General features: G+C 49.8%; 42 protein-coding genes, 1 other RNA gene and 1 other annotated feature (1 of these 44 running past the window's edge). Of the genes, 13 read left to right on the forward strand and 30 right to left on the reverse strand.

What is annotated here, in order from left to right:
* Together relA and rlmD are read right to left on the reverse strand one after the other, a co-directional pair.
* Positions 1-1,435, reverse strand: partial view of a GTP diphosphokinase gene (relA, locus tag BZG81_RS06295; RefSeq protein WP_077676992.1) — the 5' portion only. The gene continues 782 nt to the left of window position 1, outside the view; the window shows 1,435 of its 2,217 coding nt (coding positions 1-1,435); the start codon lies at positions 1,433-1,435; its stop codon lies off the left edge, out of view.
* 68 nt (positions 1,436-1,503) lie between these two features.
* Positions 1,504-2,835, reverse strand: coding sequence for a 23S rRNA (uracil(1939)-C(5))-methyltransferase RlmD (rlmD, locus tag BZG81_RS06300; RefSeq protein WP_077676993.1), 1,332 nt, complete (start codon positions 2,833-2,835; stop codon positions 1,504-1,506).
* A gap of 145 nt (positions 2,836-2,980) precedes the next feature.
* On the opposite strand from rlmD, the gene barA reads away from it, so the two are divergent.
* Positions 2,981-5,746 (forward strand): two-component sensor histidine kinase BarA, encoded by a 2,766-nt coding sequence (gene barA / locus BZG81_RS06305; RefSeq protein WP_077669331.1) that lies wholly within the window; start codon positions 2,981-2,983, stop codon positions 5,744-5,746.
* Here barA and acpS read toward each other — a convergent pair.
* The 11 genes from acpS to rpoE form a co-directional block, all read right to left on the reverse strand.
* On the reverse strand, positions 5,743-6,123 hold the full coding sequence (gene acpS / locus BZG81_RS06310) for a holo-ACP synthase (protein ID WP_077669332.1): 381 nt from the start codon (positions 6,121-6,123) through the stop codon (positions 5,743-5,745). The genes barA and acpS overlap by 4 nt on opposite strands.
* On the reverse strand, positions 6,124-6,855 hold the full coding sequence (gene pdxJ / locus BZG81_RS06315) for a pyridoxine 5'-phosphate synthase (RefSeq protein WP_021022096.1): 732 nt from the start codon (positions 6,853-6,855) through the stop codon (positions 6,124-6,126).
* A gap of 2 nt (positions 6,856-6,857) precedes the next feature.
* Positions 6,858-7,553 (reverse strand): DNA repair protein RecO, encoded by a 696-nt coding sequence (gene recO / locus BZG81_RS06320; protein ID WP_021022097.1) that lies wholly within the window; start codon positions 7,551-7,553, stop codon positions 6,858-6,860.
* A 40-nt stretch (positions 7,554-7,593) separates the two neighbouring features.
* A complete protein-coding gene (era, locus tag BZG81_RS06325) occupies positions 7,594-8,499 on the reverse strand; it encodes a GTPase Era (RefSeq protein ID WP_021022098.1) in 906 nt (301 codons plus the stop codon).
* Positions 8,499-9,170 (reverse strand): ribonuclease III, encoded by a 672-nt coding sequence (gene rnc / locus BZG81_RS06330; protein ID WP_028569567.1) that lies wholly within the window; start codon positions 9,168-9,170, stop codon positions 8,499-8,501. Before rnc ends, era begins: the two co-directional genes overlap by 1 nt.
* A gap of 12 nt (positions 9,171-9,182) precedes the next feature.
* Complete coding sequence (gene lepB, locus BZG81_RS06335; RefSeq protein WP_021022100.1) at positions 9,183-10,079, reverse strand: signal peptidase I; 897 nt, start codon at positions 10,077-10,079, stop codon at positions 9,183-9,185.
* Positions 10,080-10,093: 14 nt separating this feature from the next.
* The gene (lepA, locus tag BZG81_RS06340) at positions 10,094-11,890 is read right to left on the reverse strand and encodes a translation elongation factor 4 (RefSeq protein WP_077676994.1); all 1,797 of its coding nucleotides are present in this window, start codon (positions 11,888-11,890) and stop codon (positions 10,094-10,096) included.
* A gap of 78 nt (positions 11,891-11,968) precedes the next feature.
* Positions 11,969-12,466 (reverse strand): SoxR reducing system RseC family protein, encoded by a 498-nt coding sequence (locus BZG81_RS06345; protein WP_077669334.1) that lies wholly within the window; start codon positions 12,464-12,466, stop codon positions 11,969-11,971.
* Between the two features lie 11 nt (positions 12,467-12,477).
* On the reverse strand, positions 12,478-13,446 hold the full coding sequence (gene rseB / locus BZG81_RS06350) for a sigma-E factor regulatory protein RseB (protein ID WP_077459793.1): 969 nt from the start codon (positions 13,444-13,446) through the stop codon (positions 12,478-12,480).
* Positions 13,443-14,075 carry an RseA family anti-sigma factor gene (locus BZG81_RS06355; RefSeq protein ID WP_077459794.1) on the reverse strand — a complete coding sequence of 211 codons (633 nt, stop codon included), beginning with the start codon at positions 14,073-14,075 and terminating at the stop codon, positions 13,443-13,445. Before BZG81_RS06355 ends, rseB begins: the two co-directional genes overlap by 4 nt.
* A gap of 32 nt (positions 14,076-14,107) precedes the next feature.
* Positions 14,108-14,689 carry an RNA polymerase sigma factor RpoE gene (rpoE, locus tag BZG81_RS06360; RefSeq protein ID WP_021022105.1) on the reverse strand — a complete coding sequence of 194 codons (582 nt, stop codon included), beginning with the start codon at positions 14,687-14,689 and terminating at the stop codon, positions 14,108-14,110.
* 332 nt (positions 14,690-15,021) lie between these two features.
* Here rpoE and nadB point away from each other — a divergent pair, with 332 nt between their 5' ends.
* On the forward strand, positions 15,022-16,638 hold the full coding sequence (nadB, locus tag BZG81_RS06365; RefSeq protein ID WP_077676995.1) for an L-aspartate oxidase: 1,617 nt from the start codon (positions 15,022-15,024) through the stop codon (positions 16,636-16,638).
* Positions 16,639-16,695: 57 nt separating this feature from the next.
* On the opposite strand, the gene BZG81_RS06370 is transcribed toward nadB, so the two are convergent.
* The 3 genes from BZG81_RS06370 to BZG81_RS06380 all read right to left on the reverse strand — a co-directional run bounded on the left by BZG81_RS06370 (position 16,696) and on the right by BZG81_RS06380 (position 19,278).
* Complete coding sequence (locus BZG81_RS06370) at positions 16,696-18,525, reverse strand: methyl-accepting chemotaxis protein (RefSeq protein ID WP_077459796.1); 1,830 nt, start codon at positions 18,523-18,525, stop codon at positions 16,696-16,698.
* A 110-nt stretch (positions 18,526-18,635) separates the two neighbouring features.
* A complete protein-coding gene (locus BZG81_RS06375) occupies positions 18,636-19,046 on the reverse strand; it encodes a hypothetical protein (RefSeq protein WP_131825307.1) in 411 nt (136 codons plus the stop codon).
* A complete protein-coding gene (locus BZG81_RS06380; protein ID WP_021022110.1) occupies positions 19,015-19,278 on the reverse strand; it encodes an FAD assembly factor SdhE in 264 nt (87 codons plus the stop codon). The genes BZG81_RS06375 and BZG81_RS06380 overlap by 32 nt, the downstream gene beginning before the upstream one ends.
* 215 nt (positions 19,279-19,493) lie before the next feature.
* Between BZG81_RS06380 and ygfZ the strand changes: the two genes are divergently transcribed.
* On the forward strand, positions 19,494-20,477 hold the full coding sequence (ygfZ, locus tag BZG81_RS06385; protein WP_077676996.1) for a tRNA-modifying protein YgfZ: 984 nt from the start codon (positions 19,494-19,496) through the stop codon (positions 20,475-20,477).
* 158 nt (positions 20,478-20,635) lie between these two features.
* Here ygfZ and gcvH read toward each other — a convergent pair whose 3' ends face one another.
* From gcvH to BZG81_RS06405, 4 genes are all read right to left on the reverse strand, one after another.
* The gene (gene gcvH, locus BZG81_RS06390; RefSeq protein ID WP_021022112.1) at positions 20,636-21,034 is read right to left on the reverse strand and encodes a glycine cleavage system protein GcvH; all 399 of its coding nucleotides are present in this window, start codon (positions 21,032-21,034) and stop codon (positions 20,636-20,638) included.
* Between the two features lie 182 nt (positions 21,035-21,216).
* Positions 21,217-22,452 carry an FAD-dependent 2-octaprenylphenol hydroxylase gene (locus BZG81_RS06395; protein WP_077660077.1) on the reverse strand — a complete coding sequence of 412 codons (1,236 nt, stop codon included), beginning with the start codon at positions 22,450-22,452 and terminating at the stop codon, positions 21,217-21,219.
* Positions 22,449-23,639, reverse strand: coding sequence for a 2-octaprenyl-6-methoxyphenyl hydroxylase (ubiH, locus tag BZG81_RS06400; protein WP_077676997.1), 1,191 nt, complete (start codon positions 23,637-23,639; stop codon positions 22,449-22,451). The genes BZG81_RS06395 and ubiH overlap by 4 nt, the downstream gene beginning before the upstream one ends.
* A gap of 57 nt (positions 23,640-23,696) precedes the next feature.
* The gene (locus BZG81_RS06405; RefSeq protein ID WP_077459801.1) at positions 23,697-24,275 is read right to left on the reverse strand and encodes a UPF0149 family protein; all 579 of its coding nucleotides are present in this window, start codon (positions 24,273-24,275) and stop codon (positions 23,697-23,699) included.
* A gap of 345 nt (positions 24,276-24,620) precedes the next feature.
* Here BZG81_RS06405 and zapA point away from each other — a divergent pair, with 345 nt between their 5' ends.
* From zapA to serA, 5 genes are all read left to right on the forward strand, one after another.
* Positions 24,621-24,926 carry a cell division protein ZapA gene (gene zapA / locus BZG81_RS06410; RefSeq protein ID WP_077459802.1) on the forward strand — a complete coding sequence of 102 codons (306 nt, stop codon included), beginning with the start codon at positions 24,621-24,623 and terminating at the stop codon, positions 24,924-24,926.
* A gap of 3 nt (positions 24,927-24,929) precedes the next feature.
* Positions 24,930-25,112, forward strand: a non-coding RNA gene (gene ssrS, locus BZG81_RS06415) — 6S RNA.
* Between the two features lie 27 nt (positions 25,113-25,139).
* On the forward strand, positions 25,140-25,712 hold the full coding sequence (locus tag BZG81_RS06420; protein ID WP_021022117.1) for a 5-formyltetrahydrofolate cyclo-ligase: 573 nt from the start codon (positions 25,140-25,142) through the stop codon (positions 25,710-25,712).
* 115 nt (positions 25,713-25,827) lie between these two features.
* Entirely contained in the window at positions 25,828-26,487 is a 660-nt protein-coding gene (rpiA, locus tag BZG81_RS06425) for a ribose-5-phosphate isomerase RpiA (RefSeq protein ID WP_077669340.1), read from the forward strand.
* 353 nt (positions 26,488-26,840) lie between these two features.
* Positions 26,841-28,070 (forward strand): phosphoglycerate dehydrogenase, encoded by a 1,230-nt coding sequence (gene serA, locus BZG81_RS06430; RefSeq protein ID WP_021022120.1) that lies wholly within the window; start codon positions 26,841-26,843, stop codon positions 28,068-28,070.
* A 70-nt stretch (positions 28,071-28,140) separates the two neighbouring features.
* Here the strand turns inward: serA and yaaA are convergent, their stop codons facing one another.
* Together yaaA and BZG81_RS06440 are read right to left on the reverse strand one after the other, a co-directional pair.
* A complete protein-coding gene (yaaA, locus tag BZG81_RS06435; RefSeq protein WP_077459804.1) occupies positions 28,141-28,914 on the reverse strand; it encodes a peroxide stress protein YaaA in 774 nt (257 codons plus the stop codon).
* A 70-nt stretch (positions 28,915-28,984) separates the two neighbouring features.
* Positions 28,985-30,409, reverse strand: coding sequence for an alanine/glycine:cation symporter family protein (locus tag BZG81_RS06440; RefSeq protein ID WP_241827366.1), 1,425 nt, complete (start codon positions 30,407-30,409; stop codon positions 28,985-28,987).
* A gap of 239 nt (positions 30,410-30,648) precedes the next feature.
* On the opposite strand from BZG81_RS06440, the gene BZG81_RS06445 reads away from it, so the two are divergent.
* The gene (locus BZG81_RS06445; RefSeq protein WP_025674805.1) at positions 30,649-30,828 is read left to right on the forward strand and encodes a DUF3545 family protein; all 180 of its coding nucleotides are present in this window, start codon (positions 30,649-30,651) and stop codon (positions 30,826-30,828) included.
* 130 nt (positions 30,829-30,958) lie between these two features.
* Here BZG81_RS06445 and ung read toward each other — a convergent pair whose 3' ends face one another.
* Entirely contained in the window at positions 30,959-31,660 is a 702-nt protein-coding gene (ung, locus tag BZG81_RS06450) for a uracil-DNA glycosylase (protein WP_077676999.1), read from the reverse strand.
* A 652-nt stretch (positions 31,661-32,312) separates the two neighbouring features.
* Between ung and grcA the strand changes: the two genes are divergently transcribed.
* On the forward strand, positions 32,313-32,690 hold the full coding sequence (gene grcA, locus BZG81_RS06455; RefSeq protein ID WP_021022125.1) for an autonomous glycyl radical cofactor GrcA: 378 nt from the start codon (positions 32,313-32,315) through the stop codon (positions 32,688-32,690).
* A 58-nt stretch (positions 32,691-32,748) separates the two neighbouring features.
* Here the strand turns inward: grcA and thrC are convergent, their stop codons facing one another.
* From thrC to thrA, 3 genes are read right to left on the reverse strand one after another with little or no spacing between them, the layout of a single operon-like run.
* A complete protein-coding gene (gene thrC, locus BZG81_RS06460) occupies positions 32,749-34,035 on the reverse strand; it encodes a threonine synthase (protein ID WP_077459807.1) in 1,287 nt (428 codons plus the stop codon).
* Positions 34,032-34,991 carry a homoserine kinase gene (gene thrB / locus BZG81_RS06465; protein ID WP_077459808.1) on the reverse strand — a complete coding sequence of 320 codons (960 nt, stop codon included), beginning with the start codon at positions 34,989-34,991 and terminating at the stop codon, positions 34,032-34,034. The genes thrC and thrB overlap by 4 nt, the downstream gene beginning before the upstream one ends.
* 2 nt (positions 34,992-34,993) lie before the next feature.
* Positions 34,994-37,453, reverse strand: a complete 2,460-nt coding sequence (gene thrA, locus BZG81_RS06470; RefSeq protein ID WP_077576420.1) for a bifunctional aspartate kinase/homoserine dehydrogenase I — start codon at positions 37,451-37,453, stop codon at positions 34,994-34,996.
* A gap of 25 nt (positions 37,454-37,478) precedes the next feature.
* Positions 37,479-37,596, reverse strand: a sequence feature (Thr leader region).
* 164 nt (positions 37,597-37,760) lie between these two features.
* Here thrA and aceK point away from each other — a divergent pair.
* Both aceK and BZG81_RS06480 read left to right on the forward strand, forming a co-directional pair.
* On the forward strand, positions 37,761-39,500 hold the full coding sequence (gene aceK, locus BZG81_RS06475) for a bifunctional isocitrate dehydrogenase kinase/phosphatase (protein ID WP_028569570.1): 1,740 nt from the start codon (positions 37,761-37,763) through the stop codon (positions 39,498-39,500).
* A gap of 108 nt (positions 39,501-39,608) precedes the next feature.
* Positions 39,609-40,082 (forward strand): hypothetical protein, encoded by a 474-nt coding sequence (locus tag BZG81_RS06480; protein ID WP_198533633.1) that lies wholly within the window; start codon positions 39,609-39,611, stop codon positions 40,080-40,082.
* A 1-nt stretch (position 40,083) separates the two neighbouring features.
* Here the strand turns inward: BZG81_RS06480 and BZG81_RS06485 are convergent, their stop codons facing one another.
* Positions 40,084-40,566 carry a putative 4-hydroxy-4-methyl-2-oxoglutarate aldolase gene (locus tag BZG81_RS06485; RefSeq protein ID WP_077677000.1) on the reverse strand — a complete coding sequence of 161 codons (483 nt, stop codon included), beginning with the start codon at positions 40,564-40,566 and terminating at the stop codon, positions 40,084-40,086.
* 36 nt (positions 40,567-40,602) lie between these two features.
* Entirely contained in the window at positions 40,603-41,025 is a 423-nt protein-coding gene (locus BZG81_RS06490; RefSeq protein WP_077677001.1) for a DUF3293 domain-containing protein, read from the reverse strand.
* A gap of 433 nt (positions 41,026-41,458) precedes the next feature.
* Here BZG81_RS06490 and arcA point away from each other — a divergent pair, with 433 nt between their 5' ends.
* Positions 41,459-42,178 carry a two-component system response regulator ArcA gene (gene arcA, locus BZG81_RS06495; RefSeq protein WP_021022133.1) on the forward strand — a complete coding sequence of 240 codons (720 nt, stop codon included), beginning with the start codon at positions 41,459-41,461 and terminating at the stop codon, positions 42,176-42,178.
* A gap of 91 nt (positions 42,179-42,269) precedes the next feature.
* Here the strand turns inward: arcA and arcB are convergent, their stop codons facing one another.
* Entirely contained in the window at positions 42,270-44,642 is a 2,373-nt protein-coding gene (gene arcB, locus BZG81_RS06500) for an aerobic respiration two-component sensor histidine kinase ArcB (RefSeq protein ID WP_077677002.1), read from the reverse strand.
* A gap of 9 nt (positions 44,643-44,651) precedes the next feature.
* On the reverse strand, positions 44,652-46,445 hold the full coding sequence (locus BZG81_RS06505; RefSeq protein ID WP_077677003.1) for a diguanylate cyclase domain-containing protein: 1,794 nt from the start codon (positions 46,443-46,445) through the stop codon (positions 44,652-44,654).
* Positions 46,446-46,633 lie beyond the last annotated feature (188 nt).

The following is a 46,633-nucleotide window of genomic DNA, read 5'->3' on the forward strand; positions in this document are numbered from 1 at the left end:
ATCCATGGCTGGGATTGAGCCAATCTCGCGACGGGTTAGGCTCTTTTTGCGTGATGATTTCAACCTGGTCGCCCATTTGTAGGTGATAGGTGAACGGAACAATTCGCCCTTCTACTTTGGCACCAATGCAACGATGACCCACTTCTGAATGGATGTGGTAGGCAAAATCAAGTGGCGTTGCCCCTATAGGTAAGTCGACGACATCGCCGCGCGGGGTGAACGCATACACCCGATCGTCGAACACTTGGCTACGCAACTCATCAAGCATTTCGCCAGAATCAGACATTTCTTCTTGCCATGCCAATAGCTTACGCAGCCAGGTGATTTTTTCATCGTAGCCACTGCGGCCACTGGCTGAGCCTTCTTTATATTTCCAATGGGCCGCTACACCTAGCTCTGCATCATCGTGCATTTGTTTGGTGCGAATTTGAATCTCAACGGGCTTGCCTTCCGGCCCCAACACCACAGTGTGAATTGACTGATAACCGTTCGGCTTGGGGTTGGCGACATAATCATCAAATTCTTTGGGTAGATGACGGAACTGGGTATGGACGGCACCTAATGCGGCGTAACAATCCTGAAGTTGATCCGCAATGATGCGCACAGCGCGCACATCAAACAACTCATCAAACTCCAGATTTTTCTTCTGCATTTTGCGCCAGATACTATAAATATGCTTCGGGCGTCCATATACCTGTGCATTAATATGCGACGCTTCCATTTCCTGCTGGAGCCCTTCGACAAAGGCACTGATATAGTTTTCACGGTCAATGCGTCGCTCGGCCAGCTGCTTGGCGATTTGTTTATAGGTTTGCGCATGTTGGTAACGGAACGCGTAATCTTCAAGCTCCCACTTTAGCTGACCAATTCCCAATCGGTTAGCCAAAGGCGCATAAATGTTAGCGCTCTCTTTCGCTGCTTGCTGACGCACAGACTCTGGCGCATCTTTCACTTCACGTAAATGGCAAATACGCTCGGCGAGTTTAATCACCACGCAACGAAAGTCTTCCACCATAGAGAGCAACATACGGCGCACATTATCAACTTGCGAGGACGTGGCCTCATCGTCGGCTTGAGTATTTAAATGCCGAATCGCAGCGGTCTGCTGCACACCGCGAATCAGGTTGACTATCGACATCGAATAGTCGTCCGCCAGTGTCTCCAGGGTGACCAGTTCGGCGTCGACCATCGGAAATAATAGCGCGGCCAGCAAGGTGTCGGCATCCATGCTTAATGTCACGAGGATTTCGATCATCTCTCGGCCTCGCCACAAAGGCTGGCTGAGTGCTGATTCATCGTCACTCAATGCTCGACAATATTGGTAGCCGTCTAACAAGGCTTGTGTCGTCGATGCGTCTTGCCCGAGTCGCTTAACCCAGGTGTTAAGCTCAAATGTTTCATCTTCGTGTAGGTGGGCTTCTCGTACCGCAACCATAACTGTTCCTATCCTTAACTCTCTCACTGACAAGAGAGGCATGTCGATAACGACAAGCCACTAAACGCTTATGCCCGCTTGTTCGTCACCGGCTTAAACAAGGCCATCGATTCCATGTGTCCTGTTTGTGGAAACATATCCAGCATCCCTAATTTGACAAGTGCATAACCATTATCAAGCAGCACGCGGGCATCGCGCGCCAGGGTGGCAGGATTACAGGACACATAAACAATATGTGAAGCCCTCGATTGTGCCACAAAGTCTATAACACCCGCAGCCCCTGCGCGTGCCGGATCGAGTAAGATTTTGGTAAAATCGAAATGGGTCCACTCTCCCTCTAACGCGTCGCTATTTAAATCAGCTTGATAAAAACCGGTGTTATCACAACCATTTATCTTCGCATTATCTGCCGCCTGATTCACCATGGCTTGCACGCCTTCCACCCCGACAACGTGCCCAACCAGTTTGGCAGCGGGGACACTAAAGTTACCCAATCCACAAAAGAGATCCAAGACACGATCTTCTTTCTCTAGCGCTAGCCAATCCAGTGCCTGTGACACCATATCCTGATTGACCGTCGGGTTGACCTGAATAAAGTCATTCGGTTGAAACGCAAGGCGACATCCCGCCACTTGGTAATCTGGCGCGGCGCCGATAAGACGTTCAGGTGCGCCATCGCCTTGATGAAGATAAAAGGTGCAGCCTTGAGTTTCTGCCCAGTGGCACAATGCTTGACGGTCATCACTGTGCAATACCTTGGTGGTACGCAACGACACTACCGTGGTGTTGTCAGCCTCAATCAGATCAAGATGACCCAAAATACGTCGACCACGCAGGCCATCCAAACACGGACGCAAGTGCGCAAGCAAAGTATTCAATGACTCACTCAGGACCGGACAATGGCTAACATTGATAATCGCACTGCGTTGGCGAGCACGAAACCCCATTGCCAATGCCCCCTTTTTATCAACCTGAAGACTGATGCGTGCACGACGCCGATATTGCCATGGCCTATCTGTAATAGGTGCCGAGAGTGTTGCCTCTTCCCCAGCAAATTTTTGCATCAGCTCATTCAACGTTTGCTGTTTATGCGTAACCTGCCCTTCATGGCTTAGATGCTGCAAGCTGCAACCACCGCACTGCTGATAAACCGGGCACCCTGGCTCAACACGTTGTGTGGCGTGGCTATCGAGTTTAATTAATTGGCCGCGCGCATATTGCCGTTTTTGTTCGGTCAGCTGTACCAAGGCTTGCTCTTCCGGCAAGGTACCTGGGACAAACACCGGTTTTTTATCCAAAAAGCCAACGCCATCGCCATGATGGTCTAAGCGTTTAATGGTTATCAGCTGATGCTTTTGCTCAACCTTTTTATTTTTTTCGGGCTTAAAAAAGCGCGCCATGTCGTATTCCAGTGTTTAAAGCTTGTTGCCAAGCCAGTCAAGAGATCCTGCCAGTGGGAGTTGTGATAGTTCGCTGACTATTTTGTGATTGAATCATGTACACTGGCGCTAATTGTCGTGATTATTTTCCCATAGTTTATCTAGCATGACCAAATATGGCCTCCGCACTCGTGTTTCTGTACTCACTATTGCACCGACACTCATCGTTGGGCTATTACTCAGTGCATTTTTCACCAGCACCCGCTATCAAGACCTTGAGCAGCAACTCACGGTAACCGGTTCTGCGATTATAGAACCGCTCGCCATTGCCAGCGAAGTGGGATTGAAAAATGACAGTCGTGAAAACGTGCGCCGGCTCATCGGCTTTGCTCACCGCCAGCATTCTCAGTTTGTGAGAAGTATTGCCGTGTTCGATCGTCGTAACGAGCTGTTTGTGACCTCGAACTACCACCGCAATTTAGCCATGCTCTCCGTCGATAGTGGCCAACCTATTCCCACACAATTACAGGTTAGCCAACAGCAAGATACCTTGATTTTGCGTGCACCGATTTTAGAAATTGGACGCTTTACCCCCGGGCTCAATGTCGAGCGCCCTTTGGGGTATATCGCGATGGAGTTGGACCTTAGCTCAGTACGGTTGAAACAGTACCAGGAAATGATCACAGCGCTGGTTATGGTCGCGCTGGGCGGGATTCTCTCCTGCTTTTTCGCTTACCGTTTAATTGCCGATGTGACTCATCCAATCGGCAACATGGTGACCTTGGTCGATAGAATTCGACGAGGCCATCTTGACGTGCGGATTGAAGGTGAGCTGCTCGGCGAGCTGGATACCTTAAAAAATGGCATCAATGCAATGGCAATCTCATTGTCCGAATACCATTTGGAAATGCAACAAAGTATTGATCAGGCGACCAGTGATCTACGCGAAACCTTAGAGCAGCTCGAGATCCAAAACGTTGAGTTAGACATTGCCAAGAAAAACGCGCAAGAAGCGGCACGGGTTAAATCCGAGTTTCTCGCCAATATGTCCCATGAGCTGCGTACACCGCTCAACGGGGTGATTGGCTTTACGCGACAAATGCTAAAAACCGAGCTCAGTAGTAGTCAACGAGATTACCTTCTCACCATTGAAAAATCCGCCAATAACCTGCTGACGATCATCAATGACATCTTAGATTTCTCTAAGCTGGAAGCGGGTAAGTTGCTGTTAGAAAACATTCCGTTCGACGTGCAAGAGATGCTCGACGAAGTGATGCGCCTACTCGCGCCTATGGCGCATGAGAAAGGGCTAGAGCTAACCCTGCGCACCGATGCTCGGATTCCTGCGGGAGCGGTTGGCGATCCGCTTCGTATCCAACAAGTTTTAATCAATTTGATTGGCAACGCGGCGAAATTTACCGAGCGAGGTAATATTGATGTCAGTGTCGATCTTAAACAGCTACACGATGAAACCGTCGAACTGCAATTGATGGTCAAAGACACCGGCATTGGGATCTCTGAACGTCAACAAGCGCAGCTTTTCCAAGCGTTTAGACAGGCAGACGCCAGTATCTCGCGCCGTTATGGCGGTACTGGGCTCGGGCTTGTGATCACGCAAAAATTAGTCCAACAAATGGGCGGCGATATTGGCTTTACCAGTCGCCTTCACCAAGGTTCATCATTCTGGTTTACGCTGCAGCTGACACAAACTGATTTACCGGTATCGCAGCCACTCGACATCGAGCCTTTGGTCGGGCGCGATATTCTGATTGTGGAGCCCAATGCGCGTACCAGAGAGATTTTGCGCAAACGACTGAGCCAGGTGGGCCTAAACGTTGATACCGCGTCCGGCACCCATGTGCTCACTGACCGTCAGTATCATTTTGCTCTCCTTTGTTTTGATGCTGGGAGCATGCCTGCGCTCAGTGAGATGCAAGATGCAGTCAGTCTCTGTGAGCAGCAAGCGCAGTCAGTGGTGGTTTGCTTACCCACCACCGAACTCGAAGCATCTGAGCATCTTTTGAAAGCCGGTGTACGAGCGTGTGTCGCCAAGCCGATCCCGCAGCGTAAACTATTGGAAACACTGCTTGGTTCACCCGAGCCGGCGCCTTTGCCGCTACCTCAACCTAACACCACGCAAAAGGCGCCCTACACCGTGATGACTGTCGATGATAATCCCGCGAACTTGAAACTGATCACAGCCTTGTTGGCTGAGCGGGTAGAGAAAGTCGTGACCGCAGATGATGGCGTCAAAGCCCTGTCACTGGCACACCAATACGCCTTTGATATCATTTTGATGGATATTCAAATGCCTGAAATGGACGGTGTCACCGCTAGCCAAGAAATCCGTAAAGCGGGACTCAACCAGCAAACGCCGATTGTAGCAGTAACCGCTCATGCGATGCCTGGTGAGCGTGAGCGCCTTATTGATGCCGGGATGGACGATTACCTCACCAAACCCATTGAAGAGGCCATGCTAGAAAGCACCCTGAGCCGTTGGCTGCATTTTGATGACACGGTAGCACCTCATCAAGCCGCGCCGTTACCCACTTATTCGGCTAACCAGGATCACAGTGCGCGTCATCTGGACTGGCAGCGGGCGCTCAACCAAGCAGCAGGCAAGGCCGATCTCGCCAAAGAAATGCTAGAAATGTTACTCGCCTCTTTTACGTCAGTGAAGAAGGTGGTCGCTAGTGCGTTGGCGGGAGAGTCAGAGACCGATAGCTTATGGCAAGCCATCCACAAGCTCCACGGTAGCTGTGCTTATAGCGGTGTGCCTCAACTGAAAAGCCTGTGTCACGAGTTAGAAACGCAATTAAAAGCCGGGGCAGATATCGCAGCTGTCGAACCTGAGCTGTTAGAGCTTCAAGATGAGATTGCACATATTGAGCAACTGGCACCGCAATATCTCGATAACGCGCAGGGCTGTTAACCCGTTTCTAAGATAACATACGCGATCGCGTAGGCCTTTTCATCCGATAAGGTCAGCCAACAGTGCGCAACGCCACGCTCGCGTGCCAATTGGGCAGCACGGCCAGAAAGGCTTAGGACTGGCTGGCCGGAAGTCTGATTCGTAATGGTAAAATCATGAAACGTGACACCATCGGCAATCCCGGTTCCTAACGCTTTTGCCGCGGCTTCTTTCGCAGCAAAGCGCTTGGCCAAGTAGCGAGCAGGCGCATGATGTGTTGCCATATGCTCCCGCTCACTATCGGTTAGGATCCGATCGGCAAAGCGCGATTGGCGTGCAAACGCTTTTTCAATACGCGCAATCTCAACAATGTCTGTACCAATTCCAACAATGGCCATTTAGCGACGCGCCGCTTCCATAATCGCTTTCATATCCGCCACCGCTTTTTGCAAACCATCAAACATTGCACGACCTATGATTGCATGACCAATATTCAGCTCATGCATTTCTGGCATCGCCGCGATGGGAGTGACGTTATGATACGTCAGGCCATGACCCGCATTCACTTTGATCCCCAAGTCGACAGCAGAGCTTGCCGCTGCGGAGATCTTTTTAAGCTCCGATTGGCGATCGTTGTCATTGGTTGCATCCGCGTAGTGGCCCGTATGCAGCTCAATAAAGGGCGCACCACATTGATGAGCCGCTTCAATTTGATTGCGATCAGCATCAATAAAAAGGGAAACCTTAATCCCAGCTTCGCTCAGACGCTGGGTTGCCGCTTTCACTTTATCCAGCTGGCCTGCGACATCCAAGCCCCCCTCGGTGGTGAGCTCTTCACGTTTTTCCGGGACCAAACAAACAAATTCAGGTTGAATCTCGAGCGCAATCTCAACCATTTCATCGGTCACCGCCATTTCCAGATTCATACGCGTTTGTAGCGTTTCTTTGAGTAAACGGACATCGCGATCAGTGATATGGCGACGATCTTCACGAAGATGCACGGTGATCCCTGCCGCTCCAGCACGCTCAGCTAACTCCGCCGCATGAACCGGATCCGGATACGCGGTACCACGTGCATTACGTATCGTCGCAACGTGATCAATGTTCACACCGAGGTAAATTTTATCCATGATTATTTCCTTCTAAACAATTCTCTGCTTTTTAGCGGCTTAGGACCAAGATAAGGTTTGAGCGCCATACGTGTAAAACGCTTGGCGGCGCGCAGCTGTGCCACCGTTTCAAAATGTCGTGTCGCCAACGCTCGTAGATCAGCGCCAGTAAATTGCCGATGTTGGCTTTTCATGATCGACGCGACAAAGCCTTGCTGCTCACGATATAGATACGTCATAGTATCGTTGATCGGGTCGCCGCTACCAGCACAATGAAGAAAATCAACGCCATAGCCTAGTGCTTCTAACAGCGCAAGCTCAAAGCAGCGTAATGCAGGCTCTGGGTTGTGATAGCGGGCAAGCTGGGTTAAGGCGGTGACATAATCGAAAAATAACGCTGGGTAAGGCGTATGAGGCTCAAGCACACGCATAACTAACTCATTGAGGTAAAAGCCGGAATACAGAGCATTGCCTGATAAAGGCAGCGCGAGGCCTGTGGCCTCAGCACTGCGCAATGTACGTAATTCACCGCGTCCCCCCCACTTGAGCAGCAAGGGAGTAAAAGGCTGCAGTGCGCCTCTTATGGCCGAACGGGGACGACGTGCTCCCTTGGCGAGAAGCGTGATACGCCCCTCGAACTCAGAGAACACATCTAAGAGCAGACTCGATTCACTATAGGGGCGCGAATGCAGCACAAAACCACGTTGAAAGCCGTCCACTCACCCTCTCCTGAGTGCATGGACCCGATGTTCGGGCCAATTAAAGATCGTCGATATAGCCTAAACTGCGCAACGCGCGTTCGTCATCAGCCCAGCCGGATTTCACTTTCACCCAAAGCTCAAGATAGACCTTACGTTCGAAGAGATCTTCCATGTCTAAGCGTGCCTCACGGCCAATGCGTTTGATCTTTTCGCCGCCTTTACCAATGACCATTTTCTTCTGGCCGGTACGCTCAACTAAAATCAAACCATTAATATGAAAGCCATCGGTTTCAGGGTTGTAGTCAAAACGTTCAATTTCAACCGTCACTGAATAAGGCAGCTCTTCACCGGTAAAACGCATCAGCTTTTCACGGATAATTTCTGAGGCCATAAAACGCTGAGAGCGGTCGGTAACATATTCTTCAGGGAAGTAGAATTCAGACGCCGGCAACGCATCACGAACACGCTGCTCGACCACATCAATATTGGTCCCGTTTTTCGCTGAAACCGGGATCACGTCGACAAACGGCATTTTCTCTGACAACGCTTGTAGATGCGGAAACAGCTCCGTCTTCTCTTTAACGTTATCCACTTTGTTGACCAACAAAACCGTCGGCAACTCTGAACGCGCTAGCTTATTAAGCACCATTTCATCGTCATTGGTCCAATGTGTACCATCCACGAGAAATAATACTAATTCAACGTCGGTTAACGAGCTGTTTGCAGCCCGATTCATAAGACGGTTAATGGCGCGCTTTTCTTCAATGTGTAGCCCAGGCGTATCGACATACACCGCCTGGTAGTTATCCCGGGTATCCACGCCCATGATTCGGTGACGCGTGGTTTGGGGTTTACGCGAGGTAATCGACAACTTTTGCCCTACCAAGCGGTTCAGCAATGTTGATTTTCCTACGTTCGGGCGGCCAACAATGGCAATAAAGCCGCAGCGCTGTGTGTCAGTCATTATGTCAACTTCTGTAGTGCGAGTTCTGCAGCCGCTTGCTCTGCCTTGCGACGACTACTGCCTTTTCCAATCACAGAACGCTCCAGTCCTGATATCTGGCACTCTACCGTAAACTCTTGGTTGTGTGCTTCACCCTTCACTTTCATCACCGTATAAGACGGTAACGGTTTACGTTTTCCCTGCAAGAGCTCTTGCAAACGGGTTTTCGGATCTTTTTGGCTGACACCCGGTTCAATGGTTTCGAGTCGCTGCTGATACCATTGCAAGATAATATCTCGTACCCGGTTGATATCACTGTCTAAAAAGATGGCGCCAATCAATGCTTCTACAGCGTCAGCCAAAATCGAATCGCGGCGAAAACCGCCACTTTTAAGTTCTCCTGGGCCAAGGCGCATGACTTCGCCCAGAGAAAACTCCCGCCCAATTTCGGCTAGTGTATTACCGCGCACTAAGGTCGCGCGCATCCGACTCATATCCCCTTCATCCACTTTCGGAAAGCGATGATAAAGATCCTCGGCAATTACGAAGCTAAGAATTGAGTCACCCAAAAATTCGAGACGCTCATTATGTGTGCCATTGGCACTACGGTGCGTCAACGCCAGTTCAAGCAATGCAGCACTGCTGAACTGATAGCCGATCTCTCGCTGCAATTTATCTGTTAGTTTTGTCATCATAGTCCAGAATTAATCAATTCCACCAATACGGTTAAAGCGTATCCCTGTCGGTATCCACGATGGTAGCCAGCTGTCACTGTTGCGCTCGAATTCGAAGCTGACCCAAATAGCCACCGCTTTGCCGACTAAGTTGCGCTCAGGCACAAAGCCCCAAAAGCGGCTATCCGCACTGTTATCGCGGTTATCACCCATCATAAAGTAATGCCCTTCCGGCACCACCCAACGATTGACGCCCGGACGTGGCTGATAGGCACTGATTCGATCGCGCTTATTCGGATGGACAAGGATCTGATGCGCTTGCTCACCCAGCTGCTCTTGTGCTTGCACCAGATTCACACCACCTTGTGCAAATTCACTAGGCTGAATGTTATCTATCGCGACAGGCTGGCACTGCGCTTCGCCTTTAGGCTGAATACACAAGCGCTTATCTTCATACACAATGGTATCGCCGGGTAGCCCCACCGTACGCTTGATGTAGTCAATATTCGGCTGCGGCGGATATTTAAACACCACAATGTCACCGCGCTCAGGTTTGCCAGTATCAACCAGTTCAGTGTGAAAAGCCGGATCACGCAGCCCATAGGCAAATTTTTCCACCAAAATAAAATCGCCAACCAATAAGGTTGGCATCATCGATCCGGACGGAATTTGGAAAGGCTCATAAATGAATGATCGCAACACTAAAACCACCGCGATCACCGGGAAAATAGACGCCATATTCTCAACCCAACTCGGTTGTGGCATCACTTTCGCGACTTGTTCGGCATCCAAATCAGTCTGTGCGACCTTCAGTGCTTTGCCTGCAGCCTGGCGGCGACGCGGCGCCCAGCGGTATTTATCTAACGCCCAAACCAGGCCGGTGACCAAGGTCACCAGCACTAAAATTAAAGAAAACGTATTGGCCATCATGGAATCCGTTGTTATTTATCTTTGCCCACATGCAAAATGGCCAAGAAAGCTTCTTGCGGCAGCTCGACATTACCGACCTGCTTCATGCGCTTCTTACCTTCTTTTTGTTTTTGCAATAGTTTTTTCTTACGACTCACATCACCGCCGTAACATTTTGCCGTGACGTTTTTACGCAACTGCTTGACGGTTGAACGGGCGATAATGTGATTGCCAATCGAGGCTTGGATGGCGATATCAAACTGCTGACGCGGAATAAACTCTTTCATTTTTTCCACTAGCTCGCGACCACGCGGTTGCGCATGAGCACGGTGCGTAATAATCGCCAGTGCATCGACACGCTCGCCATTCAGTAAGATATCCACCCGTACCATGTCAGACACATCGTAACGTTCGAAGTTATAATCTAACGAGGCATAACCGCGCGATGTTGACTTAATACGGTCGAAAAAGTCCAACACGACTTCCGCCATGGGTATGTCATAGGTCAGCGCAACTTGATTGCCGTGATAAACCATATCCACTTGGGCACCACGCTTCTCAACACACAAGGAGATCACATTGCCGACGAATTCATTGGGCACCAAGATATTACAACGCGCGATAGGCTCACCAATGGCTTGAATGTCATTCACTGGGGGCAGCTTGGCTGGGCTGTCTACATAGATGACTTCACCATCGTTTTGCGTGACTTCGTAAACAACCGTAGGGGCTGTGGTGATCAGCTCAAGGTCGTATTCTCGCTCCAGGCGCTCTTGAATGATCTCCATGTGCAGCATGCCAAGGAAACCACAACGGAAACCGAAGCCAAGCGCCGCAGAGCTCTCTGGCTCAAAGAAAAGCGACGCATCATTGAGGCTTAACTTATCCAAGGCATCACGGAAGTTTTCATAATCATCGGATGAAATCGGGAATAAGCCCGCGTACACCTGAGGCTTAACTTTTTGGAACCCTTCAATCCGTTTTTCGCAGCCGTTTTTGGCATGGGTGATGGTGTCGCCCACGGGTGCGCCGAGGATATCTTTGATCCCACAGATCACCCAGCCTACTTCACCGGTTTGCAAACCATTAAGCTCTTTACGCTTGGGCGTGAAAATGCCAATGCTGTCCACGTTCCATTCTTGGCCCGTGCTCATGATTTTCACTTTGTCGCCTTTTTTGAACGAGCCTTCACGAATGCGCACTAACGAGACGACGCCAAGATATTTATCGAACCAAGAGTCGATAATCAACGCTTGAGTGGGGGCGTCGGGGTTACCTTCCGGCGGTGGAATAAGGCGAACAATATCTTCGAGTACGCCATCGACTCCAACCCCTGTTTTGGCTGAACAACGCGTGGCTTCAATGGCTTCAATACCAACAATATCTTCGATTTCTTGCGCCACACGGTCTGGATCGGCGGCCGGTAAATCGATTTTGTTCAGGACAGGGACCACTTCAAGGTCCATATCCATTGCGGTGTAGCAGTTGGCGAGCGTCTGTGCTTCAACCCCTTGTCCTGCATCCACCACCAGCAAAGCACCTTCACATGCCTTCAGTGAGCGCGACACCTCATAAGAGAAGTCGACGTGTCCTGGCGTATCGATGAAGTTCAACTGATACTCATTGCCGTCTTTGGCTTTATAGTTCAGTGTCACACTTTGTGCTTTGATGGTGATACCGCGTTCACGTTCCAGATCCATGGAGTCAAGGACCTGCTCTGCCATTTCCCGGTCAGTAAGGCCGCCGCATACGTGAATGAGTCGATCAGAAAGCGTCGACTTACCGTGGTCAATATGGGCGATGATCGAAAAGTTACGAATATGCTTCATAAGTGGGTGTGACTTACTCGTTATCAATAAGAATGGGATCCTAAGATCAATTGGGCTGGATTCTACCGAAAATAGTGGCTAGTCGCTATCCTGGTGTCTGGTATTTATCACTGCCAACTCGGAAATTGGCTCTCCCATGATACGCAGAAGCTCAGGTTGCTGCTGTTCGGCACTCCCGACATATCTCGCTAAACGTCGTGCGATACCGACCCCAAGGGCACCGAAGCCTAGACTCAGTGCGATAACACCTCCTTCACCGCTGCCTGCCAACGCGGCAAAGAAAAATTGTCCCAGTAAGGCGCCCACGAACATCATCATTAATGGCACCATATAAACCACGAGCGCCGAGCGTACCAAGGTGGCTTCACCGAGGCCAATTTCAACGAGAGTTCCTGTCGGCAGCGGTTCTGGCGAACGAACGCTGACATGGTTCACTTTTCCGGGTAGGGCCTTGGACACAATGCCAGTGCCACACTGGCTTTGCGATTTGCAGCTGCCACAGCTGGTTTGCTGCTGACAGGCAAGGGACAGCCAGCCGTCTTGGTACCCTGTTACCTCCGCCAGTGCTTTAATCATGGTGCAACCTTTTACTCTGTCTGTGATGTTGGCATGCGATTAATACGAACCGAATCAGCAATCCGTTTAGCGGTCTCCGGTGGAATGTCCCCCACCACTGTAATTTCGGCGTTGCCATTGATAACACTGTGCAGCGTCCGTCGGCCTTGGCGCACTATCTGTTTACGCACGGAGACATCGTCGGCTTTGGCTAAATAAACAGAAAAACTAAAAAGGCCGTCGCTAAACATTTGGCTTTCCACTGCCCGCTTAGTCATCATTAAACGATGGCGGTTACTGTATACAGGCTTAAAGCCATCTGGCAGCACCGTCACCTGCCAATCCAGGTCAGAGCGGCGGGTTGTTTGTGGGAGGGTTAATACCGGCGGCAGGGCTAACTGCGTGAGTTTTTGCATCGCGTCGTTAATTTTAGGCGTAACCACCAGAGATAAGGCGCGATACTGTTCAAGCGGATCCCCATCTCGGTCAAGTAAATCGGCTCTCACCGGTAGGTGACTGTCTTGGTCTAGCCAAAGCACGTACGAATATCGCTCACCATCTTTCGGTGTGATACGTACAACCTGGCAATCCATGCCCGCCTCGCGCGCATGTCCCATTGAGACAAAGTCATAATGGTTTGCCAGTATATCAATATCGGCCTGAATGAGGGTAGGCAATGGTGCCACCATATGATCACTGGCGATCGTGAAAGGGTCATAACCAGGTTCAAAATAACTGATTTCCTTTCCGCGACGAATTACTTCTCGCGACGGACCACTTAAATACATGAGATGACCAAACGCTTCGCCACCTACCCGTGCATGGCGAAAACGCAGTGGCTCTAGGCTATTTTTGCCAACGAGAATGTAGGACAGTTCATAGTCCAAGGTATCGCTTGCGGTATCCATTTGATGTAACAAAGCCTCGGCAGAGGGTTCGGCCGAGGCTTGCGCAGACATCAAACTGACCAGCGCAAGCGCACCGATCAGAGTTTTTTTCATTGCTTACTACTGCTTGTCGACGGTGCCATTGTCTGATTGCTAGACAGACTATCCTTATTCAACCTTAGCTGCAATTCATAGTCTTTGAGCATTGCATTTACGCGCCGACGCTGCTCCATCATTTCAGATTCTGAAGGCGTCGCACGCAAATCATTCCGGCTTAAACTCACTGGTTCAGCAGCACCTGCAAAAGGAATCGTTTCCAATACTGGCGGTTGGGTTTGATTGCCAACCCCCGGAGACGTTGGTTCAGACTGGTTATAATGCTGCACGCCTACGATCACGGCGAGAGAAACACAAGCGGCGACACTGACCTGAGTGAGCTGTTGCAGCCAGCCAGGTAGGTGGCGACGCGCCTTTTCCGGACGCGGCTGTGACTCGTGCATCGGGTGCACGTTACTGTCAACGTGAGCGCCTTGATAAGCCGGTTCTGCTTCCAACGCGGACGCGACAGAATCGGCAATGTTCCATTGCAACGAGCCAGGCGCGTCACCACGCATCACATCACGAATGATGCCGAAGTCGCTCCAGGTCTGTTGTGCGCTATTATCTCGCTCTATATCATGGATCACCGACGTATCCACCCGTTCGCCATCTAATAACGCCGAAATTTTTTCTTTATCCGTCATTCAAGTCACCGTCATGCAGCCAGTAAAACTCGTTACCGTTTCATCAGTGGCCGGATGCGCTTTTCTACCGCTTCACGCGCTCGAAATATACGCGACCGTACCGTACCGACTGGACAATCCATTACCTGTGCAATTTCCTCATAACTGAGCCCATCGAGCTCGCGTAAGGTGATTGCGGTTCTTAAGTCGTCAGGCAGTGTTTCAATGGTCGAAAACACCACCTGCCTCAATTCTTCAGACAACATCAAGTTTTCAGGGTTCGATATTTCTTTTAACGACCCCCCACTTTCGTAATTTTCTGCTTCGTCGGCGTCAATATCGCTGCCTGGTGGACGTCGTCCTTGTGCCACCAAATGGTTTTTCGCGGTGTTCACTGCAATGCGATACAACCAAGTATAAAACGCACTTTCGCCACGAAACCCCGGCAAAGCACGATACGCTTTAATAAACGCTTCTTGTGCGATATCCGGAATATCACCACTGTGTGAGCCTACATAGCGGGCAATAAGGTTACATACCTTATTTTGATATTTGACGACTAACAGATTGAAAGCTTGCTTGTCACCATTCTGTACACGTTCTATTAGAACCTGGTCGGTTAGCTGCTCGCCCATTCGAGCGTTTACTCCTTGGTTGATCTTTTCGCCCGATTATCGACATTCTAGGTCCGACGTTGTCAGAGCGCGGTTAAACCCGCTTGCGAGCTTTCGCTGAGAATTCGATGACCGCTTAGGAGAAAAGTTCCTCACCATGTTGGTTTTATTATGCGTGAAATCACATTACTGTGACGGAATGACCAAAGCGCGCGTCTTTAGCTGCATGTATTGTCCCCCAAACAATGCCACGGTTGCAAACTTTCACCCAAGCAAGACTGGATTTGATCTTAGCGCGCGCGGCCGCGTCAAATTGGTGTAACATTGGGAGCGCAGAAAGAGGATTAGGGATCATGACGACCACAACTCAGGAACATCAATGTGACGTGTTGGTCATCGGCAGCGGTGCCGCTGGCTTATCGTTGGCGCTACGTTTGGCGCCCACGCACCGGGTTATCGTACTCAGTAAAGGCCCTCTCAGTGAAGGGGCGACACTCTACGCACAAGGCGGCATCGCCGCTGTTTTTGACGAACAAGACTCAGTGGAGTCCCATGTCGAAGATACACAAATAGCCGGTGGCGGTATCTGTGATACCGATGTTGTCGACTTTATCGCCCGTAACGCCAAAGACTGTGTTCAATGGCTGATTGATGGTGGCGTGCCCTTCGATCAAGAAGACAGTGATGATGAAACCCCGCGTTATCATCTCACTCGCGAAGGTGGTCATAGTCATCGACGTATTCTACACACCGCCGATGCAACCGGTATGGCGGTGCAAAACTCATTGCAAGATAACGTTCGACAACATCCTAATATCACCCTACTCGAGCGTCATAACGCGCTGGACATTATCACGCGTAAAAAAGTCGGACTCGGCGGCCCTAATCATGTGTTAGGGGCCTATATTTGGAATCGCAATCAAGAAGTTGTAGAAACTGTCCGCTGCAATGATGTGGTGCTGGCAACAGGTGGCGCGTCTAAAGTGTATCAGTACACCTCTAACCCAGACGTCTCTTCTGGTGATGGTATTGCGATGGCATGGCGAGCAGGTTGCCGTGTCGCGAATCTTGAGTTCAATCAGTTCCACCCGACTTGTTTATACCACCCTGACGCGCGTAACTTTTTGCTAACCGAAGCATTACGTGGTGAAGGTGCGCACCTAAAACGCCCGGATGGATCGCGCTTTATGCAAGACTTTGATCCGCGTGGTGAGCTTGCTCCCCGTGATGTCGTGGCGCGTGCGATTGATTATGAAATGAAACGTCTTGGCGCTGATTGTATGTATCTCGATATCAGCCATAAAGATCCGCAATTTGTCACCAAGCACTTCCCCACCATTTACGAGAAGCTAAAAGAGTACGGCATTGACTTGACCCAAGACGCCATCCCGATAGTTCCGGCCGCTCACTATACCTGTGGTGGTGTGATGGTGGATAAAAATGGCACTACGGATCTGCCTGGTTTATATGCCATTGGTGAAGTGAGTTATACCGGGCTACACGGTGCAAATCGCATGGCCTCTAACTCCTTGCTCGAATGTGTGGTGTATGCGTGGTCTGCCGCTGAGCATATTAAAGCCCATTCAGACCATATAGAGCCACACACAGCGTTGCCAGCTTGGGATGAGAGCCAAGTGATTTGTTCCGATGAGGAAGTGGTGATTCAACACAATTGGCATGAGCTGCGCCTGTTTATGTGGGATTACATGGGGATTGTGCGCTCAACCAAGCGCTTAGAACGTGCTTTGCGTCGCATTGAGCTACTTAAACAAGAAACGCACGAGTACTACGCTAATTTTCGTGTCTCGAATAACTTGCTCGAATTACGTAATTTACTCCAAGTCGCTGAATTGATGGTGCGTTGTGCCATGCAACGCAAAGAAAGTCGTGGTCTACATTACACCATTGACTATCCTGACGCTCATGCTCAATCAGGCCCAACCATCCTCGTTCCCGATCAGCCTTGCTAATGTGGCGCATGGTATCGTCGCAATAAACAACGGCCAGTCTCTCGACTGGCCGTATGATTAGCTTTTAAATTCACTTACGGCCCGCTCTAAGTTAGCAGCTTCTTCTGCGACTTGATGAGCAGCTTGACGGTTTTGGCTCGCGCGTTCAGTACTCGTCTGGGCAATGTCTTGAATGTTGTGCACGTTCTGGTTAACTTCTTTAGCAACCGAGCTTTGCTGCTCTATCGCCGTCGCAATATGCGTACTCATATCCATAATCTGTTGCATATCTTGCATAATCTGTGACAGCTCTTGCGAGGCGGCATCTACTTTGGTGACAGAGCTTTCGCCATCTTCTCGACTTTGCTCCATACGCTCTGCAACTGACTGTGTTTGCGCCTGCAGCGAGGTAATAATGCCCGATATTTCATCGGTCGATTGCCGGGTACGAGTTGCTAATTGACGCACTTCATCCGCGACTACTGCAAACCCTCGTCCTTGCTCCCCCGCACGCGCGGCCTCGATGGCAGCATTGAGTGCCAGCAGATTCGTTTGCTCTGAAATGTCTTTAATGACATCCAATACCGAGCCAATGGTCTCAGACAGCTTACTCAGTTCAAGCACCTCGTTACTGGTATTGCTGAGTGTCTCGGCCAATGTCATGATCATCGTCCGGGTATCATCCACCACTTGCTGTCCATTTTGCGCACGACCTAGGCTGGTTCTCGCGTTATCAGCCGCCTGATCGGTATTGCCGGCAATATCCCGAATCGTGCTTTCCATCTCATTCATCGCCGTTGCAGCATGGGTCGTTTCATCCAGCTGCGTCGCCAGTGCGGTGCCGGTTTGCGCCGTGCGAGACTCCACCTGCTCTGCGCTTTGGTGTAAAGCCTGCACCGCTCGGCTAACATCGACCACCATTTTTTGAATACTACTCAGCATCTGATTGACATCGTTTGCCATCAGTGAAATTTCATCTTGCCCAGTCTCATCGGCGCGCAAGGTCAGATCCCGTTGCTGAGTAATGGCCGCCATCTGCTGACTGAACAGCGCGATGCGCCGTTGAATACCTCGGTTCATCCACAGAGAAACCACCGTCATGATGATCGCTAACACCAATACTATCGACCCCGTCACTATCGTGGTCTGGCGTAGCGCTTGATCGATCGCTTGCTGGTATTCTTTGCTTAACGCGTCAAACATATTTTCCACTTGATGCGTTTGACTCCGTATCTCGCCCAAAAGCCCTTTATCTGGCGCCAAACCTAATGCTTTTTTCTGCGCAACAACGTTTTCAACTTCAGACTGGTGAGCTTTAAACAGTGCCAATAGATCACCTTCAAGATAATCTGTTAAGGCATCCATATGATTTTGGTATTGGTCGATGTAATCCAGATGACTGCTTTGAACAAACAGCTTGGCGTCCGCCACTAACAAGCGAGCACTGCTTTCTAGCACAATATCGTTTTCAGTTGCGGCCACGAGCGCTTGACTCGCGCTTTGCATTTGGCCTCTTAAGCCTTGCTCTGTCGTTAAACCTAATGTTTGGTAGCCGTCACCCAGTTCGCTGAACCCATTTGCATAAGCTTGCATGGCTGTCTTAACGTCATCAATCGTGACGGTTTCTAACCCAAGGGAGGCACTGCGTGCTCGAAAGTCGGTCAGTTGCTGATTAAAGGTTGCGACGTTGTTTTCAAACCGAGAGAGGTATTTGGGATCCATCCGAGCAAGAAAGTCTTTTTCATTACGGCGTAAATTAAGAAGTACGACCTCGAGATCGGACACCGCGGTTAACTGGCGATGCATTTTATCTAACCGCGTTTCAGCGTTCCACGCCGCTGCCATCACAGCGAGTAATGCCAACACCGACATCACGGTAAGAGAAAGCAACTTGTGTTTTATTTTCATAACGACCCTACAACACCTTCAGAGCAAGACTGGATTAATCACGTACTTGCACTAACTATCGGCGATGTTAGGAAAAAGTAAAGCAAGGCAACCAAGGTGTCATAAATATGTCACAAATTATCCTGCTTTGGTTGACAATAATGCCGATAAATCAGACGAAAATGATAGTCCGGCAAGCCATGGCGCCACAAATACAAACAGCGCGCATCCGATTGCGCTTTGAGCATCATCAGCCAAGGCGTCGCCCAGATACATGTGATGGGTTGGCGTTCGCCGCTGGGTAGCCTTATCCAATCATCAAAATACACAGTGACACAGCCGGTACTCTCGACCAGTCGGTGTTGAAAGTGAATCAATTCACGGACAACGTGAAGCGTCAGGAAAGCACGCGCGCAAAGCGGGAGGGACACATGCACCGCCAATAGCCATGCCACCATCATGCCGACCAGGAATAAACAGACGGTGACATAGCGCGGGCAATGGAGTTGGCTATGTACGCAACTTACTTCGGTTATAGGCAACCACCTTCTCGACAACAGAGACCATCTTGGGGTCGTCAGGTTTACCATGCCCCATCAGCCAGGCAAACAGATCCGGGTCGGCGCTTTCTAAAAATGCGACAAAATCCTGTTTTTCATTTTCATTCAATGTGTCGTAGCATGCCTCAAAGTAGGGCATGACTAATACATCAAGCTCCAGCATCCCCCGACGGCATGCCCAACGAATTCGCGCTTTATCTTCAGTGTTAACCATGTTGACCTCTATCACTGATATCAGTGGATGGATACTATCAACGCCAGGGTCTGGCGACCACTTTTCCCAAAAAAGAAACGACGAATCTGAGAGCTCTCTAGCGTTAATCCGTCGTTTGGCGCAATACCCTTACAATACAAAGGCTGACAAGCCTGTTATGCACCATTACTATACGAGAGATAGCCTGTGTTTTCTCAACGGAGAGCGTGATTTATATGAGCGAATGGTATCAAACCCAAGCTTTTGAGCCTGTGGCACAACACCCCAGTGACCAGACGCCGGAACTGGCCATTGTTGCCCTCGATAGTTGGGCGTTAACCAAAATTAGTGGCGACGACACCAAGTCATACTTACAAGGCCAGCTCACTTGCGATATTGAGCAACTCGACGTGGATCAATCGACCTTAGCGGCGCATTGCGATCCAAAAGGTAAAGTCTGGTCCGTGTTACGTTTTTTCCACTTCCAAGATGGCTTAGCCATGGTGCAGCCGGCATCGATTGAGGCAACCCAATTACAGGAAATCAAAAAATACGCCATCTTCTCTAAGATCGCATTTGATAAAGTCGACTGCGTACTTCTTGGCGTGGTTGGCGCCCAAGCGGAAAAGTGGGTGACTGACCACTTTGGCCCACAAGGTAACGTCCGCCAGGGCGAGCAGGGAACGGCGGTGATGATCGCGCCTCATCGTTGGTTACTCGCGATCACTCCCGATGCGGCAACCGCGCTCGTGAATCAGTATCAGTCGTCCGCGGTCCTTCTCAGCAGTGAATATTGGGATCGATATGAAATCGATGCCGCACTCCCTCGCATAGAAGCCGCAACCAGTGGTGAATTTATTCCTCAATCGTTGAATTTGCAGGCATTGAATGCGATCAGCTTCACCAAAGGCTGTTATACCGGCCAAGAGACCGTTGCTCGCGCTAAATACCGAGGAATAAACAAACGGGCTATGTATAAACTCACAGGACAAGCCACACATACACCGGTGGCAGGGGATAAAATCGAGCGTTCTGTCGGTGAAAACTGGCGCTCTGGTGGAACCGTGATTGCCGGTTACCGTCAAGCTAATGGCCAGGCAGCAGTGCTAGCGGTTCTGCCAAACAACCTCGATGACGAGACAGCATTTCGCCTAGCGGATGCGCCAGAGTTTATCTGGCAGCGTGAGCCTCTACCTTACTCTCTGACTGACGATAAATAAGTGGTGAGCTTGACATCTCCCCATGCGGCTTGGCAAACACAGGTGACCGCGGCGCTTGATCACGCCGACGTCACTTACCGGGAAGCCAATAAACAGAAAGGGATCCCGCCAGGATCCCTCACTTGTCAATGCTAGTGGCACACGGTTGGTACTACACCTTAATCGGCATCTTGGTCGCCTAAGGTTTCTTCATACCCTTGTGCATCAAACAAGGCATCAATTTCTGATTCATCAGTGGCTTGAACTTGAAAGAGCCAACCATCGCCGTAAGGATCGCTGTTGACTAATTCTGGGGCGCTATCCAACTCCTCATTCACGGCGATCACTTGCCCGGAAATCGGCGCATAAATATCTGACGCCGCTTTGACCGACTCGGCCACTGCGCAATCATCCCCGGCATCAAAGGTGTCACCTTCATCGGGTAAATCAACAAAAACCATATCACCAAGCAACGCTTGAGCATGATCGGAAATGCCAATGGTGAAGAGGCCTTCCCCTTCAGGACGCACCCACTCATGCGTCTCAGTAAATTTTAATCCGGATGGAATATCGCTCATAATATTGTTCCTTGTTAGACCCAGTGACCTTGTTATACCCAATACTCAGGTTGTAGCCAGTGCTCTGGTTGTACCCAGTGCTAATGTGCAACATCCGTCGGTAAATACAAACTTCCAGACAAGCTGTTCGTCATGCTATTTAGCATATTTTCTTTTTTTCGCCAATTTCCGTTGTCACACGATCAAGAAAAATGGGCGCGCCGAGCAGGTGGCTTCGCGAGATCAGGGAGCTCTCCCTCTAGCCCCAAGGCTTTGGCCATAAAGGGCTGTTTGGCGCCGGGTAGGTGATTCACCGCGCGCATACCCACACCACGAACGAGCTTTTTCACTGGGTTTTGACCATCAAACAAGCTCCGGAATCCCTGCATCGCCGCAATCATTTGCATGGCTTCCGCTTTACGCCAACGCTCGAAATGACGCAGTGACGCATACGCCCCGACATCTTTCCCTTTTTCTGAAAGTTGCGCGAGTGTCTGTGCTAACGCGGCCGCATCTAACATCCCTAAATTCACCCCTTGGCCGGCAAGCGGATGAATGGTATGTGCGGCATCACCGATAAGGGCAATGCGCTCAGAGGCAAAATTCTGAGCATAACGCATGGTAAGAGGATAACTCGCACGCGGTCCGGCCACCTCACATCGGCCTAATCTAGCGTCAAAGGCAGCCGTGAGCGCCCGCTCGAATCCATCAGACGCCATGTCGCGATACTCCGACGCTTGTTCAGGCGGCACCGACCAAACAATGGAACATAAATGCGGATCGGACAGTGGTAGAAACGCTAAAGGGCCATCAGGCGTAAAAACCTGACGCGCAACGCCTCGATGAGGGGCTTCTGTACGTACCGTTGCCACCACAGCATGGTGTCCATAATCTCGCTGAACCAATGGAAAGTGTGCTTGCTCGCGCACCCATGAGCGAGCGCCATCGGCTCCGACAACCAGCTTTGTCGTCACACCACCTCCCGAGGCCAATTGCAACCAGGTTTCGCGCTCACCTTGCATCATAGACTGGCACTGCTCAGGCATGAGCATGGTGACATTACTCTGCTGCTGCACTTTGTCGAGCAGGGCAAGTTGAATCACGCGGTTTTCAACAATGTGTCCTAGGTTTTGCTGACCAAATGCCTGTGCGTCAAAATCAATTTGCGCAAAGCTATCTTTCTCCCAAACGTGCATTTTTTGATAGCTTGCCAGTCGGCGTGCGACGATACCCGGCCAAACATCTAAGGCACGAAGCATATTCTCGCTCGCGCGACTCAGTGCCGATACACGGTTTTCTGGTAGATCGTCTAGTGTTGTTACCGGTTTTTTACCTTCAATCACAACGATGCGTAAGTCCGTTTCTGCCAGTGAGGCGGCAAGTGTTAGCCCCACCATTCCACCACCTACAATCGCGACATCTGCATTGATCATCTTCATTTCGGTTCTACCCATCCTATGGTGCGTTGCACGAGGGGTTGTTTCACCCTTTCTATGGTCGACATCAACCCCAAACCTGCGTTCCGTGCGGCCGCGAGTAGTGCACTCTGATTAGAAAAAAGATGAACGAGCCCTGATGTTAGTGCGACGGTTGTATCTCTGTCTGGCTGGCGTTGACTGGCATAATCCATCAGGACCGGTATCGCGCCAATATCTTGCCCGCGCTGGAAGGCTGCGCTGACAGTTTGAGCCAGCGTGATGACATCTCGCAGGCCGAGGTTAAAGCCTTGCCCTGCAATGGGATGTAAACTTTGTGCTGCGTTGCCAACCACCGCCACACGATGACTCACCGGCCGCACGACCTGATTGAGCACCAGCGGGTACGCATGACGTTCTCCGACATGAAGTAACTTACCAAGACGCCAACCGAAAACCTGTTGTAAGCGTTGTAAAAAAACCGAATCGCTGACTTGGGTGAGCGGTTGCGCCTCATCGGGAGTCATGCACCACACTAATGAGCAACGTCCTTGCGACATGGGCAGTAACGCGACGGGCCCCGTGTCGGTAAAACGCTCAAAGGCGTGACCTTGATGCGGAAGCGCCGTAGACACATTGGCAATCACAGCCACTTGGCCAAAGTCGTGCTGCTGCCGGGGGAGATGGAGCAAACGACTACAAGGCGAGCGACCGCCATCAGCGGCAATGAGTAATGATGCCGTTAGCGATTGTCCTTGTTTAAGTGTGACAGTAACAGCGTCAAGCTTTCGCTCAATCGCGATCACTGCATCAGGACAAAAGACATCGATGGCGGGACGCGCATGCAGTTTTTGGTGCAATACCGCGCCGGCATCTGCCAGTTCAATGACCTGACCGAGATATGACACGCCCTGCGTTTGCGCATCAATATGCGTTTGCCCAGCATGACCACGATCTGAAACGTGAATATGTTGGATCGGTGTGCCAAACGGCGCCAACGCCTCCCAAAGTCCCAGTTGATCAAAAGCAGCGCAACTGCCCTCGGCTAACGCGATACTCCGCGCATCATAACCTGGGTGATCACCATGGTTTGGCACCATCGCCTCAACGACCGCAATACGTAACATCCCGCCACTTAGCGTATCTAACGCCAGTGCCGCGGTTGCGCCGGCCATTGCACCACCAGCAATCACTATGTCATAGGCTTTCATCCTACTTTTCCTCACCCTGAGTCATCACCACGCCTCAAACCGCAGACGTCATTGCGGTTAATGGCGTGTTTTTGGCGTCTCGTCGTCAGTTTCAAGACGTGCGCCAAGCTCGGCATGGACAACCAAGCTACACACACGCACATGCTCAACAACCTGCTCAAGCAAGTCCGCTTGCTCTTGCAAATCCCCGTCTTCGTCAATCCCTAACTGCGCCACTTCCTTTAAATCGCTGAGCGCTTCTGTGACGTCTTTGGATAGTTTACGCCCCTTTGTCCCAATCAGACCAACGCCAGCAAGAAAGGTATTAATCCATTCCACTAACGCTTCTGCACGGGCAACGACACCCGAGTGTTCATCATCCGGAACATAAATATCGAGATCTAAATCCGTTCCTGTCAGTTGGGTTTTCAATTGATGGTAGCTTTGCATGGCCAAGGTTTTTGACTCGGTCGGCCAGCCCATTCCTTGGTTGGTATAATCATAAAGCATGGTTAGCCAACTCCCCTCTTCCAGTGCCAAGCCACCACTTAGCATGCCGGCGATCAATCCATGCATTTCTGCCGGCGTAACCGCCAGGCTATCTGCTGTTAATATTTCTGCAGTCTTCGCATATGCGGGTAAACGGGTTTCAGTCACAATGTTGCCCTTGGTCGTGCGCTCAAAAATAAGTGGGTTAGTTTAGCATTTCACACCACAGGGCTGAATCACTCATCGAAAAAACCCGTGATTCTTGGCCAGCTTGTGCGATGCAGAATTATTCTGTCCATTATGGTGGCCACAAGCCCAGTGTAAAAGCAGGAAGGCCGTTGCCACGATGATAAAGATCAACCCCTCGGTGTCCATTTTTGTCTAAATTCTCTGCATCACTCACCAAGGCGGCTTTCGATGTAGTGTATTCGGGAAAATAATTGCTAGAATAGCGCCATTATTCTGTATCTGGCCCTCGACATTGCGGGCCGTATGAGGAGCCAGCTTGGGACTATGAACACACAACCGGTTGAAATTAAAATCCTGGATCGCCTTGTTCGCGTCAATTGTCCGCCTGGACAAGAGCAAGCGCTTAAAGATGCAGCAAACGAGTTCGATCAACGGTTGCATCGGCTGGCAGAGCGCACTAAAGTAACCAATACAGAGCAGCTAATTGCCATTGCCGCTTTGAATGTTTGTCATGAATTAAATGATGCCAAACAAGCGTTGGAGACAGTTGAAGATCAGGTCAAGCAACGGACCGCCCTGATGACTGCCCAACTCGATAAAGCAGTGGCAGTGCAAGGATCGCAAAAATAATCGAATTCCCTGGGGTGTTTGTCAGCGGATCAACGTCCCTGAGCCGATAAGCAAACCGAAGGGTGTGTTGTTATAAGCTACTGAGCAAGCTCGGCTCGTACCGAGAAGCCTACGGTTTATACTACCCACCCGCCTTGAACCAGCGGGTTCAAGGGCCATCGATCCCAACGGCATCCCGGGGCCCTCCTTTACAGGCTAGCATTAAGGACAGTTATGCAGCCCAGACAGCAGATTCGCCAAACCATCCGTCACGCGCGTCGCCAGCTCTCGCCTGAACAGCAAACCGAGGCGGCCCAGCAGGTTGCGGCACGCTTTATGACATTACCTGACGTCGTTCATGCGCAGCGTATCGCCTTATACCTCTCTTTTGACGGTGAGTTGGACACCCAACCGGCAATCAACGCCTGCTGGCAGGCAGGAAAACAGGTTTATTTACCGGTTGTTCATCCGTTCAGTCGCGGCCATTTGCTGTTTTTACAGTACCACCCTCACACGCGCATGCGCCTTAATCGTTATAACATTGCCGAGCCCACTTTAGATATTCGCACCCTGATCCCTAGCTCAAAACTGGACATCATCGCCACGCCATTAGTGGCTTTTGACGCCGACGGCCAGCGCCTAGGCATGGGTGGCGGCTATTATGATCGCACGCTGGGTTTGTGCGCGCCAAATGCGACCGCCATTGGCCTCGCCCATGATTGCCAACGTTGGCATTCATTACCTTGCGAGCAATGGGATATTCCTTTACCCCATATACTGACACCAAGCCAACACTGGCATTGGTGAGCCATCATTTCGCCAACTTAGACGTTGACTCGCATCGATTTCGCGACCCATAGCCTGACGCCACGATTTGGCTTCGCTATAATCACGCCTTATTCCCCGTTACGCAGGAGTTACCATGACCCAGGACGAAAAGAAAAAAGCCACCGGTGAAGCGGCGGTAGAGTATGTTAAACTAGGCAGCATTATTGGCGTTGGCACCGGCTCGACAGTGAATTACTTTATTGATGCCCTTGAGCCAATGAAAGAAAAAATTAAAGGGGCGGTATCAAGCTCAGACGCGTCGACCAAGCGCTTAAAAGCGCTAGGGATTGAAGTCTTTGATGCCAACGAAGTGGGTCACCTCGATATCTATGTTGACGGTGCGGACGAAATCAATAAGCGCAATCATATGATTAAAGGCGGCGGCGCCGCATTGACGCGCGAGAAAATTGTTGCCGCCATTGCCGATAAATTTATCTGTATTATCGATGATACCAAACACGTCGATGTGCTTGGCGAGTTCCCTCTCCCTGTCGAAGTCATCCCAATGGCCCGCTCTTACGTGGCACGAGAGCTTGTCAAGCTGGGCGGTGATCCTTGCTATCGTCAAGGCGTGGTGACTGATAACGGCAATGTTATCCTGGATGTTCATAACCTCAAGATTCAGGATCCTAAAGGTCTCGAAGATACCATTAATGGGATCCCGGGCGTGGTGACTGTAGGCTTATTTGCCAACCGTGGTGCCGATATCGTCCTAACCGGCACCGATTCCGGGGTGAAAAAAGTGGCAGAATAAACGCATAATCCTGCAGATCAACGGCTTATACCCGCCCATTAGCAGCATTAAAAACCAAACGTTTGCGCTCAATGTAATCAATAAGTTAAAAGCACCTTTTTAAAGGTGCTTTTTTTATGGCATAGAACGGATAATTCTTACCCCTTATATGAATTTTTGTTATCTTGGTCACTGTTCTGATACCGGTTCATCGCAGGCCCATGTGCGACTTGGCGTAAAAAGATCAGGCTACTGACCACGTCACCCGTTGCACTGTCTTCACCAGAAATCTAGGGGAAAGGGTGACGATGCCTCCCGGCGTTCAGGCGCAACATTGCGACCCACTATTGTTTCTAAGGAAGAGAACAGCCCACATGTCACACTATTCATTGGACAAGAATAAGATAAAAATTTTACTGCTCGAAGGCGTCCACCCCACAGCCGTTGAATCATTCAAACAAGCGGGTTACACCAATATCGAGTATCACAAAGGCTCACTCACCGGTGAAGACCTTGAAACCGCGATCAAAGACGCGCATTTTGTTGGGTTACGCTCACGTACCCAGCTCACCGAAGCTGTTTTTAAGCAGGCCAAAAAACTGGTGGCTGTCGGATGCTTTTGTATCGGGACCAATCAAGTTGATCTCGATGCCGCCGCGAAACGCGGTATCCCGGTTTTCAACGCGCCCTTCTCAAATACTCGCAGCGTCGCCGAGCTCGTACTGGGTGAAATTTTGTTGCTACTGCGCGGCATTCCTGAGAAAAACGCCAAGGCTCACCGTGGCGAATGGTTAAAATCGGCTGAACGTTCTTACGAGGCGCGCGGCAAAGTGCTTGGGATCATTGGCTATGGCCACATTGGTACTCAGCTCAGTATTTTGGCCGAAAACCTCGGGATGCGAGTCTATTACTATGATGTCGACAACAAGCTTTCACTCGGTAATGCCATTCAAGTTAACTCGCTAACGGAGTTACTGAATCGCAGTGATATTGTTTCTTTGCATGTTCCAGAAACCGCAAGCACACAAAATATGATTGATGCCGACGCGTTCGCACGCATGAAGCCGGGTGCAATCTTTATTAATGCTTCACGAGGGACCGTGGTTGATATTGACGCGCTCTGCGGCGCTTTAGAAAGTCAGCACCTCGCAGGGGCCGCTATCGATGTCTTTCCTGTGGAACCAAAAACCAATAAAGAAGCGTTCAGTTCACCGCTGCAGGCCTTTGATAATGCGTTACTCACGCCACATATTGGCGGCTCGACCCATGAAGCCCAAGAAAATATTGGCCTTGAAGTGGCAGGAAAATTAATCAAATACTCGGACAACGGGTCGACACTATCGTGTGTTAATTTCCCTGAAGTGTCATTGCCTGAGCATCAAGGTCGCTCACGCTTGCTGCACATTCATGCCAACCGCCCGGGTGTGCTCACCAAAATTAATACCACCTTTGCCGATGAGGGCATTAACATTGCTGCTCAGTATCTACAAACGTCGGCACAGATTGGTTATGTGGTCATTGATGTGGAGATGGAGCAAGCGGATAAAGCATTGAAAAAACTCAAAGCCATTGAAGGCACCATACGTGCACGTATCTTACACTGAGATAACGCGCCAGTAGCGTCGATCAAAAAAAGCCCCAAATGGGGCTTTTTTACCACTCACAGTCTTGTCTTTACTGCTCGTCGCGCAGAAATACCAACTCATTACCTTTAGACAGTTCTTCACTGAAGTAGTAACCAGCAACATCAAACCCTTTAATATCTGTCACGGATGTCGCTCGTTGATCAATCAGATAACGCGCCATCATCCCACGGGCTTTTTTCGCGTAGAAACTGATCACCTTGTACTGCCCATTTTTGCAGTCTTTAAAGACGGGCGTGATAATATCACCTGCGAGTTTTTTCTTGTTGACCGCTTTAAAATATTCATTGGAGGCGAGATTGATCAGTAGCGGATTGTCTTGCGTCGCTAACGTCTCGTTGAGTGCATCTGTGATGATATCGCCCCAAAACTGGTACAAGTTATCGCCACGCGGCGTCGCTAACTTGGTGCCCATTTCCAGGCGATAAGGTTGCATCAAATCAAGCGGACGCAATAGGCCATAAAGGCCAGAAAGCATTCGAAAATGCGCTTGTGCCCAGTCAAAGTCCTGCTCTGACATCGAATTTGCATCCAAGCCTGTATAGACATCCCCTTTAAACGCCAAGGCTGCAGGGCGAGCATTGTCAGGTGTAAATGTCGGTGACCACTCAGCAAAGCGTACCGCGTTCAGGCTAGCAATTTTATCACTCACCTTCATCAATGAGCCGATATCGGCAGGCGTCAGTTGACGGCATACCGCTATCAACGCCTCTGAATGCGGAGTGAACTGCGGCTTTGTGTATCGTTCGGTTGGTAACGGTGACTCATAATCCAGCGTTTTTGCCGGAGAAACCACAATCAGCATTTTGCTAACCCCTTTGTTGTCTGTCTATCGCTAAGCCTATCATTCCGGTGCAAAAAAAACACCGTTGCCCCTAGCGCTTAGGAAGCGGCCACGCTTTTTCATCTAATTGGGTATGTAACTCAGGAAACCGGCGACTATCAAACACAGGCACCCGCCCTAACGAACGTTGTGTGTGATAGTCGGCCGCGAGACGTTTCACTATTCCCGACAGCAATAAAATCGCGATCATATTGACGAGCGCCATCATCCCCATGGATGCGTCTGCCAGCGTCCAAACAAGCGGTAGCTCCGCCAATGCACCAAACATGACCATACCTAAAACGAGCGCACGAAAATAAGGGAGTGCCGGACGCCAGCGGCCATTGATAAAAAGTAGATTGGTTTCAGCATACGAGTAATTGGCAATAATCGAGGTGAATGCAAAGAAAAAAATCGCCACGGCAACGAATTGTTCTCCCCACCCCCCAACTTGTGCACTCAGTGCCCGCTGTGTTAATTCAACCCCCGTCACTTCCCCCCCGGGAATATACTCTCCAGACAGAAGAATGATCGCCACGGTTGCGGTACAAATCACCAAAGTATCGACAAAAACTCCGAGCATTTGCACATAGCCTTGAGAGACAGGATGTGGCGGATAAGGCGTCGCTGACGCTGCCGCGTTCGGGGCAGATCCCATCCCGGCCTCATTCGAAAACAAGCCGCGTTTAATCCCTTGGATCATGCCTTGCGCCAAGGTATAACCCAACGCGCCGGATGCCGCCTCATGTAAACCAAACGCGCTTTTTATCACCAGCATAAAGACGGCTGGCACCTGATCAAGGTGCATGATCACCACATACAAGGACAGCGAAAGATATAGCAGCGCCATCACTGGGACGACGACTTCTGCGGTTCGGGCTATCTGTCGCAGACCGCCATAAATAATCAACCCACTGACCAGCACCAACCCTGCGCCTACGTATGCAGGAGGCCAGCCAAACGCCACTTGAGCCGCTTGCGAAATAGAATTGGCTTGGACCGAGTTAAACACCAACCCGAAGGCGAGAATGAGTAAAATAGAAAAAAGGATCCCCATCCAACGCATGCCAAGACCATGCTCCATATAATAAGCCGGCCCACCGCGAAAATAACCGTCGGGATCTTGTACCTTATACACTTGCGCCAAGGTACTTTCGGCAAAGGCCGTTGCCATACCAAGAAATGCCATCAGCCACATCCAAAAAATGGCACCCGGCCCACCTAACGACAATGCCACCGCCACACCGGCCATGTTCCCCGTGCCCACGCGCGCCGCGAGTCCCGTACAAAGGGCTTGAAAAGAGGAAATGCTACCGTGGTCATGGCGGCGGCTATGACGCATAACAGAGAACATATGCGAGAAATGACGAAATTGGATACCGCCCAACGTCAGCGAGAAAAAGATACCTCCGCCAATGAGCACATAAATGAGTACCGAGCCCCAAATCAGATCATTGATAAAAGTGAGTAGGCTCAATTGACTGTCCCTCGTCATATTAAAAAGGAATGATGATATGGCGCGCAATCTTCGCGTGAACGGCTACCGAGGTCAATTTAAACTCGCCGCTGTTGAGTGAATCGTCACTGATTTGGAAAATCAGTGAGCGCAATCTCATAAAAACTTCATCTCACTGCCACAAATGAGAAATAGTTCAATTTTATGTTAGGGGCGAGTGTGGTATCAAAAAACTAACCGCAAGGTGAAAAGAGGTGACTATGGAAAACATTGCCTTTAACGATATGTTTGAGCAAGACCCACCACGGCGCAATGGACGCGCAAAACCAGTCAAACGTAAATGGAGAGAAATTGAAGCGCTGAAAGATAAACAGCGGCTAAAAAAAGAATTGGAAGACATCGATATTTTTGGCGATTTCTCTCAACTGGACCTCGATTAACTCACCCTCAACATAAAATGACTAAAAGGTGCTCAATGAGCACCTTTTTTATCTTCAATCCGACGCGGATCCGTCCGCTTAACGCTCATCTATCCGCTTAGCGTCTATTTATCGACTAGCGCTTCACCGTTCATTCATGCTTATCCGCTGTCTCGTCATCTAAACGCGGTTGCCAATCAATCGGATTGCTTCCCTGCTCGAGCAAATATGCATTGGTTTGTGAAAAGTGTTTACAACCAAAAAAACCACGATGAGCTGAAAGCGGTGAGGGATGAGGCGCCGTCAATACATAGTGGCGATCACGGTCAATGGCTTTGCCTTTTTTTTGTGCATGTGCCCCCCACAGTAAAAAAACAACGCCTTCGCATTGCGAATTCACCACATCGATCACGCGGTCAGTCAATGTTTCCCAACCTAACTTAGCATGTGAATGCGCTTTCCCCTGCTCCACGGTCAGCACCGTATTGAGAAGTAACACACCCTGTTGCGCCCAGCTTTGTAAGTAACCGTGGGAGGGGATCTTAAAACCGTCAATGTCAGTCGCAAGCTCTTTATAAATATTGACCAATGAAGGCGGTGTTTTTACCCCTGGCCGTACCGAAAAGCTCAGTCCATGTGCTTGGTTCGGTCCGTGATAGGGATCTTGACCCAAGATCACCACCTTTACATCACCAAGCTCGGTGAATCGAAAAGCATTAAACACATCGTCTTTGGGAGGAAAGATCGGAACGCCCTTGGCTCTTTCACCGTCGACATACGCTAAGGTATCGCGAAAATACGCGTGTTGTTTTTCCTCGGCCAGCACCTGCTGCCACGTTTGCGCCTGAGTCATGGTTGCTCCTTATCATCACACCGGCGCTATTTTAACGAGGCAGCCGCTTAAAATCAGTGGGGAGTCCGATCTTTTGTTCGCTCGGTGTGGGCGTGATAGTGACGCTSGCAGCGGCCTTGAACCGCACGGTTTGGCGTTGGCAAGCTAGTACGGGGCATGGTCGTGATTGGCTGAGTCATAAGTCGCTCCTTATCTCGCTACAAAAGTGTCGCCTCTTTATGCAGGCCATATTGCTTATGAAAGATTAATGCCAACCTTTTAATTCCATAATAATCATGTAATTAAAACAAACCCGCCAACTCACACCTACGTCGTTGCGCACCAGTGGTGCAATGTTGCTTCTCGATTGCACACAGACAAAACCTGACAAAGCCAGTCCGCGCAGTCAATGAGCGCATAAAAACTTTCATTTGTAATAAAATAACAACATAGAAAGATTGTTTAATACGAATAGGTTTTTATTGCACTTAAATACGTGCTACATAACTGAAATAAATGAACTTATGTTGATGCAAGATAAATACCCGCCCCCTAAAAATGGTCACAAGTTGACCTAAATCAATATATATACATCGAAAAAGGCGTATACATAAGGGCTCAAAATGATGAAATCTTACATCATTAAAGTCACTATCAATAAAGGGGATAGGCCATGATCACCGGCATTCAAGTAACCTCAGCGGCCAATGATGACCTTATCAATTCTATCTGGTTGATCAATAAAGACGCAGACCAAGCTCGTTGTGTTTGTGCAAAGCAGGGCTTTGAAGCAGACCAAGAAGTTGCTTTGTCTTCTTTGGGTGAGTTTGACTATCGCGAAGTCGAAATCGAAACCCAAGCCGTTAACGAAGGCGGCCAGCATCTCAACGTTAATGTACTGAAGCGCGAAACGTTGGAAGATGCCGCCAAGCATCCAGAGAAATATCCGCAACTGACCATTCGCGTATCAGGGTATGCCGTCCGTTTTAACTCGCTAACACCTGAGCAGCAACGTGATGTGATTACTCGCACCTTTACTAGCTCGCTATAAACAAAGGTCGAATACACCCAATAAAAAGCCCGCTACGTAGAGAGCGGGCTTTTTTTTATTACGCGTTTGCCAATCGAAGTAAATACGCCCTTAAAGCGGTAAAATCAGCGTCTTGCTCGCTAGATAACAGTGCCATCTGCGCATGCTTGGCTAACGGACCGGGCAAGGGAATATCTTTTTCTAAAATGGCATCAACCGACTCTTTAAACTTCGCCGGATGAGCGGTACATAAAAAGATCCCTTCTTCCCCATCTTCAAGTTGCTGCTCAAGTAACCGGTAAGCAATTGCCCCATGAGGTTCACATAAATAGCCGGCTTGAGCCAACGCGCGTAAGCTCTCTGCCGTTTCTTCATCGTCTGCCCACCCAGAGGCGAGCTCAGCTAACGGCCATTGCTGACGGCGGAACAGCTCTTCAATACGGGGCCAATTATTCGGCTGACTCACATCCATCGCATTTGACAAGGTTGCCACGGTTTGATGCGGTGCCCACTGACCGGATTGCAAATAACGCGGTACCGTGTCATTGGCATTGGTTCCGGCAATAAACCGTTTAATCGGTAACCCCATCGCTTTGGCCAGTAACCCGGCCGTCAGGTTGCCAAAGTTACCACTCGGCACGGCCATGACCAATTGATCGCGTTTGTGCTTGGGCACTTGGGCGACCGCTTCAAAGTAGTAACAGATTTGTGCCATCAAACGGCTGATATTGATCGAATTTGCCGAGTTAAGCCCTATCGTCTGTCGCAGTTCGTTATCATCAAAGGCTTGTTTGACGAGGCTTTGGCAGTCATCAAAGTCGCCATTAATGGCGACGGTATGGATATTGCCGCCAAGGGTACAAAAGAGCTTTTCCTGCAGTGGGCTGATTTTGCCTTTTGGGTATAAGATCACCACATCAATATTGTCGATCCCATAAAAGGCGTGAGCAACCGCGGCCCCTGTATCCCCGGACGTTGCAGTCAAGATAGTGATCTTTTTACCATCAGACACCGCTGCAATTGACTGCGCCATAAAACGGCCGCCGAAGTCTTTAAACGCCAATGTCGGCCCATGAAAAAGCTCGAGCGCATGAATATGTTCGCCCACTTGCTTAAGCGGAGCGTCAAAATTAAACGCTTCGCTGACCAGCTCACGCACATGACTTTTGGGCAACTCCTCGCCAATCAGTGCCGACAAGATCTCGGTACTGCGCTCAACCAATGGCATGGCAAGCAGTGCATCCATGTCATCAAACTGTGGCAAAGCATCGGGAAAGAACAGCCCTTGTCCACGTCCTAACCCTTGCTGAACCGCTTGAGAAAACGAAACGACTTCGCTGTGATCTTTTATGTTGTAAAGCTTCATGCATGACTTCCTATTGCTTTTGCGCCTTGTCCATCAATGCGACATACATGAACAAAGCCATCGTTATTTTGTACATACTGCTCACGCAGCCATTGCGCCAAACGTTCAGCAACCTGTTGATCGTCACAGACACTAAACAGGGTGGGTCCTGAGCCGGATATTCCCGTAGCCAATGCCCCACAGTTTGCCGCGTGCGCCCGTGCTTCAGCAAAACCAGGGAGTAATTTTTGTCGGTAAGGTTCAGCAATCACATCACATATTAAACTGGCCGCCAGTTTAGGTTGTTGGGTGTGACACGCATGAATAAAACCACCGAGATAACGGCCGTGTGCGATCACATCCTGACGGCGATATTGCGCGGGTAAAATAGTACGGGCCTCTGCCGTCGATACCTTGATACCAGGATAGGCCATGACCCAATACCAGTTTTCAAAGTGCGGCACCGCTTGACTGATCACGCCTTGGCTTTCGAGCATGAGCTGTAACCCACCGAGGTAACAGGGCGCGACATTATCATAATGAAGACTGCCTGAAATCGATGCCTCCATTTCTCCCATTAGCGCCAGCATGGTGGTTTCATCTAACGCATGATCGTGAAAGCGGTTTAACGCATCCAAAGCGGCCACAATCGAACAGGCGCTAGATCCCAGCCCCGACCCGATCGGCATATTCTTTTCCAATACCATAGCGACAGGTTTGACCGACTGATTATTCGCCTGCAAGGCTGCGGCGTATGCCAGGTAAGCTTTGTACACAATGTTATCTTGCTCATCCGGCGGTAACTTATCGGTAAAGCGGCCTTGGCAGCGCAATGAAAAAGGCGTTTTTCCCCCATCAGCTACTTCAACCACATCGCCAAGTAAACTGCCGTCGATAGGGCTAACTGCGGCGCCCAACACATCAAAGCCAACACTGACATTACCAATCGATGCTGGCGCATAAACACGTACCGCCATGGTTATACTCCCAATTTCCAGCCGAGTGTTCGCATCAGATCCGCAAACACCCCCGCCGCCGTTACGGCAGTACCTGCGCCGTAACCGCGCAGAACTAACGGAATTGGCTGATAGTAGCGGCTGTAGAATGCCAGTGCGTTTTCACCGTCTTTGATTTTATTCATTGGATCATCACTGGCAACAGCTTGAATTTTCACAAAGCACTGGCCGTTCTCAATCCCACCAATATAACGCAATACTTTCCCTTCTTGCGCAGCCTGCTCCGACCATTGCTTAAAATAAGCATCCGCTTCAGGAAGCCGAGCCATAAAGCTGTCGACGTCACCGGATTGATCAAAGCCTGGCGGTAAGGCCGGCTCCACGTTGACGTCATCGAGTTCAAGCTCCATGCCAGCCTCTCGAGCTAAGATAAGAAGCTTGCGCGCCACGTCCATCCCGGACAAGTCATCCCGTGGATCCGGTTCGGTAAAGCCGTTTTCTCGCGCCACGTTGGTAGCTTCACTAAAACTTGCCCCTTCATCTAGTTTGCCAAAGATGTGAGACAGTGAACCGGATAAAATACCGGAAAAGCGTGACAGTTCATCCCCGGCTGCAATCAGGTTTTGCAAGTTTTCGATCACAGGTAAGCCAGCACCAACCGTGGTCTCGTACATAAACTTACGGTGGGTTGCACGCGCCGCCTGACGCAGCTGGTGGTAATACGCAAGGCTACTGGTATTGGCTTTTTTGTTCGGCGTGATCACATGGAACCCCGCCTGTAAAAACGCCGTATATTGGTCAGCGACTTGTTGGCTCGAGGTGCAGTCGATCAGCACTGGGTTAATAATGTGATTACGCTGCACTAACTGGATCATGCCGGCCAAACTGAAGTCGGAAAGATGATTGGGTAAATCATCGCGCCAGGTATCCAGATCAATGCCTTGGCTGTTCAGCCACATGCCCTTGCTATTGGCCAACCCACACACACGCATCACAATCCCTTGCTGACGAAGCTTGGCCTGCTGACGACGAATTTGCTCGATGAGCTCGCCGCCGACCCCACCGACCCCAACAATGAAGACATCCAAATGGTGCTGGCTATTAAATAAGTTTTCGTGACAGGCTTTGACCGCCTCGGATACCCGCTCTGAGGGAACAACAGCCGAAATTGCACGCTCTGATGAGCCTTGAGCGATGGCAACAATATTGACATTCACTTCCGCCAGAGAGGTGAAAAAGCGCGATGCGACCCCTTTTGATGTGCGCATACCATCACCCACCAAGGAAACAATTGAAAGATCATCGATAAACTCAACCGGCTCGAGCAAGCCGTCTTTCAACTCGAGCTCAAAGTGGATACTCAGTGCTTTTTCTGCTTTGGTTTTATCTTGGTTTTGAATACAAAAGCTAATGCTGTACTCAGAGGATGATTGAGTGATAAGAACAACCGATACCCCAGCCGACGACATGGCGCCAAACACACGTGATGCCATCCCCACCATCCCTTTCATGCCCGGACCTGACAGGTTCACCATGCTCAAGTCACTTAAGGTTGTGATCCCTTTAATTGGCAGCTTATCCTCGCCACTATCATCACCAATGAGGGTGCCTGCACCTTGCGGGTTGGCGGTATTTTTGATGAGGCAAGGAATATGGAACCGGGCAATCGGCGCAATGGTTTTAGGGTGGAGAACTTTGGCCCCAAAATAAGACAGCTCCATCGCCTCTTGGTAGCTCAGTGATTTTAGCAAGCGTGCATCAGGCACTAGACGCGGATCACAGTTGTAAACGCCATCAACATCAGTCCAGATCTCACAACATTGGGCGCGCACACACGCAGCCAGCACAGCAGCCGAGTAATCAGAGCCATTTCGCCCTAACGTAACCAGCTCACCGTTTTCATTTCCGGCCATAAAGCCTGGCATCAGCCCGATATGTTGCGCCGGGATCGGAGATTGTTTAAATCGCTGCGATGACGCTTCGATATCCACTTCGGCACTTAAATAACTGCCCGACGCAGCAAAATAATTAACGGGGTCAATATCAAACACGGCATAGCCACGAGCTTCTAAGAGCGCATGCATTGCCGCTACCGATAAACGCTCCCCTTTGCTTACCACGCGCGCATAGGTGCTATCGGGACACAAACCGAGCAGGCTCATGCCGTGCACATATTGACGAAGCTGTCCGAGACTACGGGTTAATTTGTCAAATAGAGGCTGAGTTTCAAGGTTAGGTTGACACTCGGCAAGCCCATGAAAAAGATCGGTAAAAAGGCTTTCTAACTCTTTAAGTGGCAGCTCTGCCTCACCATGTTTGACCGTGTTGTCGACCACTGAGACCAAAATATTGGTGACTTTAGCAGGCGCGGACAAAACCGCAGAGACATCACTTTGTCCTTGATTACTCAGAATAATATCGGCAGCGCGGCTAAATCGTTCGGCATTGGCCAACGATGTACCACCAAATTTTAAAACTCGCATCCTTTTGGGACCTCTCTCTTTAAGATAAAAAAAAGCCCGTACCTGGGAAGGTACGGGCTTTTTTTGGAAATTCTGTGCGTATCAGCCCGCACCAACACAAAGTGTGCCAGTAATAATGGTGGTTGTGGTGGTCAAGGTGCTGATCGTTAGTTGCATGTGTGTTGCGTTTATCATTTATTTTGTTGAGTTCCCCTTAGGTGTATCGAATCATGCTGCCAAGGTCAACAAAAAAGTGATGCCGATTGCTTTTTCAGCAAAACTCTGCGAGCTTGAACCGAGGGAAAAACGTTCACGGAAAGGAGCGAAAATGACACAGGACGCCATGGCGCAGCTGGTTGCAAACACCATCTTACAAGGCTCGGATGCCATGTACGGTCGCTTTCTCGATGTGACATCGGGCGCACAAGAACGCTTTGAACAACAAGATTGGCAAAGTGTGCAGCTTGCACTTAAAACGCGTATTCAATTTTATGACCACCATGTTGGCTTAGTCAGCCAACAGCTCCGCGCGATGCTTGGGAAAGAACACGCCACTCGCTCGTTTTTGATGGCGGTAAAAGCGGCCTATATCCGGTTGCTCGATGATTACCCGCGCTACGATATCGCTGAGAGTTTTTTTAACTCTGTCTACTGCCGGATCTTTGAGCATCGGAATATTCGTCGTGACAAATTGTTTGTGCAAAGCGCTCAAGGGGGACGGATTCCTAAGTACCCCACGCCACTACTTCGGCGGTTTCAATCTCAAGCAGGCATTTATGCCACGCTAGAACGAATGCTAGATAGCACACCGTTTACCCTACCTTGGCGAGATAAAACCGGTGATCTTAAGCGAATAACCCAAATCCTGCAGGCGCGCTTTGGCCCCCAGCTCACAATGAGCTTCACCCTTGAGATGGTCCGTCAGCCATTTTTCCGTAATAAAGGCGCGTATCTAATTGGCAGGCTCGATATGGCCAATCAACGCCGACCGCTGGTATTACCGCTCGCGATTTCTGATCACGGTGAGCTCTATATTGATGCCTGCATTACCGACAGTGATGACGTCAGTATCGTATTCGGCTTCGCTCGCTCCTACTTTATGGTTTACGCTCCGGTACCTGCCGCTTTAGTCGACTTTCTCAATCAGCTCATGCCCAATAAAACGCCCGCAGAGCTCTACACCGCCATCGGATGTCAAAAGCATGGTAAGACAGAGTTATACCGTGAGTTTCTTCATCACCTGGAAAACTCAGACGATTTATTTGATATCGCCCCCGGCGTAAAAGGCATGGTGATGTCTGTATTCACCCTCCCCTCATACGGGTTTGTGTTTAAAATCATCAAAGATAAGTTCGCACCGCAAAAACAAATGACCCATGCCCAAGTGCGGGAGAAATACCGGCTGGTCAAAGAGCATGACCGTGTTGGTCGTATGGCCGACACCCAAGAATACCGTCATTTTATTTTCCCTCGCGATCGGTTTAGTGACGCATTAATCGACGAACTGCTCGCGGTGGCGCCGTCTTGCATCACGGTGACCGACAGCGAAGTACGGATTCGCCACCTATACATGGAGCGGCGAATGATCCCACTTAATATCTATTTAGAGCAAGCGGCACCCGAGGCGATTTCCCAGGCGGTACAAGAATATGGCGATGCATTAAAAGAACTGGCCGCCGCCAATATCTTTGCCGGCGATATGCTGTTTAAAAACTTTGGTGTCAGTCGCCACAACCGGGTGATTTTTTATGATTACGATGAAATCGCGTATTTAACCGAGGTTAACTTCCGCCGTATTCCTCCGCCGCGTTACCCTGAAGACGAATTAGCGGCTGAGCCATGGTACAGCGTGGGAGAGAACGATGTATTCCCCGAGGAATTTCGTACCTTTTTACTGGTTAACCGAACGGTGGCAAAAGAGTTTGATCGTCTTCATCCTGAGCTATTTGAGGCGGCCTATTGGCAACAACTGCAACGTCAAGTGAAAGCGGGGCATTTTCACGATGTACGCCCATACAACGATGAAAACCGCCTGAGTCATACACAGATGGCAATAAAACCAGCTTGATCGTCACAGATCATGGGCTACAAAACGTTTTTTTGTCTACACTCACGATAGCGAACAAACAAGAACCCACCGAGCTCAGCGTTAATCAAAAGCTAAGAGGCAAAGGATGTGAGCGTAAAACAACTAGGATGGTTGGCCCTCGCCCTACACGTCGTGGCGACACCCGCGTGGGCTGAAAAACTCACGTGGAACACCGCACCTGAATTGGCGTCAGAGCATTTTTTTATTCAGTCTATTCCCTCGGCGAGCCAAGGCTTTGACAGTTGGACGGTCCAATCAGGCTATCGCTATCCACTACAGAATGTCTCTGTCTACATAGGAACACAGTTAAAAAGCGAGACTGCGCAATCGACCAGCGCGCATGGTTTACTCAGCGGCATTGATTATCATTTTACCGACAAGCTACGTGTGTCGAGCCAGATTAGCCATGACAATGATAACGCCTTAATTGATCAATGGGGCGTCAGCAGTCGCTACCAATTTAGCGACGCTTTTGGCGTCAATGCCGGACTAGATGTTGAGTTTGATGCCGACGCCGCCCCCGAATCTATCTATCAACTCGGGGTAGGGCTAAGTTTTTGATTCACGTGTTTAGCGGCTTGGTGCACACGATCACACCATTTTGGTCTGCATACAGATAATCCCCCGCTGTCAGGGTGATCCCCGCAAGCGTAATCGCCACATCAACCTCACCTTGATCGTATTTGTGCGTTTTAATTGGACACACCCCCAGTGCTTTTATGCCCAGCGGTAAGGTGGATAAGGTTGCCGCATCACGCACGGGCCCGGCAATCACAATCCCCGCCCAATGGTTATCGACCGCACTTTGTCCAATTAAGTCGCCTAACAAAGCTCTATCCATGGCACCTGAACCGTCAACGACCAACACCTGCCCATCACCGGGCGACGCCAATAACGCCTTCACTTTCGAGTTATCGCGATAGCAACGCACCGTTCGCACTCGACCTTCAAAGCCACGTTTTGCCCCATAGTCAAACCATTGCATCGGAACCCATTGCACCGCGTCAGGGTGTTGGTCACATAAGTCAGGCAGTTTATCGTCCATGATATCTTTCTCCTCATTATTAATAGGGTGACTCGTTTACGTCTTTGCCGCCACCAACAAGGAAGAAAAACGCACGTTAAGTGGTTGTGGCGTAAAGTCTGTCATTAAGGCAGGCAACAACCATAATGTATCGTTTTCAACCCAGTAAATCGCGTTTTGCTCCCAAGTTTTCGCCAAGGCCACGGCATCCGATGACGCAATCGCGACCGCAAAACCAGGTTCAAACCAACTTCCATCCGGTGCGCCACCATTCATCGGCCAATAACGGAGACCGGCCTGCGTCATCGCCTTGGCAAGCCGCTCATTACGTAAGTAATTCTCATTGTCAGATAAAGGTTGGCTGCGTGGATTAAATGCGGTAAGAATAGCAAATGCAGCCGCATCGGGCGCTTGAGGGGCATGAAAAGCGATCGATTGGTAAGTTTTCCACAAATCTTGCTGCGTATTTTGATCACACATTATTTACATCCATTGGCTACTAATACTATGCTTAATTACTAATTATGCGCGATTATTCATGAAGTTAAACGGATAGTTGGTACTAACTGACACGTAACATGCTTTTGATTGGGGTCAATAAAGGATGAAAAAAATCATCAACCTTCATCCTAATATATTGTTAGCGTGCTGTTAAATGAATACAATTGGCGATAATTAATGGATAGCACAGTGATCGGCTTGGCGTTGAATCAAGTCCGCCATGCCCCGTCTCAAGCTGGAACACACGGTGCGTTGTCTAGCATCGACGAACACTTCTCTATGGATGGCGTGCCATATGTTAGTTGCGAGGTTCGCGGTAGACATTCCTCGCATTTTGTAAATTTTTTTCACAGGCTAGTCGGTCTAGACTGTGGAATATAACCGGATTCTATTTAGATATTAGGTATCGCCAATGCAAACCCCGCAAATTCTGATTGTAGAAGACGAACAGGTCACACGTAACACGCTGAAAAGTATCTTTGAAGCCGAAGGTTACAATGTGTTTGAAGCCAGCGATGGCGACGAAATGCATCAAATCCTGTCAAACCACCACGTTCACCTTGTGATCATGGATATCAACCTGCCTGGTAAAAATGGCCTACTCCTGGCGCGTGAACTACGTGAACAAGGGGATATGGCACTGATGTTCCTGACCGGGCGAGATAACGAAGTTGATAAAATCCTTGGGTTGGAGATCGGTGCAGATGATTATATCACCAAACCGTTTAATCCCCGTGAACTGACTATCCGTGCCCGCAACCTGCTCACGCGTGCGTTAAGCAGTGTGAACGGGAGTGAAGAGAAACGTAATGTTGACGTTTATACCTTCAATGGTTGGACGTTAGATATTAACAGCCGTTCACTGATCAATCCTGAGGGAGAAACCTTCAAACTGCCTCGTTCTGAGTTCCGTGCATTGCTTCACTTTTGTGAAAACCCTGGCAAGATCCAGACCCGTGCTGAACTGCTGAAGAAAATGACCGGCCGCGATTTGAAACCGCATGATCGTACGGTTGATGTCACCATTCGCCGGATCCGTAAGCACTTTGAATCGCACAGCGACACACCCGAGATTATTGCCACCATTCACGGTGAAGGCTATCGCTTCTGCGGCGAGATTGAAGAGCAGTAAGTGTCAACGCTAAGCCGATAGTCGGTGAAAACTACCGTTTGTACAGGCAAAAGGCGCCCAATCTAAGGCGCCTTTTTTTGATCTTATCAGGTTAACGGTGAGTGTCGCTTTGCTCATCTAACCAGGCCTTTAATACCGCTAAATCGTGCGGGTAACCCGCTTTTATTTCATCGATCCAATCAGCAATGTTTTCCCACCATGCCGGTAAATCAGGCGACTGAGCTTTTTGCGCGACTTTTTGGATATGTTTTAACCCCACCGACCCCGCGGCGCCTTTAATTTTATGGGCTTCTGAAACAATGCCGTCTTGATCGCGTGCGGTCATGTTCGAGTCTAAGATCGCGATATAGTCTGGCATGGTTGCTTCAAACATTTCGATACTTTGGCGTACAGGCTTAATTCCCACCAGCTCGACGTATCCGGTGAGCATGTCCATATCCAATAAGCGCTCAGCTTGCTCATTCGCCACTGGCCGCGCCGCTTGCGTCTGAGGTTCAGATTCAGCAGTCTGCGCGGGTACCGCCTCGCCGGCCAAAGCATGATGCGAAATCACGTGATTGAGGGCTGAGACACTAATGGGTTTACTGATAGCATCGTCCATACCTTGTGTTAAGTAGCTATTTTTATCGTTGATCACATTGGCCGTCAGAGCAACTAAGGGCGGTAAATGCGCGTGATGCTGTCGCCATGTCGCGGCGACATCAAACCCGGTCATATCCGGTAACTGAATGTCGAGTAAGACGAGATCAAATGCGCCAGGCACAAAAGCATCAAGCGCGGCTTGCCCGTCGCGAGCAACGGTGACGTCATGACCCAGGCTTTCAAGCAAGCTGGTGGCAACGGTGATATTCAGCTCAATGTCTTCGACAAGCAAAATACGTAACGCATTGTTTATCAGCGCAGGGGAAGGCATCTGTTCTTCATTGGGTTCACTCAGTGGCACGCTCACCGTAAGTGTAAACGTACTGCCTTGACCTTCTTCACTGTCGAGGCTGATATCGCCACCCATCAAACGCGCCAGTTTACGCGAAACGGCTAAGCCAATCCCAGTGCCCACGGCATGTAGGTTTTCACCGGCTTGTTTTACCTGATAGTACATTGCAAAGATCTTATCTTGCTCATCCGCAGGGATCCCAATACCACTGTCTTCAACATCAAAACACAGATGAGCAGTATCGTGATCAACCTCAGCACTGACCGTGATAATCACACAACCTTGCTTGGTAAACTTGACCGCATTCCCCACCAGGTTCCAAAGAATTTGCCGTAAACGGGTCGCATCCACTGCAACGTACTCGGGCAAGTCCGTGACCCGCTCGAGTTCAAAACGTAGGCCTTTTTGCTCCGCCATCAATGTCGATATATTATCAATCTCGGTCACAAACTCGCGCAGATCGATGCTGGTAGGATGCAATGACAAACGTTTTCGATCGGATTTATCTAAATCGATAATGTCATTAAAAATGTTACCTAGCGTGATGGCACTAACGTAAATGGTGCGTAAGTAATTACGCTGTTTATCGTCTAATTGAGAGTCGAGCAGTATTTGACTGAGCCCCACAATGCCATTCAACGGGGTACGAAGTTCATGACTAATAGTCGAAATAAACGCTGTCTTTTCTCGACTCGCTTTTTCTAGCGCGTCTTGGTAACGCTTACGCTCGGTGATTTCGCGTCCAAAGCCGAGTAATCCTAGATGTCGCCCGTCTCGTGAAAAGAAAGGGACTTTGCGCAACTCAAAATAGGCTTTTCGACCATCTTGATATTCCAGCCATTGTTCATAGGTAATCGAGACATTGGCATCAAAAACTTGCTGGTCCGTTTCAACCACTTTTTCAGCAATATCTTCACGATAAACATCCCAAGGCGTCATGCCCTTTAGGGTTTTCTCATCGTAACCGGTGAGCTCTTCCATTGCGCGATTGCAACCGGAAAACTGGCCCTGGGCATTGCGGTAATAAATTAAATCGGGCGAGGCATCGATAAATGATCGCAGTAACGCGGTTTGCTCAGCCAATTCTAACTGGGCTTTTTCACGCTGATAAACTTCATTTTCCAGATCTTTAATCGCCTGTTGCCGCGCTTCCTCAGCTTTTTCTCTTTCTTCTATCTCTAAGTTGAGCTGCTCAATGTTCTCGGTTAATTGGCGGTTTAAACGCATATCGCGCGCGCGCATTTCTTCAAGTTTTGAGACGAGCTTGGATAAACGTTGACGAGACTCTTCCAGTTGATCCACCACCACTGATAAAAAATAGACCGCCCAGGGAGTGATGATCAGACCAAAAAATACAGAACGAATAATGTCGATATTCTGGACCGTGCCTTCAAGCACCAGCGTGATGCCCACTTGTACCACAACCGCCAGCGCTACTAAGGCTAAGGCGAGCAGCATGCTAAAGCGCACAATCCCGAGTTTAACCAGTAAATCGACATAATATTGTGCGAGGACTTTAAGTTGTTTCATAAAGGATGATTAACCGCTAGATTCTAGGTAAGTCGACTCGGCGACCGAGGCGCGTCGAGGGCTTGATCCGTGTGGTGTCGGCATGCCTTTCACTACACTCACTTGATTTCGACCGTTGCGTTTAGCTTGATATAAAGCGCGATCCGCTTGCTGGATTAAATCACCGTAATCACCATCCGCGGTGGGTGTCACACAAGCAACGCCAAGGCTGATAGTGATTTTACCGGTAATCACTGCCTGATGATGGGCAATGTCTGCCGATAGCACCCGCTCGCGTGCAGTCTCGGCAACCTGGATAGCGCCGTTCAGTTCGGTTTGCGGCAATACAATGGCAAACTCTTCTCCGCCATAACGCGCCACCACATCAAGCGGCCGGTGAACGGCTGAGGTCAATGCGTTTGCCACTTTTTGTAACGCCCAGTCACCTTGTTGATGACCATAGTGATCATTGTACAGTTTAAAATGATCGATATCACAGAGGATAAAGGCAAGTGGCGTGCCTTCACGCGCTTGTGAACGCCACAGTTTGCTCAGCTGTTCATCTAAACTACGTCGATTCGCCACTTGGGTGAGGCTGTCGACAAAACTGAGTGCTTGCAAAGCCATAATGGCGTCGGCAAGCTGCTGTTGCGTGTCTTTTCTTTCGGTAATATCCCGTGCCATCAGCAAAATGGCAGGGTCGCCCGTCACCGGATCTTGAATGCGTGATTTTGCCACCTCATACCAGGTTTGCTCGCCTGACTGACCAAGAATGACATCCTCATAAGTCATGGTTTCACCCGTATCCAGTACTTGTTGATCACGCTGTCGCTGTTGATCGAAGATATCAGGATCAACCACTTTCTGCGCAGGGGCGTTTTCCAACGCCTCAATCGTCGTGCCTAATGCATCAGCATAAGCTTGGTTGCAAGCCAAGTGATAGTAGTCTTGGTCATAGATCCCAATCGGATCGATACTCGACTTAAAAATCGCACTGAGTAAATGACTGCGTTGCTCTAAGGCCTGCTCAACGGATTGGCGCTGTTGCGCTTCTTTTTGTAATCGCTCTTGCATCTGGTGCCAGTTGGTCACATCGTGGCTGATACACAAGGTACCAATGATTGCCTGTTTATCATTTTTAAGTGCGGTGATATTGGTCTCTAATAAACAGCTTTCATCATTATGTTGTGTCGCCCATGTCCGTTCAGTTTGAGGCTGCGTCAGCGGCTGATCCGCTTGCCAAACAATGGCTTCTTGCTCACGGCCTTGCCAAAAACGATCAAATGCCGCATTGGTGCCGACCACATTCCCTTCCACATCTTGAAAGCACACCAACTCCTCCAGCGAGTTAATCACGCTCAAGAGTACGCCTTGCTCTTGCTCATGAAGCTGCCAATGGGTGCGCTGATCCGCCGATGATAAGGAGACAACCCATGCTCGCTTCCCTCGACAACGAATCGGTAACCCCGATAACTGCACGTTGACACGCACCCGATTCGCCCCCGGCGCTCGGACTTTCGCATCAACATGAGAAAAAGGTTGCGGCCAAGGCTGTGCCATAATGAATGCCTGAACGGCTTGCTGCTGTCGCGGGGTAGCGGTTTTAAATTGCTGTTGGCTATCAACCAGTGAAAAGGTGTCTACGCATGCGGCATTGGCATATAAAATGTCGCCCTGTTCGGCAGTCACAATGGCATGCGGCGTTTCCAAGCTGGCCATGTAAACCTGCCAGTCAGATAGCGCCACTGTCTCTTGACGCGCTCGCCATCCGTAACCCAGCACGCCACCGGCCAATAAAACAAGCAAAAAAATAAAAAACGCCATGCCGCTCCTGTGCCCTTGTCCCTAATGTGTTCTATCCAGTTTTCACTCGCATCGTATTCTGCCACACATTACATTGGGGGCGTAATTACCCTGTTCACAGCTTTATAAATATCATCTGTTATTTTATTACATCAATCTGTAGTGATTTTCGCTATGAAAGTGGACGCATAAAACGCACCCTTCTCTGT

Origin of the sequence: Salinivibrio sp. MA607 (genome assembly GCF_001996245.1) — a bacterium.
In the GTDB taxonomy this organism is placed as follows: domain Bacteria; phylum Pseudomonadota; class Gammaproteobacteria; order Enterobacterales; family Vibrionaceae; genus Salinivibrio; species Salinivibrio costicola.

Bases quoted from the DNA above. Each gene is read 5' to 3' on its own strand.
- arcB (WP_077677002.1), bottom strand. From the start codon at position 44,642: ATGAAACAACTTAAAGTCCTCGCACAATATTATGTCGATTTACTGGTT.
- ygfZ (WP_077676996.1), top strand. From the start codon at position 19,494: ATGAGCGAATGGTATCAAACCCAAGCTTTTGAGCCTGTGGCACAACAC.
- BZG81_RS06485 (WP_077677000.1), bottom strand. From the start codon at position 40,566: ATGGACGATAAACTGCCTGACTTATGTGACCAACACCCTGACGCGGTG.
- rlmD (WP_077676993.1), bottom strand. From the start codon at position 2,835: ATGGCGCGCTTTTTTAAGCCCGAAAAAAATAAAAAGGTTGAGCAAAAG.
- lepB (WP_021022100.1), bottom strand. From the start codon at position 10,079: ATGGCCAATACGTTTTCTTTAATTTTAGTGCTGGTGACCTTGGTCACC.
- thrB (WP_077459808.1), bottom strand. From the start codon at position 34,991: ATGGCGGTACGTGTTTATGCGCCAGCATCGATTGGTAATGTCAGTGTT.
- zapA (WP_077459802.1), top strand. From the start codon at position 24,621: ATGAACACACAACCGGTTGAAATTAAAATCCTGGATCGCCTTGTTCGC.
- BZG81_RS06445 (WP_025674805.1), top strand. From the start codon at position 30,649: ATGGAAAACATTGCCTTTAACGATATGTTTGAGCAAGACCCACCACGG.
- ubiH (WP_077676997.1), bottom strand. From the start codon at position 23,639: ATGAAAGCCTATGACATAGTGATTGCTGGTGGTGCAATGGCCGGCGCA.
- barA (WP_077669331.1), top strand. From the start codon at position 2,981: ATGACCAAATATGGCCTCCGCACTCGTGTTTCTGTACTCACTATTGCA.
- serA (WP_021022120.1), top strand. From the start codon at position 26,841: ATGTCACACTATTCATTGGACAAGAATAAGATAAAAATTTTACTGCTC.
- acpS (WP_077669332.1), bottom strand. From the start codon at position 6,123: ATGGCCATTGTTGGAATTGGTACAGACATTGTTGAGATTGCGCGTATT.
- BZG81_RS06490 (WP_077677001.1), bottom strand. From the start codon at position 41,025: ATGTGTGATCAAAATACGCAGCAAGATTTGTGGAAAACTTACCAATCG.
- pdxJ (WP_021022096.1), bottom strand. From the start codon at position 6,855: ATGGATAAAATTTACCTCGGTGTGAACATTGATCACGTTGCGACGATA.
- rpoE (WP_021022105.1), bottom strand. From the start codon at position 14,689: ATGGGCGAGCAGCTAACCGACCAGGTTCTAATAGAACGTGTACAGAAT.
- ung (WP_077676999.1), bottom strand. From the start codon at position 31,660: ATGACTCAGGCGCAAACGTGGCAGCAGGTGCTGGCCGAGGAAAAACAA.
- thrC (WP_077459807.1), bottom strand. From the start codon at position 34,035: ATGAAGCTTTACAACATAAAAGATCACAGCGAAGTCGTTTCGTTTTCT.
- BZG81_RS06505 (WP_077677003.1), bottom strand. From the start codon at position 46,445: ATGGCGTTTTTTATTTTTTTGCTTGTTTTATTGGCCGGTGGCGTGCTG.
- lepA (WP_077676994.1), bottom strand. From the start codon at position 11,890: ATGAAGCATATTCGTAACTTTTCGATCATCGCCCATATTGACCACGGT.
- yaaA (WP_077459804.1), bottom strand. From the start codon at position 28,914: ATGCTGATTGTGGTTTCTCCGGCAAAAACGCTGGATTATGAGTCACCG.
- BZG81_RS06370 (WP_077459796.1), bottom strand. From the start codon at position 18,525: ATGAAAATAAAACACAAGTTGCTTTCTCTTACCGTGATGTCGGTGTTG.
- rseB (WP_077459793.1), bottom strand. From the start codon at position 13,446: ATGAAAAAAACTCTGATCGGTGCGCTTGCGCTGGTCAGTTTGATGTCT.
- gcvH (WP_021022112.1), bottom strand. From the start codon at position 21,034: ATGAGCGATATTCCATCCGGATTAAAATTTACTGAGACGCATGAGTGG.
- BZG81_RS06355 (WP_077459794.1), bottom strand. From the start codon at position 14,075: ATGACGGATAAAGAAAAAATTTCGGCGTTATTAGATGGCGAACGGGTG.
- BZG81_RS06345 (WP_077669334.1), bottom strand. From the start codon at position 12,466: ATGATTAAAGCACTGGCGGAGGTAACAGGGTACCAAGACGGCTGGCTG.
- BZG81_RS06380 (WP_021022110.1), bottom strand. From the start codon at position 19,278: ATGGTTAACACTGAAGATAAAGCGCGAATTCGTTGGGCATGCCGTCGG.
- era (WP_021022098.1), bottom strand. From the start codon at position 8,499: ATGACTGACACACAGCGCTGCGGCTTTATTGCCATTGTTGGCCGCCCG.
- aceK (WP_028569570.1), top strand. From the start codon at position 37,761: ATGACACAGGACGCCATGGCGCAGCTGGTTGCAAACACCATCTTACAA.
- BZG81_RS06420 (WP_021022117.1), top strand. From the start codon at position 25,140: ATGCAGCCCAGACAGCAGATTCGCCAAACCATCCGTCACGCGCGTCGC.
- BZG81_RS06395 (WP_077660077.1), bottom strand. From the start codon at position 22,452: ATGAAGATGATCAATGCAGATGTCGCGATTGTAGGTGGTGGAATGGTG.
- rpiA (WP_077669340.1), top strand. From the start codon at position 25,828: ATGACCCAGGACGAAAAGAAAAAAGCCACCGGTGAAGCGGCGGTAGAG.
- nadB (WP_077676995.1), top strand. From the start codon at position 15,022: ATGACGACCACAACTCAGGAACATCAATGTGACGTGTTGGTCATCGGC.
- arcA (WP_021022133.1), top strand. From the start codon at position 41,459: ATGCAAACCCCGCAAATTCTGATTGTAGAAGACGAACAGGTCACACGT.
- rnc (WP_028569567.1), bottom strand. From the start codon at position 9,170: ATGACAAAACTAACAGATAAATTGCAGCGAGAGATCGGCTATCAGTTC.
- grcA (WP_021022125.1), top strand. From the start codon at position 32,313: ATGATCACCGGCATTCAAGTAACCTCAGCGGCCAATGATGACCTTATC.
- thrA (WP_077576420.1), bottom strand. From the start codon at position 37,453: ATGCGAGTTTTAAAATTTGGTGGTACATCGTTGGCCAATGCCGAACGA.